Here is a 52,611-nt window from a genome sequence, read left to right on the forward strand (position 1 = left end):
TCAATGCGGCGGCTGAACAGGTCGCCGCATCACCGGAGCCCCGGAAGGGGCGGTTGGATCGCTCACGCAGCGCTCCGTTTGAATTGGCTGAAGACTGTTTAGCGTTCGGATAGCGCCGGCTCTCCGGCATGTCTCCGACGAGAGGACGAATTCAATGAACGGCCAGAATATCCGCATCCGCCTTAAGGCGTTCGACCACAGGGTCTTGGACGCTTCCACACGCGAGATCGTTTCGACGGCAAAACGTACTGGCGCGAACGTGCGCGGGCCCATCCCGCTGCCGACGCGCATCGAAAAGTTCACCGTGAACCGCTCGCCGCACGTCGACAAGAAGTCGCGCGAGCAGTTCGAAATGCGTACGCACAAGCGGCTCCTCGACATTGTCGATCCGACCCCGCAGACGGTCGACGCGCTCATGAAACTCGACCTCGCCGCTGGCGTCGATGTCGAGATCAAGCTCTGATCCGAGCACGGGAAGGATAACGCCCATGCGTTCAGGTGTGATTGCACAGAAGGTCGGCATGACCCGCATCTACAACGATGCCGGTGAACATGTTCCGGTTACGGTTCTCAAGATCGAGAACCTTCAGGTCGTCGGTCAGCGGACCCAGGAGAAGAACGGATACACCGCCGTTCAGCTGGGAGTTGGCGTCGCCAAGGTGAAGAACACGTCGAAGCCGATGCGCGGCGTGTTCGCGCAGGCTTCGGTGGAGCCGAAGAAGAAGTTGGCCGAGTTCCGCGTCTCCGATGACAACCTCATCGACGTCGGCGCCGAGATCACGGCAGAGCACTTCGTTCCCGGTCAGCTGGTCGACGTGACCGGCACCTCGATCGGTAAGGGCTTCGCCGGCGCGATCAAGCGCCACAACTTCGGTGGTCTTCGCGCCACCCACGGCGTGTCCGTTTCGCACCGTTCGCACGGTTCGACGGGTCAGCGACAGGATCCCGGCAAGGTCTTCAAGAACAAGAAGATGGCCGGTCACATGGGTCAGACCCGGGTGACCACGCAGAATCTTGAAGTCGTCCGCACGGACGCCGACAAGGGTCTCATCCTGATCCGCGGTGCGGTTCCGGGTTCGAAGGGTGGCTGGATCCTGATCCGCGACGCCGTCAAGTCCGATGCCCCGGCCAACGTGCCGAAGCCGGCTGGTCTGCGTCAGGCTGCCAACACCGGCGCGCAGGCCGAGGTCGCTTCCGAGGGAACGGAATAATGGACATCAAGATCACAACCCTCGCCGGTGGCGAAGCCGGGTCGGTGACCCTGGCGGACGAGATCTTCGGCCTCGAGCCGCGGCAGGACATCCTGCAGCGCATGGTCCGCTACCAGCTGGCAAAGCGCCAGCAGGGTACGCACCAGTCGCTGGGCCGCGCCGAGATCGCTCGTACGGGCGCCAAGCTCTACAAGCAGAAGGGCACCGGTCGTGCTCGTCATGGTTCGGCTCGCGCTCCGCAGTTCCGCGGCGGCGGCAAGGCTCACGGCCCCGTGTCGCGGTCTCATGCTCATGATCTGCCGAAGAAGGTTCGCGCGCTGGCCTTGCGTCATGCGCTGTCTTCAAAGGCCAAGTCGGGCGGCCTGATCGTCATCGACGATCTCGTTTCGCAGGACGGCAAGACGAAGGCGACGCTGTCGCAGTTCGTCGGTCTCGGCCTGACGAACGCGCTGATCATCGGCGGTGCTCAGCTCGACGCGAACTTCTCGCGTTCGGCTCGCAACATCCCGAACATCGACGTGCTGCCGGTTCAGGGCATCAACGTTTACGACATTCTGCGCCGTCAGACGCTCGTCCTGTCGAAGGCGGCGGTCGAGGCTCTTGAGGAGCGCTTCAAATGAGCGACCTTCGTCACTACGACGTCATCACGAGCCCGGTCGTCACTGAGAAGTCGACGATGGTCTCGGAGTTCAACCAGGTGGTCTTCAACGTCCCGGGCACCGCGACCAAGCCGCAGATCAAGGCGGCCGTCGAGTCCCTGTTCGGCGTCAAGGTCACCGCCGTCAACACACTGAACCGGAAGGGCAAGACCCGCCGGTTCAAGGGGCGCCTCGGGCGCCAGAGCGACCAGAAAAAGGCGATCGTGACGCTGGCCGAAGGCCAGTCCATCGACGTCTCCACCGGTCTCTGACGGCTGGCCGCGAGGATAGAAGATCATGGCACTTAAGAATTTCAACCCGGTCACGCCGAGCCAGCGTCAGCTCGTTCTCGTCGACCGGTCGGGTCTCTGGAAGGGTAAGCCGGTCAAGCAGTTGACCGAAGGCCTTTCGCAGAAGGGCGGCCGGAACAACACCGGTCGCATCACCGCCCGTTACCAGGGCGGTGGTCACAAGCGCACCTATCGCACGATCGACTTCAAGCGTCGCAAGTTCGACATGGTCGGCACGGTCGAACGCCTGGAGTACGATCCGAACCGCACGGCGTTCATCGCGCTCCTGCGCTATGAGGATGGCGAGCTCGCCTACATCCTCGCGCCGCAGCGTCTTGCTGCGGGCGACAAGGTCGTGTCGGGTCTCACTGGCATCGACGTCAAGCCGGGCAATGCGATGCCGCTGTCGGCCATGCCGGTTGGCACGATCATCCACAACGTCGAGATGAAGCCCGAGAAGGGCGGTCAGATCGCACGTTCGGCGGGTGCCTATGCGCAGCTCGTCGGTCGCGACCAGGGCATGGCGATCCTTCGCCTGAACTCGGGCGAGCAGCGTCTCGTCCCCGGCTCATGCTTCGCCACGGTCGGTGCCGTCTCGAACCCGGATCACGGCAACATCAACCTTGGCAAGGCAGGTCGTTCGGTCTGGCTCGGTCGTCGTCCGCACGTTCGCGGCGTCGCGATGAACCCGGTCGATCACCCGCACGGCGGTGGTGAAGGTCGCACCTCGGGTGGTCGTCACCCGGTGTCGCCTTGGGGCAAGCCGACGAAGGGCAAGCGGACTCGTCAGAACAAGTCGACCGACAAGTTCATTATGCGCTCGCGCCATCAGCGCAAGAAGTAAGGGAAACACTCCATGACACGTTCAGTCTGGAAAGGTCCGTTCGTTGATGGCTACCTGCTGAAGAAGGCAGAGAAGGTCCGCTCCGGCGGACGCAATGAAGTCATCAAGATCTGGAGCCGTCGTTCCACGATCCTGCCGCAGTTCGTCGGGCTTACGTTCGGCGTCTACAACGGCAACAAGCATATCCCGGTCAATGTCAACGAGGACATGGTCGGTCACAAGTTCGGCGAGTTCTCTCCGACCCGTACGTATTACGGCCACGGCGCCGACAAGAAGGCGAAGAGGAAGTAATCATGGGCAAGGCCAAGGCCGAGCGCGTGCTGAAGGACAACGAGGCGAAAGCAGTCGCCCGTACGATCCGCGTCAGCCCGCAGAAATTGAACCTCGTTGCGCAGATGATCCGCGGCAAGAAGGTGGACCGCGCACTTGCGGAGCTCACGTTCTCGCGCAAGCGGATTGCCGAGACGGTCAAGAAGACGCTCGAGAGCGCCATCGCGAACGCCGAGAACAATCATGATCTCGATGTCGACACGCTGGTCGTGGCCGAGGCGTACGTGGGCAAGTCGATCACGATGAAGCGCTTCCACGCGCGGGGTCGTGGTCGCGCCAGTCGCGTCGAGAAGCCGTTCTCGCATCTGACGATCGTCGTGCGCGAAATCGCCCAAGAGGAGGCCGCCTGATGGGTCAGAAAATCAATCCGATCGGTTTTCGCCTCGGCATCAACCGCACCTGGGATTCTCGTTGGTTCGCCAATACGGGCGAATACGGTAAGCTGCTCCACGAGGACCTTGCGATCCGCAAGTACCTCCTCAACGAGCTGAAGCAGGCTGCGGTCTCCAAGGTCGTCATCGAACGCCCGCACAAGAAGTGCCGCATCACGATCCACTCGGCGCGTCCGGGCATCGTCATCGGCAAGAAGGGCGCGGACATCGAGAAGCTTCGCAAGAAGCTCGCGTCGATGACGAACGCCGAGACGCACATCAACATCGTTGAGGTGCGCAAGCCCGAGACCGATGCGACGCTGGTCGCCCAGTCGATCGCGCAGCAGCTGGAGCGCCGAATTGCGTTCCGTCGCGCGATGAAGCGCGCTGTTCAGTCGGCGATGCGCCTCGGCGCCGAAGGTATCCGCATCAATTGCGGCGGCCGTCTCGGCGGCGCGGAGATCGCGCGCATGGAATGGTATCGCGAGGGACGGGTTCCGCTGCACACTCTGCGCGCTGATGTTGACTACGGGACGGCTGAGGCGCACACGGCGTACGGCGTCTGCGGCGTCAAGGTCTGGGTCTTCAAGGGCGAGATTCTTGAGCACGATCCGATGGCGTCTGAACGTCGTGCGATCGAGGGCGATGCCTCCGGGGGCGGGAACAACCGTCGTCGTGAGCGCGAACACGCCTGATATTCAGGTTTCGGAGTAGAATAAGATGTTGCAGCCAAAGCGCACGAAGTTCCGGAAGGCGTTCAAGGGACGCATTCACGGAGCTTCCAAGGGCGGCGCGATCCTCAGCTTCGGGACGTTCGGTCTGAAGGCTCTGGAGCCCGAGCGGGTCACCGCTCGGCAGATCGAGGCGGCTCGCCGCGCGATCACGCGCCAGATGAAGCGTCAGGGCCGGGTCTGGATCCGGATCTTCCCGGACGTCCCCGTCACCGCGAAGCCGACCGAAGTCCGCATGGGTAAGGGCAAGGGCGCGATCGAGTATTGGGCGGCACGCGTCGCTCCCGGTCGTATCATGTTCGAGATCGACGGCGTTGCCGAAGAGGTCGCGCGCGAAGCGCTCCGTCTCGGTGCCGCAAAGCTTCCGATCCGGACCCGCTTCATCCAGCGCATCGCCGAGTAAGGAAGAGAGATCATGAAAGCCTCCGATCTCACGACCAAGACGCAGGACGAGCTCACCACCGAATTGGGTGCGTTGAAGAAAGAGCAGTTTAATCTGCGCTTCCAACGTGCTACGGGCCAGCTCGAGAACACGTCTCGTGTCAAGGAAATCCGTCGCGACATCGCCCGGATCAAGACCATCGCCCGCCAGAAGGCGGCCACGGCCAAGGCCTGAAGGTAGACAATATGCCGAAACGCGTTTTGCAGGGGACCGTGGTCTCCGACAAGAATGACAAGACGGTCGTCGTGCTCGTGGAGCGTCGCTTCACGCATCCCCTCTTCAAGAAGACCGTTCGTCGGTCGAAGAAGTACAAGGCGCACGACGAGTCCAACCAGTACAAGGTGGGCGATCTCGTCTCCATCGAGGAGACGCGGCCGATCTCGAAGGACAAGACCTGGATCGTCGTTGCCAATCAAGCAGCGGCTCAGTGAACAAACCTGCCGGGTGAGGCGCATCGATCCTGCGCTCCCCGGCTGCTCGTTATGTGAAGGCGGCCTGACATGATTCAGATGCAAACAAACCTCGATGTGGCGGACAATTCCGGCGCCCGTCGTGTCATGTGCATCAAAGTGCTGGGCGGCTCCAAGCGCAAGTACGCTTCGGTCGGCGACATCATCGTCGTCTCGATCAAGGAAGCGATTCCGCGGGGCCGCGTGAAGAAGGGTGACGTGATGAAGGCCGTGGTGGTTCGCACCGCCAAGGACATCCGTCGCGCCGATGGTTCGGTGATCCGGTTCGACCGTAACGCTGCCGTTCTCATCGACAACAAGAAAGAGCCGGTCGGCACCCGTATCTTCGGACCCGTCCCGCGCGAGCTGCGCGGCCGGAACCACATGAAGATAATTTCGCTGGCGCCGGAAGTGCTGTAAGGAACCGGACCCATGCAAAAGATCAAGAAGGGCGACAACGTCGTCGTGCTCGCCGGCAAGGACAAGGGCCAGGCTGGCAAGGTTATCCAGGTGATGCCGAAGGAAGACCGTGCGGTCGTTCAGGGTGTCAATATGGTCAAGCGCCATCAGCGCCAGACCGCGAGCCAGGAAGCTGGCATCATTTCGAAGGAAGCTTCGATCCATCTCTCCAACCTCTCGGTCGCCGACCCGAAGGATGGCAAGCCGACGCGCGTCGGGTTCAAGGTCGTCGGTGAAGGCGAGAACGCCAAGAAGGTCCGCTTCGCCAAGCGTTCGGGAGAACAGATCGATGGTTGAAGCCAGCACGCAGTACACGCCGCGCCTGAAGGCGGTTTACGCCAGCGAGATCCGCAAGCAGCTTCTCGAGGAGTTCAACTACTCCAACGAGATGCAGGTGCCGCGGCTCGACAAGGTCGTGATTAACATGGGCATCGGCGAGGCTACCGGCGATTCGAAGAAGCCTTCGATCGCCGCTGAGGATCTCGCCCGTATCGCCGGCCAGAAGCCGGTGATCACCAAGGCGCGCAATTCGATCGCGGGCTTCAAGGTTCGCGAGAACATGCCGATCGGTGCGAAGGTGACCCTTCGCAAGGATCGCATGTACGAGTTCATCGACCGCCTTGTCCAGATTGCGCTCCCGCGCGTTCGCGACTTTCGTGGCCTGAACCCGAAGAGCTTCGATGGTCGTGGCAATTTCGCCATGGGCATCAAGGAACACATCGTCTTCCCCGAAATCAACTACGACAAGGTTGATCAGATGTGGGGCATGGACATCATCGTGTGTACGACGGCGCAGACGGACGACGAGGCGCGGGCGCTTTTGAAGGCGCTCAACTTCCCGTTCCGCCAGTAACGGCAGGCGAAAAGGAAAACACATGGCTAAGAAAAGCGCCATCGAGAAGAATAAGCGCCGCCAGCAGTTGGTCGAGAAGTTCTCGGCCAAGCGCGCGGCGTTGAAGGCGGTCACGATCGACCAGGCGGCGAGCATGGAGGAACGTTTCCGTGCCCAGCTGCAGTTGGCAGAGCTTCCGCGGAATTCCGCGAAGGTTCGCATCCGCAACCGTTGCGAAGTGACGGGCCGTCCTCGCGCTTATTACCGCAAGCTGAAGATGAGCCGTATCGCGCTTCGCGAGCTCGGCAATTCGGGGCAGATCCCCGGCATCGTCAAGTCGAGCTGGTAAGGAGATAACGAGATGGCTCTTTCCGATCCCCTCGGCGATATGCTCACACGTATTCGCAACGCAACCATGCGCAGCAAGTCGACGGTGGCAACGCCCGCGTCGAAGCTGCGGGCTCGGGTGCTCGACGTTCTCAAGGACGAAGGCTACATCCGCGGCTACACCGAAACGAAGTTCGAGAACGGCACTGCCGAGTTCACGATCGAGCTGAAGTACTATGAGGACGCTCCCGTCATCAAGGAGATCTCTCGTGTGTCGAAGCCTGGTCGTCGCGTCTACGTGTCGGCCAAGACGATTCCGCACGTCGCCAACGGGCTCGGCATTTCGGTCCTGTCGACGCCTAAGGGCGTGATGGCCGATCATGCCGCCCGCGAACAGAACGTCGGTGGCGAGATCCTCTGCCGCGTCTTCTGACGTGGCATAGAGGTTCGTCTCCCGATTAACGGACAGGTACTACGATGTCTCGTATTGGTAAAAAGCCGGTATCCGTACCGAGCGGCGTGACCGCCTCAGTCGACGGTCAGACGGTCAAGGCGAAGGGTCCGAAGGGCGAGTTGTCGTTCGTCGTCAACGAGGAAGTCCTCGTGAAGATGGAAGACGGCGCGATCAAGGTCGATCCACGCGACGAATCGAAGGTGTCGCGGTCGAAGTGGGGCATGTCCCGCACGATGATCGTGAACATCCTCAGCGGTGTGAAGGACGGTTTCGAGAAGCGTCTCGAAATCAACGGCGTCGGTTACCGCGCATCGCTGCAGGGTAAGAACCTGCAGCTGGCGCTTGGCTTCAGCCACGACGTTCTGTATCCGATCCCGGAAGGTATCGCGATTGTCGTCCCGAAGCCGACCGAAATCGTGATCACCGGCATCGACAAGCAGCAGGTCGGTCAAGTTGCAGCCGAGATCCGCGACTATCGCGGTCCCGAGCCCTACAAGGGCAAGGGTGTGAAGTACGCCGGTGAAAAGATCGTCCGCAAGGAAGGCAAGAAGAAGTAAGATGGCTACCCAGAAGGAATTGCTGCGGCGCCGCGCTTCGCGCGTCCGCCGTTCGCTGAAGGCGGTCGCCAACGGTCGTCCTCGCTTGTCGATCCACCGGTCGTCGAAGAACATCTACGCGCAGATCATCGACGACGCACAGGGCCGCACGCTTGCTGCAGCTTCTACGCTCGACATCTCGCTCCGCGATGCGTTGAAGACGGGCGCGGACGTCGCGGCCGCTGCTGCTGTTGGCAAGCTCGTCGCAGAGCGCGCCAAGGAAGCCGGTGTCGTCGACGTCGTGTTCGACCGCGGCGCTTTCATCTACCATGGCCGCATCAAGGCCCTGGCAGACTCCGCTCGCGAGGGCGGTCTGAACTTCTGAACCCATCGTCCGCTTCGGCGGAAACAGGGTTCATTGCGCATGAAGATGGCGAAGCGGGTTTTCCCGCTTGGCCTTTCATGCTTTAAGCCCGGTGCCGCAAGGTCGGCACCGATTTCCAAGACGCCTCCGGAAAAAAATAAGGACAGGATATGGCGCCTCGTAACGAACGAAATGATCGCGAAGAGCGGGACGACGGCTTCGTCGACAAGCTCGTCCACATCAACCGCGTCGCCAAGGTGGTGAAGGGCGGACGTCGCTTCGGCTTTGCCGCTCTTGTCGTCGTCGGCGACCTCAAGGGTCGTGTCGGCTTCGGTCACGGCAAGGCACGCGAAGTGCCGGAAGCAATCCGCAAGGCGACGGAAGCCGCCAAGCGCGACCTGATCTTCGTGCCGCTGCGCGACGGTCGCACGCTGCATCACGATGTGCATGGTCGCCACGGCGCCGGCAAGGTGATCCTGCGCACGGCCGAAGCCGGTACGGGCATCATTGCGGGTGGTCCGATGCGCGCCGTCTTCGAGGCCGTCGGCATGCATGACGTCGTCGCGAAGTCGCTTGGTTCTTCCAACCCCTACAACATGATCCGCGCCACGTTCGACGCCCTCAAGGGTCAGATGCACCCCAAGGATGTCGCGGCGCGTCGCGGTATCAAGTACTCGACGCTCCAGGCTCGCCGTCGCGACCTGGTTGGCGCGGAGGACTGATGGTCTGGCGCGAGGCGCGGGGTTCCGCTGCCTCGCACCCCATCGGATCGTAGGAACAAGGAGCCAACGCAATGGTCGATAAGACCCCCACGGGCAACACCGTCACCATCGAACAGATCGGTAGCCCGAGCCGCCGTCCGAACGATCAGCGTCAGACGCTGGTCGGCCTCGGTCTCAACAAGATGCACCGCGTGCGGACGCTGGAGGACACCCCTTCGGTTCGTGGCATGATCGCTAAGGTCAGCCATCTCGTTCGCGTCGTCGACGGCCAGTGAGCCGGGAGTAGCTGACATGAAACTCAACGAGATCGCCGACAAGGAAGGCGCAACTCATTACGCCAAGCGTCTGGGCCGGGGTATCGGTTCGGGCTCGGGCAAGACCGGCGGACGCGGCGTCAAGGGCCAGAAGGCTCGTTCGGGCGTCGCGATCAACGGCTTCGAGGGCGGCCAGATGCCGCTCTATCGTCGTCTGCCGAAGCGCGGCTTCGTGAACATCTTCGCGAAGAAGTACAACGTCGTTTCGCTGGCGCGGATCGAGAAGGCCATCGAAGACGGCAAGCTCGACGGTACTGCGACGATCGACGCGGATGCGTTAAAGGCCGCAGGCATCGTTCGCCGAGCCCGTATCGGCGTTCGGATTCTTGGCGATGGCGAAGTCTCGCGCAAGCTGACCATCTCGGTCGACGGGGCGTCGAAGTCGGCGGTCGAGAAGGTCGAGAAGGCCGGCGGTTCGCTGACCGTGTCGACGCCGGCAGCCGTCGAAGCCTGAGCGATCCGCTCACGTCCTGAACCAGTATTGACGGCCGCTCCCTCGGGGCGGCCGTTTCCATGTCGAAGGGCCGCTGTCGGCGAATTTGCTTGTGTTTCGCGCGCAGAGGTCGTTTTACAGTATCGAAACGAGCGCGGTGGAATCGTGGGTTCGGCAGACCGCCGCCCGAGAATCGCGCTCTGGGGCAACCCGGAGAGATCTCACATATGGCATCGGCCGCGGAACAACTCGCCTCAAACCTGAATTTTGCCGCCTTCTCGAAGGCCGAGGATCTGAAGAAGCGCATCTGGTTCACGCTGGGTGCGCTGCTCGTGTATCGGCTGGGAACCTATATTCCCATGCCGGGTATCGATCCGCAGGCGCTCGCCCAGGCCTTCCAGCAACAGTCGACCGGCATTCTCGGCCTGTTCAACATGTTCGCAGGCGGCGCAGTCGGTCGCATGGCGATCTTCGCCCTCGGCATCATGCCGTATATCTCGGCCTCGATCATCATTCAGCTGATGACGTCGGTGATCCCCGCGCTCGAAACCCTCAAGAAGGAGGGCGAGCAGGGCCGCAAGGTCATCAACCAGTACACGCGCTACGGCACGGTTCTGCTGGCGACGGTTCAGGCCTATGGCATTGCAGCCGGGCTGCAGGCATCCAGCAACATCGTCACGAGCCCTGGTACGTTCTTCATCGTGTCGAGCGTGATCACGCTCGTGGGCGGTACGATGTTCCTGATGTGGCTGGGTGAGCAGATCACCGCCCGTGGCATCGGCAACGGCATTTCGCTGATCATCTTCGCGGGCATCGCGGCCAACCTGCCGGCGGCTCTGGCGCAGCTCCTCGAGCTCGGTCGCACCGGTGCGCTGTCGACGGCGATCATCCTCCTCGTCATCGTCGTTGTGGTGGTCTGCATCGCTGGCGTCGTGTTCTTCGAGCGGGCGCAGCGCAAGCTGCTGATCCAGTATCCCAAGCGCCAGGTTGGCAACCGGATGTTCCAGGGCGACACGTCGCACCTGCCGTTGAAGCTGAACACAGCGGGCGTCATCCCTCCGATCTTCGCGTCCTCGTTGCTGCTTCTGCCGGTGACGATTGCGAACTTCTCGGACACGAGCCGGCTGCCGGGTTGGGCTTCTGGGATCATCGCGTCGCTCGGCCACGGCCAGCCGCTCTACATGATGCTCTACGCGGGCATGATCGCGTTCTTCGCGTTCTTCTACACCGCTATCGTCTTCAATCCGAAGGACACGGCCGACAATCTGAAGAAGCACGGTGGCTTCATCCCGGGCATTCGTCCGGGCGAGCGGACGGCGGATTACATCGATTACGTTCTGACGCGGATCACCGTGGTTGGGGCAATCTACCTGGTGGTGATCTGTCTCCTTCCGGAGATCCTGATCTCCGCGGCGGGCATTCCGTTTTATCTCGGCGGCACCTCGCTTCTCATCGTGGTTTCGGTCACGATGGACACGGTGGCGCAGATCCAGGGTCACCTCCTGGCCCATCAATACGAAGGCCTCGTCAAGAAGGCGAAGCTGCGCGGAGGAAAACGGGGAGCCCGATGAGATTGATTCTGCTTGGTCCGCCAGGGGCGGGAAAAGGAACACAAGCCCAGCGTCTCATCGAGAAGTACGCGATACCGCAACTTTCCACCGGCGACATGCTGCGTGAGGCCGTCGCCAAGCAGACGGAGATCGGACGCAAGGCGCAGGCGGTCATGGATGCGGGGCAGCTCGTCTCCGACGAGATCGTCATCGGTATCGTGGCGGAGCGGATCGAGCAGGCGGATGCGCGTCGCGGCTTCGTTCTCGACGGATTCCCTCGGACGCTGGCGCAGGCCGAAGCGCTCGATCGGATGCTGGCCGAACGCGATCTATCGCTGGATGCGGTGATCGAGTTCAGGGTCGATGAGGAGAAGCTCGTGTCCCGCATCGAGAAGCGAGCGCGTGAAACGGCGGAGGCCGGTCTGCCGGTTCGCAAGGACGATACGCCGGACGTGTTCCGGCGTCGTCTTGACGAGTTTCGTCAGCTGACCGCTGCGGTGGCGCCGTTCTATCGTCAAAAGGGGATCGCCCGTCAGATCGACGGCATGGCACCGATCGACACGGTGACGTCGGAGATCGATGCCGTCCTGTCAGAACGCGTCACGGTCTAGGGTCTTCCGGCGAGTTGACACATTGGACGGGAATCTTATAAGGACCGACCCAATTCGCGCAACTGTGAGCGATCGGAGCTTTAGCCGCTTGGCGGCTCGGCTCCGGTCGTTCGGCGTTTGAAGAGAGCGGGATCGTCGAAATCCCGCTCGCAAGACAATCTTCGCGGCGGATCCGCGACCAAAGGAGGCTCAACTTGGCCCGTATTGCTGGCGTCAACATCCCCACGAACAAGCGCGTCGTCGTCGCGCTTCAGTATATCCACGGCATCGGCCCGCGTTTCGCGCGCGAGATCGTCCAGAAGGTCAGTCTCGGCGACGAGCGTCGCGTGAACGATCTCTCGGACGCCGAAGTCCTGCAGATCCGCGAGATCATCGATCGCGACTACCGCGTCGAGGGTGATCTGCGTCGCGAGACGTCGATGAACATCAAGCGTCTGATGGACCTTGGCTGCTACCGTGGCCTTCGTCACCGTCGCGGTCTTCCGGTCCGTGGTCAGCGCACGCACACGAACGCCCGCACCCGTAAGGGTCCGGCGAAGGCGATTGCCGGTAAGAAGAAGTAATCAGCTCCGCGCCATCGATGGCGCGTCGTTGAGAGGTTTCGCGTGGCTGGCCAAGTTGGCCGCCGCGCGGGTGGAGCCGCCGGCATTACGGCGGTGTCGAGATCCAGGGAATTGAGACATGGCTAAGGAAGCGCAACGCGTTCGTCGTCGCGAGCGGAAGAACATCATTTCGGGCGTCGCCCACGTGAATTCTTCCTTCAACAACACGCTGATCACCATTACCGACGCGCAGGGCAACACGATTGCCTGGTCGTCGGCAGGTGCACAGGGCTTCAAGGGCTCGCGCAAGTCGACCCCCTTCGCGGCGCAGATCGCGGCCGAAGATGCGGCCAAGAAGGCGCAGGAACACGGCATGCGGACGCTGGAAGTCGAGGTCTGCGGTCCCGGTTCGGGTCGTGAGTCGGCGCTCCGTGCGTTGCAGGCGTCCGGGTTCACCATCACGTCGATCCGCGACGTGACGCCGATCCCGCACAATGGCGTTCGCCCTCGCAAGAAGCGCCGCGTCTAAACTGAAGAGTGTCCGAGTTTGGCCGCGCAGCTTCCGGGTTGCGCGGCTTTCGCCGTATCCGGGAAGCCGATCCTTCCCTCAGACCTATCGCCACGATTGGATGGTGGCGAGGTAACTGAAAGGCAAGCGTGATGATCGCTAGCAACTGGCAAGACCTGACCAAGCCCAACCAGGTCGTCTTCAAGAGCGGTGGCAGCAGGACGAAGGCGTCGCTCGTGGCCGAGCCGCTCGAGCGCGGCTTCGGCCTGACGCTCGGCAATGCGCTTCGCCGCGTGCTGCTCTCGTCGCTGCAGGGCGCTGCGGTGACCGCCGTCCAGATCGACGGCGTGTTGCACGAGTTCTCGTCGATCGCTGGCGTGCGCGAAGACGTGACGGACATCGTCCTGAACGTCAAGGAAATCGCCATCGGCATGCAGGGCGAGGGCCCGAAGCGTATGGTGCTTCGCAAGTCCGGTCCCGGCGTCGTGTTGGCGGGCGACATTCAGACCGTTGGCGACATCGAGATCCTCAACCCGGAACACGAGATCTGCACGCTCGACGAGGGTGCCGAGATCCGGATGGAGTTCACGGTGAACACCGGCAAGGGCTACATCCCCGCCGATCAGAACCGCGCGGAAGACGCTCCGATCGGCCTGATCCCGGTCGACTCGCTGTTCTCGCCGGTGAAGAAGGTGTCCTACAAGGTCGAGAATACCCGCGAAGGGCAGGATCTCAACAAGGACAAGCTGACGATGGACATCGTCACCGATGGTTCGATCAGCGGCGAAGACGCGGTGGCCTACGCCGCCCGTATTCTGCAGGATCAGCTGTCGGTCTTCGTGAACTTCGAGGAGCCGCAGCGCGAAGTGCGCGGCGCCGAGGAGCATATCGCGGAGCTGGCCTTTAATCCGGCTCTATTGAAGAAGGTCGATGAGCTCGAGCTTTCGGTGCGTTCGGCCAACTGTCTGAAGAACGACAATATTGTCTACATTGGCGATCTCATTCAGAAGACCGAGGCGGAGATGCTCCGCACTCCGAACTTCGGTCGCAAGTCGCTCAACGAAATCAAGGAAGTGCTGGCCTCGATGGGTCTGCACCTCGGAATGGAAGTCAACGCCTGGCCGCCGGAGAACATCGACGATCTGGCCAAGCGCTACGAAGATCAGTACTGAGGGTTCACCTCCTAGTCTGAGACCGAGAGGGAGGCTCGCCGCGGGAGCGGCGGGGCTTCGATACAACGAAAAGAAGATTCAAAGGCACATGCACTGGCCACTCCGGCCGGGATGCGAGGATGCCGACCCCGAGCGTAAGCCGGACCTGAACGAGGAACAAACCCATGCGCCACGGTAGCCGCGGACGTAAACTCAACCGCACCCACGAGCATCGCAAAGCGATGTTCGCCAACATGGTCGCGTCGCTGATCGAGCACGAGCAGATCGTGACGACGCTTCCCAAGGCGAAGGATCTTCGCCCGATCATGGAAAAGATGATCACCCTCGGCAAGCGCGGCGATCTGCACGCTCGTCGTCAGGCGATCAGCCAGGTTCGCGACGAACTCGTGATCCGGAAGCTCTTCGACACGCTTGGCCCGCGCTATGCGGAGCGCCAGGGCGGCTATTGCCGCGTGCTGAAGGCTGGCTTCCGCCGCGGTGACAACGCGCCGATGGCCGTGATCGAGTTCGTTGATCGGGACGTCAACGCACGCGGCTCGATCGACCGCGCCCGCATCGAAGCCGAAGGCAATAACGACGCGGCCTGATCGGCATCTTCGACGGAATACAGGATGAGGGGGCTCCTATCGGGGCCCCTTTTTTTCGTGAGCATGGCAGATACTGGGTCGGCGAGCCGTTGCGGCTCGTTGTGGACCGAGGTGGCAGCAGGAGTGCGAGATGACGGACGATCTGGTGCTGGTGACGGGCGCGTCGGGGTTCATTGCCAAGCACATCGTGCTCGACGCCATTCGCGCCGGATATCGGGTCCGCGGGACGGTGCGCGACGTCGAGCGGAAAGGGGCTGAGGTCACAGCGGTCCTTCGCGCAGCCAGTGTGGATGCTTCGCGGTTCGAGCCTGTCCCGGCAGACCTTTTGCAGGATACCGGATGGGACGAAGCGGCGGCGGGATGCCGGTTCGTGCTTCACACGGCTTCGCCGTTCCCACAGGCGCAGCCGCGTGACAAGTTCGGGTTGGTGCCAGCGGCCAAGGGCGGGACGCTGCGCGTACTGGAAGCTGCAAAAGCGGCGGGTGTCGAGCGTGTCGTTCTGACGTCTTCCGTGGCGTCGGTCTTTTACGGACATCCCGACCGGGGAGAGCGTCCGTTCGGTGAAGCCGATTTCTCCAACGTTGAGAGCGCCGAGATCTCTCCCTATGCCGTGTCGAAGACGATGGCGGAACTAGCCGCTTGGGAGTGTCTCCGGGGATCGGCGACGGAACTCGCCACGATCAACCCATCTCTGGTGTTCGGTCCGGCGCTCGACGGGACGGTCGGCACGTCGCTCCGTCTCCTCGCGATGATGATGAACAAGCGGCTCCCCATGCTGCCGAATGTCGCGTTCGGCATCGTCGATGTCCGCGATGTGGCGGCAGCACATCTTGCAGCGATGACCGAGCCGGCGGCCAAGGGGCGCCGCTTCGTCGTCAGTTCGGAAACCCGAACCCTTCTGGACATGGCAGCGACCGTGGGGAGGAGCCGACCGGCGTTCGCAAAGAGGGTGACGCGCCGCCGGTTGCCATCGGTGCTGATGAAGGCCGCAGCGCTGATCTCGCCTTCAGCGCGTATGCTGGCGACGGAGATCGATCGAGTAAAGTGTCTCGACACGACTCCGGCCGTTAGGATTCTTGGCCTCCGCATGCGATCGGGAGACGACGCGATTCTATCCGCCGCCGACAGCCTCGTGACGCATGGGCTTGTCTAACGGAGGGTGATCATAGATCGCGATAGAAGCCGCTGCTGCATGTCGGTGCAAAAAGATCGTGCGCCGATGCCTCTGTATGATGAGAGATGTTGCAATTCTGCGATAGCGAGCGGCGCGATGAGCGTGCGATATCACTGTATCGCCGGCACCCCCACCAAATAAAGCCACGCGAAGGCAACCTTTGCCTTTCTGTGGCATTTTGTTGGCGAATGGGGACGTTCGCCGGTCAGCGTTGCGGCAAGTTTACACGGATTAAACGAATACTATGGATAATAGAGGCTCTTTCACAACAACGAGCGAGTTCTCGATGCGTCGTACAGTGCTGACCCTTCTCGGTGCCGTTTTCGCGTTTGGTATTCTAACCGCGAGCTACGCGACGGCAGAGTTGCCGGAAGCGACAGCAATGGCGGCGGAAGCCAACACGCTCACGCGCTGAGACAGTGGCGGACATGAAAATCGAAAAGGGCCCTCGTGGCCCTTTTTTCGTTTGATCTAGCGTTCATAGCTTGCACCGGTCTGGCGAGGGGATGCAATCCCCAGCGTCTCGGACATTCAGCATGAGGTCATCGTTTTGCAGCGAGTTCGCGGAAGCCTTCTAGCCACCGTCCTGTCGACCGGGATTCTGATACCTGCTGCGTCCGCGCAGACGGCAACCGGAATGCCGACTCCGATCCAACCGATGACGCGGGTGCCAGCCGAGGCGAGCGAGATCAAGCTGTCCTTCGCGCCGCTGGTGCGAAGCACCGCGCCGGCGGTCGTCAACGTGTACGCCGCCCGTCGCGTGCAGCAGCGCAGTCCCTTCGCGGGCGATCCTTTCTTCGAGCAGTTCTTCGGCAGCGCCCAGCGTAAGCCGCGTATGGAATCATCGCTCGGCTCCGGTGTCATGGTCGATCCCGCCGGCCTCTTGGTGACGAACAACCACGTGATCGAAGGCGCCGACGAGATCCGGGTCGCGTTGGCGGATGGACGCGAGTTCGATGCCCGGGTGCTGCTGAAGGATGCACGCGCAGATCTCGCCGTTCTGAAGATCGCATCGTCCGAAGCATTTCCCGCCGTGGCTTTGGCCGACTCCGATCGGACCGAGATTGGCGATCTCGTGTTGGCGATCGGCAATCCGTTCGGAATCGGGCAGACCGTGACGAACGGCATCGTATCGGCACTGGCGCGAACCCATGTCGGCACCAATGACGTCGGATACTTCATCCAGACCGATGCCGCGATCAATCCCGGCAACTCGGGTGGCGCGCTCGTCGACATGCGGGGCGAACTCGTCGGCGTCAACACTGCGATCTTCTCGCGTTCCGGCGGCTCGAACGGTATCGGGTTCGCCATCCCTTCGAACATGGTCCGAGCCTTCGTCGCGGCGGCGCGAAGCGGCGGACGTTTCGAGCGCCCCTATATCGGCGCGAGTTTCGTCCCGGTGACGCAGGATATCGCCGATGCGCTGGGAATGACGCGGCCGCTCGGCGCCCTCGTGCAAGGCGTCGCAGATGGTGCTCCGGCCGAAGAGGCTGGCCTGCGGGAGGGCGACGTGGTGCTCGCCCTCAACGGCTTCCCGATCGAAAATCCCGATTCGTTGGGCTACCGCTTGGCGACGGCGGGTCTCGGCACGTCTGCCAAGCTTCAAGTCCGCTCGACGCGCGGCGACGAGGAAGACCTGACGATGGATCTCGTGCCCCCACCGGAGGAGCCTGCTCGGGACGAGCGCCTGCTGGATGGCAACACGCCGTTCGCCGGTGCGACGGTCGCCAACTTGTCGCCACGGCTGGCAGATGAACTCGAATTGCCGCAGTCGCGCCGTGGCGTTGTGGTCGCCGCCGTCAAGCCGGGAACGCCTGCCATGCGGCTCGGCTTGCAGCCCAAGGATATCGTGGTCACGCTGAACGGGGATCCCGTCGATTCGAGCGCCGATCTCGAGCGGCGGTCCGAGGACGGGCGGCGCGGATGGAAGGTCGAGGTCGATCGTGGCGGTCAGCGGCTGGTCCAGACGATCCGCTGACGCGGAGGAGACGATGATGACGGACCTGTTCGGATCGGCGCCGGAGCCCGGGCGCCGACGCGAGGCCGCCGCAGACGAGACCCGCCGGCCGTTGGCCGATCGGTTGCGGCCGCAAACCCTCGGCGAGGTCGTGGGACAGGAGCATCTGACGGGGCCCGCTGGTGCGCTGACGCGAATGCTTTCGAGCGGCAGCCTGGGCTCCACCATCTTCTGGGGCCCACCCGGTACGGGGAAGACCACCGTCGCCCGCCTGATGGCCCGGGAGGTGGATTTTGCGTTCGAGCAGATCTCGGCAATCTTCTCGGGCGTCGCCGATCTGAAGAAGGTCTTCGAGTCGGCGCGCCTGCGGCGCAGCAATGGGCGGCAGACGCTGCTCTTCGTCGACGAGATCCATCGTTTCAACCGGGCGCAACAGGACTCGTTCCTGCCCGTGTTGGAAGACGGGACGGTGGTGCTCGTCGGCGCCACGACGGAAAACCCGTCTTTCGAACTGAACGCCGCGCTTCTGTCGCGCGCCCGCGTGCTGACGTTCAAGGCGCATGATGCTGAGAGCCTCGAACAGTTGCTCGGGCGTGCGGAAGCCATCGAGGCGAAGCTGCTGCCGTTGGACGAGGAGGCGAGGGCGGTTCTCGTTCGCATGGCCGACGGCGACGGCCGCGCGATCCTGACGCTGGCCGAGGAGGTGTGGCGCGCCGCCAAGCCGGGTGAGACGATCGATGCGGAAACGCTGCAGCGCATCGTTCAGCGTCGTGCGCCCGTCTACGACAAGGGGCAGGACGGCCACTACAATCTGATCTCGGCGCTGCACAAGTCCGTGCGCGGGTCGGATCCGGACGCGGCACTCTACTATCTCTGCCGGATGCTCGATGCCGGCGAGGATCCGCTCTATCTCGGTCGCCGACTGGTGCGTATGGCGTCGGAGGATATCGGTCTGGCCGATCCGCAGGCCCTGGTGATCGCGAGCGCGGCGAAGGACGCCTACGACTATCTCGGTTCGCCCGAGGGGGAACTGGCGCTCGCGCAGGCCACCGTCTATCTCGCATCCGCGCCCAAATCGAACGCAGTCTATGTCGCCTACAAGGCGGCCATGCGGGCAGCGAAGGAGAACGGCTCCCTGCTGCCGCCGCGCCATATCCTGAATGCGCCGACGAAGCTGATGAAGGAGGAAGGCTATGGGGATGGATACGCCTACGATCACGACGCGCCCGGCGCCTTCTCGGGGCAGGACTATTTTCCGGAGGGGCTGGGACGCCAGCGCTTCTACGAGCCGACGAACCGCGGCGCCGAGGCTCGGATCGGGCAACGGCTGGCGGAATGGGACGACATCCGACGGCGCCGGGGTGGCTGAGCAACCGATGCTCATGAGCAGGGGATCGCTGGCATTCGGATACGAACTCGCATGACGAATGTCCTGCTCGTCGCCGTTGGCGGCGCTCTCGGTTCTGTCCTGCGGTATCTGGCTGCAGTTGGCGGGACCCGCCTCCTGGGCCCGAACTGGCCTTACGGCACGTTCTTCGTCAACATCACCGGGTCGTTTCTGATGGGCGTGGCCGTCGAACTGATCGCCCGGCGCTTCAACGCTTCGAACGAGCTTCGCCTATTCGTCGCGACCGGTATTCTCGGCGGCTACACGACCTTTTCCTCGTTTTCGCTCGACGCCTCCGCGCTGTTCGAGCGCGGCGGGCTGACGGATGCGCTGGCCTACGTTCTCACCTCGGTGCTGCTCGGCATTCTCGCGCTTTTTGCCGGACTGGCGCTGGTGCGTCACCTCGCCTGACGCCCACGCGCCAAGCCTTTCAGCGCAAAGGCGTTTCGATCTCGGCCGAGATGCGCTATGGCCGGCGGTGGAATTGAAAAGGAGCGGGCATGTCGGCCGTCGAGCAAATCAGGATTGAGACGGACGAGGCGGGACTGCGGCTCGACCGGTGGTTCAAGCTGCACTATCCCGGCCTCGGCTTCGGCCATCTGCAGAAGCTCCTGCGTTCGGGCCAGATCCGGATCGACGGCGGGCGCGCCAAGAGCGATACACGCGTCGAGCCCGGCCAGATGGTCCGCATTCCGCCGATGGGCGCCGATTCGGCCCGCATGCGCGTAGCGCCGCTCACCGCCAACACGATGCGCGACAAGCATGACGGCGACGTCCTGTCCCAGATGCTGATCTACGAGGACGAGAAGGTCTACGTCTTCAACAAGCCGGCCGGGCTGGCGGTGCAGGGCGGCTCGGGCGTCTCGCGTCATGTCGACAAGATGCTGGAAGCCTGGCGCAGCAAGAAGGGTGAGAAGCCGCGGCTGGTCCACCGCCTCGACCGCGACACGTCCGGCATCCTCGTGGTCGCCCGCACGCGCGGCGCGGCGGTCTCGCTGACGAAGTCGTTCCGCGAGCGCGATACGAAGAAGCATTACTGGGCGCTGGTGAAGGGCGTGCCGATCCCGCACGAGGGGCGGATCTCGACCTACCTCGTCAAGGAACAGACGCCGGACGGCGACCGGGTTCGGGTCGCCAAGCACGGCGACGAAGGCGCCGATCACGCGCTCTCTTATTACCGCGTGATCGATCAGGTGGCGCAGAACTTCGCCTGGATCGAGATGGAGCCGCACACGGGCCGCACGCACCAGCTTCGTGTCCATGCCCTGCATCTCGGCAACCCGATCCTCGGCGACCCCAAGTATTTCGAGCACGACACGAACTGGGACTTCCCCGGTGGCGTCCAGAACAAGTTGCACCTTCACGCCCGGCGGATCGTGATCCCGCATCCGAACGGCGGCGGCCGCTTCATCGACCAGATCGCACCGCTGCCGCCGCACATGGTGCAAACCTGGAACCTCTTCGGGTTCGACGAGGCCCAGGAAAACGATTGATCGCATGAACCTCGTTCTCTTCGACTGCGACGGCACGCTGGCCGACAGTTTCGGCGTGATCTGCGAGACCATGCGACGCTGCTTCGTGACGGCGGGCCTTCCGGCACCCGACGAGGCGGCAACGCAGGGGATCATCGGCCTGTCGCTCGACCTCGCCATCCACCGGCTGGCGCCGACACTCGCGCCGGATGCCCTGCCGGGGATGGTCGAGATCTACCGAGACGAGTTTCACCGGCTGCGTGCCGAGGACAGCTTTCCCGAGCGATTGTTTCCGGGCATCGAGCCGATGCTGCGCGATCTGGCGCTGCACGACGACGTGCTGCTCGGCATGGTGACCGGCAAGTCGCGACGGGGAGTCCGGCTCGTCGTCGAGGCGCACGCGCTTGAAAGCATCTTTCAAGTGGTGCGTACCGCAGACGACTGTCCGTCCAAGCCACATCCCGCGATGGTTCTGGAATGCTGCCGGGAGATGGGTGTCGACGCCCGGCAGGCGATCGTCATCGGCGACGCCACCTTCGACATGCAGATGGCGCGTGCTGCGGGTGCGGATGCGCTCGGCGTCGCATGGGGCGCCCAGCGCCGCGATGCCTTGATCGCTGCCGGGGCGGGCGATGTCGCGGAGACGGTGCCCGATCTCGTCGCGCTCCTCGACGGATGGCTGACGGACCGCTGGACCGCGAATGCGCCGACGCTTCCGGTCTTCGTCACCGGCTGATCCTCAAGTCCCGGCGGCGCTCACCGCCCTTCAGTCCGCCTACGAGGCCAAGTTCCGCATGTCGAACACTCCTGCACGTCCCACCTTGCCGAAGCGCTTCTACAAGGAGGTGTCGACGGTGGTCGAGAACGGCGTCCATATGATCCGGCTCGACGGACGTCCGGTGAAAACGCCGGCGCGCAGTCCGCTTGCCGTTCCCGACCAGCACGTGGCCGAAGCGATCGCAGCGGAATGGGAAGCGCAGCGCGAGGAGATCAATCCTGCGACCATGCCGGTCACGCGACTGGTCAACACCGTCATCGACGGTATCGCGCCGAACCTGCAGCCGGTGCAGGAAGACTTGGAACGCTATGCCGAGACCGATCTTCTCGCCTATCGTGCCAGTGGACCCGATCGTCTGGTCGAACGCCAGCGCCAGCTTTGGAATCCCGTCGTCGCTTGGGTCGAATCGGAAATCGGTAGCGGTGTCGCGGTCGGTGAAGGCGTGGTCTTCGTCGAACAGCCGGCCGAGACCATCGGCGCGCTTCGCGACCGGCTGGCCGCGGAGAGCGAGCCGTTCCGTCTAGCGGCGCTGCATCAGATCACGACGCTCACGGGCTCGTTGTTTGTGGCCCTTGCCGTGGCCGGACGACGGCTGACGGGCCGTGAAGCCTGGTCGCTCGCGCATGTCGATGAGGACTGGAACATCGAATTGTGGGGCGCCGACGAGGAGGCCGCCGCCCGTCGCGAGCGACGCTTCCACGACATGGCCGCCGCCTGCCTTCTGCTATCGGTGCCGGTGGACTGAACGGCTCGTCAGATTCCGGCAAACCACTCGTAGCCGCGATCTTCCCAATATCCGCCGCCGCCCTCGCCGAAACTGTCGAGCCTGTCGGTCAGCGTGATCGCCGAGATGTATTTCGCCATCTTGTATCCGAGTTGCCGCTCGACGCGCACACGCAGCGGTGCACCGTTCGAAACCGGCAGCGCCTGATCGTTCATGCCATAGGCGAGAATCGTCTGCGGGTGCCGCGCGTCGTGAAGATCGATCGACTCGTAGTACTTGATCGGCCCCGCGAAGCCGTTCTCCAGCGTGTCGAAGCAGGAGAAGACCGCATAGCGGGCCGCCGAGGTCACGCCGACCTGGTCGAGCACGCCGCCGAGCGGCGTTCCCGTCCACTTGGCGATGCAGCTCCAGCCCTCAACGCAGTCGTGGCGCGTGATCTGGGTTCGCGAGGGCATGTTGCGCAGCTGTTCCAGTGAGAAGCTCATCGGCCGCTCGACCGCGCCATCGATCTTCAGCCGGTAGTCCGTGAACCCGTTGGCGGCGAGGGTGCGATAGTCCTCGTCCTGCGGGTCGGTCAAGCCGTTCGGACGCATCGGCTGGCGGATCTCGCTGGCGGCGAATTCGCGCGCGAGATTGTCCGACCCTAGAAGCAGGCGCTGGGCCCGGTAGGTCAGGTCGTTCGCCTTTTCCAAGACGCCGCGAACCTGCGCGTCGTTCGACAGAAGCGGGTCGAAGCAGCCCGCCAGTGCGGACGTGGAGGCGATCGCCGCGCCGGTGAGGAACCGGCGCCTGTGCAACTTGAAGGTCATCGTCCGCCCTCCTCGGGCTCGACACGCATCCATCCGGTGATCATCGAGCGCAACTCGTTCCACGGGCCGGCGAGGACGACCATGGCGACGTGGACGACGAAGAAAAGGACTAGCGAGAGCATGCAGAAGAAGTGGATGGTGCGGGCCGTCTGACGGCCGCCGAAGAGATCCAGCGTCCATGGCGCAAAGGCATTCATGCCCGGCGACATGGTGAGGCCCGTCGCTATCGTCAGCGGCAGGAGGATCACGAGCACGAAGAAGTAGGACAGCTTTTGGAGCGGGCCGTAGCGCCGACGATGGTGCAAGCGGAGCTTGGCGTGGTCAGCGACGTCGGCGCCGAGTTCGCGGATGTCGCGAGCGCCGGGCACGATGTCACGAACGAAGTGCCGATTGAGGAAGCTGGCCAACAGCCATACGATCAGCGTCGCGACGAGGATCCAGGCGAAGAAGAAGTGAACGACGCGCCCAGTCGCGAGATCGCGATAGGAGGGAACCGTCAGCCAGCCGGGAAAGGTCTTGGCCTCTAGGTTCCCGCTGCCCCAGATCGCGCCGAGCCACCCGGTCGTATCGAAACTGTGCCCGAAGACGGTGGTGACGCCGCGCATGGCGCCGTCGATATACGAAGCTCCGATCGACAGGATGCTGTTGTCGAACGCGAAGCCCGATTGCTGGCCGATGTAGAGATCGGGCCGCGCCATGAATATCTGCAGTCCGGACAGGAGCAGGAAGAAGAGGCAGACGGCCCAGATCCAGTGCGTCAAGCGCGTGGAGAGGGCCTGCCGGCGGACGAGCGGTCCGTCGCGGGGGGCGGTCAATCGCATGTCCGGTCGTGCCTTTCACTCTATCGGTGCGACGAACATCTGGCGTCCGTCACGTCTCACATACGGCAAACCCGCGTGTCTGGATGCAGTCTCGCGCCGACAATCGCGCCGCTGTCATGGCTCAACCCGGCGCAAGTCGTCGCAGGACGCGGTCGAGTTCCCCGCGGAAGCGCGAGCGGTCCTGCGGTGCGAAAGGGCGGTTGTAGCCCTTGCTCTCGCCCGTCTCCCGCAGGTGTTGGTTGAACGAGCGCATGGAGAGCGCCGTGCCGATCGATTCGGGGGTGAACGGTCGCCCGTCCGGCCCAATCACGGCCGCGCCGCGCTCCAGCACGCGCGCGGCCAGAAGAATATCTGCGGTGACGATGACATCGCGCGGATGCGCCTCTTCGGCGATCCAGTTGTCTGCGGCGTCGGCACCGGCCGAGACGGTGACGATACGCGCGCCGGGATAGCGCGAGGGGCGCATGCCGCCGTTCGAGACGAGCACCATCTCGATGCCGAACCTGGCGGCGATATCGAGCGCCTCGTCCTTCACCGGGCAAGCGTCGGCGTCGACGAGGAGGCGGGTGGGGACGGTCGTTGATGGTTCAATCATGCATCGTCTCGGCTGACAGGGAGGATTCTGCCGCAATCGGCCCGAACACATCGGCGAACCGCTGTCGGAGAACGAGATCGACGTCGCCGATCGTCACCGGCAGGCCGAGATCGACGAGGCTCGTCACTCCGTAGCCGGCGATCCCGCACGGGATGATGCCGCCGAAATGTGACAGGTCGGGGTCCACGTTCAAGCTGATCCCGTGGAACGATACCCAACGCCGCAGGCGAATGCCGATCGCGGCGATCTTGTCCTCCGCCATCGTTCCGTCCGGGAGCGGGGGCCGATCGGGGCGACGAACCCAGACGCCGACGCGGTCCTCCCGCCGCTCGCCGCGCACCTGATGATCGGCGAGCGTCGCGATGATCCAGTGTTCGAGCGCTGCCACGAAGGCGCGCACGTCCTGCCGCCTGCGCTTGAGGTCGAGCAGAACGTAAGCCACGCGCTGTCCGGGGCCGTGATAGGTATATTCGCCCCCACGACCCGTCGCGAAGACCGGAAAGCGCGTGGGGTCGAGGAGGTCGCCGACATTCGCGCTTGTGCCTGCCGTGTAGATCGGTGGGTGCTCGACGAGAAAGACGGCTTCCGCCGCCATGCCGTCGGCGATCGCTGTCACGCGGCTCTCCATCAGGGCCAGCGCGGCCGGGTAGGGCAGTTCACCGTCGATCCGGACCCAGTCCACTGGGGCTCCGGGATGCGACGGCCAGAATCGTTCGGTCGCCACGGTGAGGCGCGGTGTAGGATGGGAGCTCTCCATGTCGATCTCATAGCGTTTCGCCGAACGCCGGGCCAAGTCCGAGCATGGCAAAACAGCGGCTTGCGAGAAAACATGTCCGGCCTTGTCGAATATGCTTGTGTCCTCTGGGGCCGTTTGTTAGATGCCCACCACCGGTCTGGAACGACCGGCTGGTCCGGTGGATCGGAGCTGGCCCAAACGGTTGGCTACACGGCGTGCGGTCGTGGCGGAATTGGTAGACGCGCAGCGTTGAGGTCGCTGTGGGGCAACCCGTGGAAGTTCGAGTCTTCTCGACCGCACCAGCCTTGCTTCGAGGTCCTCGCCTCAAGCCATCTCAACGAACTCACATTGATAACAGTCAGCAGCTCGGTACAGTCGTGCATGCTGGGCAGTCGTTTGACTTTGACGTAAGTCTGAGATCACACAGGCCGCTCAACTGGGCATGACCGATGCGCGACTACTACACCATCACCGAGTTGACTCGGGAGTTCGATATCTCGACGCGCACGATCCGGTTCTACGAGGACGAGGGCTTGATCGCCCCCATCCGGCGAGGTCGCACGCGGCTCTTCCGCCAGTCCGATCGACAACTGCTGAAGATGATCCTGCGCGGCAAGCGCCTCGGCTTTTCCATCGCCGAAATTCGAGAGATCATGGGCATGTACCGCACGCCGCCTGGAGAGGCCGGGCAGCTTCGCGCCATCATCCGCCGCGTCAACGAGAAGCGCAGCGAACTCGAACAGAAGCGCCGCGACATCGACGACCTCCTGTCCGAGCTCGATCAGGCCGAGGAGGCATGCCTCACCCGCATGGCCGAGCTCGGAATTTCTCCGTCGAGCTGAGCCGTCGCCTTACGGCTCCGAGAAGACGGAGCAGAGGTTGACGGTTTCTCCGACGCTGGTCTGGTCGGCATCGGTCAACTGCTCGCGCAACAGCTTCTGCATCAGATTTTTCCCGGCGAGATCGCTCTCCACGCAGCCGCAGTAGCGCGCGCAATAGGCGGCGTCGCGACCGTCTTCGCAGGTGAGACGGCAGCTTTCACGAAAGACCGCGGTCTGGTCCGGCGGGACGACGTAAGTCGCCAGCGCGACGACCCCAATAAGCAGCGGCTGGTGCAGGAGGTAGAAGAGCAGGGAATGACGGCCGAGGACGCCGAGCCGGCGCAGCGGGTGCAGCCGGTCGTTCCACCGTGCGAGGCGTGATGGAAGATCGACGCGCACTGCGAGTTGAGCCAGTCCCATGCCGATGAGCACGGCGCCGGTCCATGGAAAGACCGGGACGAAATCGTTCGACAGGGGCGGGCTTTCCGCCAGACCGATCCAGGCCAGCCAGCGCGTGTCGAAGGCGGCCGTCGAAACGATCTGCGGCAGGAGGATGACGCCTATGCCCAGCAGGAGCGTTGCCGGGAAGGGAAGGCGCAGAACGAGAAGACCGATCAGACTGGCAACGGCGATCTGATGCAGAATTCCAAAGAAGACGAAGCCCTGCGGGGTCGCAACCCAAGTGGCGACCGTGATCGCCGCCGCGCCGGCCGCGACCTGCGCCAGACGCCGCCAGAACGGGCGCCAGCGGATCTGTCGTCCATGCGCCAGCACGAGACCGATTCCGACGAGAACGAGGAAGCTCGACGCGATTCCCCGTGCGAACAGCCGCCAGCCGCCCTCGCTCGCGGTCCCGCGCGCCAGATGGCCGAAGAATTCGAGATCCCAAGTGAAGTGGTAGGTCGCCATGGCGATGAGCGCGACACCGCGCAGGATATCCAACAGCTCGATCCGGCGCGTCGCCTGCGGCTTCGACTCGAGGTCCATTTCGCTCTCCACTGGTCCGTGCCGCATCTCGCCTATCTGAAACGGCAAGCGATGGCGACGCCGTCACGTGAGCGCCGGCCACCATGTGATCCAGCGAGACGGAAGAGAGACCCATGAAAATCATCGAAGCGTCCGGCGCTAAGATTCCGGCCATCGGTTTTGGCACTTACAAGCTGACCGGCGAGACCTGCAGCCGGATGGTCGCCAAGGCGATCGAGCTCGGCTACCGCCACATCGACACCGCTCGCATGTATGGCAACGAGCGCGAGGTCGGCGAGGGCATTCGCGCCAGCGGCATCGATCGCCGTGAGTTGTTCGTGACGACGAAGGTCTGGCGCGACGACATCGGGCGTGATCGCCTCGTTCCGAGCGCTGAGGCGGCTGTCGAGGCTTTGGGCATCGGTCCGGTGGATCTGCTTCTCATTCACTGGCCGAATGTGGAGATACCGCTCACTGATTCGATCGAGGCGCTAAACGCCGCGCAATCAAAAGGCCTGACCCGCCATATCGGCGTCGCCAACTTCCCGAGCGCGATGCTTGATGAGGCCGTGTCCCTGTCGGCTGCGCGCCTCGTCTGCAATCAGGTCGAGTATCATCCGGGCCTCTCTCAGGAGGCAGTCCTCGCCGCCTGCAAGCGCCACGATATGGCGATGATCGCCTACTCGCCGATCGGTCAGGGCGGTGACCTCCTGAAGAACCCGGCGATCGAGGACTTGGCGCGCGCTCACGGGCGCACGCCAGCGCAGATCGTGTTGCGGTGGGAGATCGAGCAGGACCGCGTGGGCGCCATTCCGCGCACGTCGAACCCGGAGCGTGCGGCGTCCAACCTCGACGTCTTTTCCTTCGAGCTGAGTTCCGAGGAGCGAGATGCCCTGTTTGCCATGACGAAGCAGCGCCAGCGTCTCGTCGATCCCGGCTTTGCTCCCGACTGGGACCGGGCCTGACGAGGGAGCGTTTCCCGGTCCGGGCGAACGAGGACCGTCTATGGTAAAGACGGAAGGCGCCCGGTGACCGCCCGGCGTCGGCTTTTTAGACGGACGGACGGATCGATGTTCTTCGCACTCTCCAAGATCGGCTGGTATCTGGTTCAGCCGCTTGTCATCGTGCTCGTCATCGCGGTGGCCGGTCTATTGTGCCCCATCGTGCGTCTGCCGCGTCTGGGAACCGGTCTCGTCGTCGGCGCCGTGATTCTCCTCGCGGTCTTCAGTCTTTCGCCGCTCGGTCTTCTAATGCTGAGCGCATTGGAGAACCGCTTTCCGAAGCCGCAGCTTCCCAGCCAGGTCGCCGGAATCGTCGTTCTCGGCGGGTCCTTCGATACGCGAGTGGCGCGCACGCGCGGTGAGCCGGAGCTCAACGATGCGGCGGACCGGATCACCACGACGCTGGCGCTCTCACGGCAGTTCCCGGAGGCGCGCGTCATCTTCAGCGGCGGTGCTGCCGGCGTCTTCTCGGAGGACGTTAAGGAGTCCGACGTCGCCCGCGAACTGTTCGGATCGCTCGGTCTCGATCCCGGCCGGCTGGAACTGGAAGACCGCTCCCGCAATACGACGGAGAACGCCGTGTTCTCGCGCGCCATTGCCAATCCGAAGGATGGCGAGATCTGGCTGCTCGTCACCTCGGCGGCGCATATGCCGCGCTCTGTTGGTTGCTTCCGCGTCGCCGGTTTCGATGTCATGCCGTATCCGACCGACTACCAGACGCCGGCGGGCTCTGCCGTCTTCGAACCGTCCACGGCGACTGTCCGCAACATCGAGAAGGTGCACTTCGCGATTCGGGAGTATCTCGGCCTTCTGGCGTACCGGCTGACCGACAAGACAGACGCGCTGTTCCCGGCGCCCGTGGCAGCCGTCCTTCAGTCCGAAGTGGGCGGCGGTGCCAGCCTATAGATGCCCTTGAAGTCGTGAGGGTCGACCACGCGGCCCTTGCGCTTGACGCTGACGAGACCGTCGTCGGCGAGGCGCACTGCCTCCACCCGAATGGGCGACATCAGAAGCCGCCACTGCGTCTCGTCCTGCCCCGCGATCGCGCGAGCGACCTCGGAGGGGCAAACGGTCTTGTCCGCGCCCCGCTCCTCCACCATCGCGAGAATGGTACGTCGGATCTCGGCCGGCTTTGTCATCGGGTATCCTTTCGGGGCTCCGGCGCAACGCTGCGTACGGCGTCGGAGAAAAACTGTCGGTGGCCGAGAATCAGCATGACGAGAAGCGTCGTGCCGACGAGAACGAGCGGGCCGACGAACCAGCCGAGATAGGCGAGGCCGAAAAAGATGGCCCGCAAGCCGGCGTTGAAGTGGCGTGCCGCAATGCGGTTCATCGTCAGCGCACGATCAACGGCGGCATCGGCAGAGGCGGGATCCTGGTCCGCGTCATGGCGCATCGGCACGGCGCCGATGAGGATGGTGCAGTAGTTGAAGAGGCGGTAGGCCCAGCCGAACTTGAAGAACGCGTAGGCGAAGATCGTCACGAGGCCGAGCAGCTTGGTCTCGACGAGGGCGCGGTCGAAGGTCGCATCCAGCGGCAGATCGGTGACGATCATCGCGATCTGTTCGGACGAGCCGATCAGCGCGAAGCATCCGCCGATCGCGAAGATGCAGGACGAGGCGAAGAAGCCCGTTCCCTGCTGCAGGCCCGCCATGATCGCCGTGTCGATCATGCGCAGATCGCGGCGGAGCATCGTCCGCATCCAAGCCTCGCGCTGCACGTTCATCCGCCGGCTGAGACCGCGATGCGAGAACGGGCTGAGATCGACCACGACGGAGTAGAGCACCCAGCCGAGAATGAAGGCGAGGAAAGCGAGGAGGTTCGGAGCGTCGAAGATCTGGCTGAGGCGCATGACCGGATGATGCCGAGGCTGGCCGGCGTCCGGGGCGGACACCGTGTCGCGCCCGCTTCCTAGCACCTTGGCGGCTCGGCGTCAGGTTCAGCTTGACGGAGCAGCGGCGCGGGTCGAAACAGCCGGCATGCCGCTGAACATGATCAAGCTCTGCGTCGGGGTCGAAACGGTCGAAGACCTCGAGCACCACGTCGCGACCCGCCTCGACGATGCCCGGCGCGCGGGCGTGGTCGCCGAGCAGTTCCATGTCACCCGCGTGATGCCGAAGCGCGCCGACGAGATCCTCGCGGGCGGTTCGCTCTACTGGGTGATCAAGGGGCAGGTGCAGGTGCGGCAACCGATCCTGCGGTTCGACGCCTTCACGTCAGCCGACGGTATCGAGCGATGCCGGATCGTCCTGCGATCAGACTTCATCCGAACCGACTGGCAACCGAGGCGCGCCTTCCAGGGGTGGCGATATCTCGTTCAGGACGATGCGCCGGCCGATTTCGGCGCCGGCGGCGAGGCGGCGGCGCTTCCGGCACAGTTGCGCCGGGAACTGGCCGACCTTGGCCTGATCTAGCGGGGGTTTGATCTAGCGGGCGGCGTCGCCGCCCGGCTTCGCAAGCTCAGCGGTTGGCAGCAGGCTTGCCGTAGGAAAGGCGAAGCGCCGGGCTGCCGGCGAACGACTGGACGCGCAGGTGGATCCGGGTTTCGGGCTGCGACGAGCGCCAGGCACGGGCGCCGTGGCAGAGCAGGAGACCGACGAGATCCTTGGCGCGAAGCCGCATGCGGCCGTCGCGATAGTCGCCCAGGCGAGAAGCCGCCTGCTGCATCGGGTGAGATCCGACGCCGAGCATCGAGACCGCTCGGTTGTCTGCCTGGATCATGTTGCGGCTTTCCTGCTCGATCGTCATGGGGAACCTCGAAACTCGATACGAACGATGGTGGCGGGCGTGCAGGATCGTTCCGTCGGAACGGTTCTGCCGAAGCGGATCGAAGAGAATGCCGCCGGAGCGGCGTCGCCGTCAGTTGTTGGCGATCGCGTAGCAGGCGTAGGAGCGCGTCTTCAGAATATCGCAGGCGGCGTTCGCCGCGGCCTTCGTGTCGAAGCCGGCGAAGCGGGCGCGGTAGAGGGTCTGTGATCCGCTGTCGACCGCCTGGGTGAAGGCGTAGGCCTCGGCCAGCGCCGAGCCGCCACGCTGCTTAGCTTCCGCCAGCATTTCGAGAGCGGTCGATTCCACCGGCGTTGCCGCGATCTGCACGACCCAGGCCGAACTCGGCATGCTCGATGCAGCCGTCCGTGTCCGGGGCATCGAGGCCTCGGCGGGGATCATCGAGGGGATGGATGCGCGGGGCACCGGACCGGTGGGGGCGAGCGCGCTGGCGGACGCGACGGCGACGCCGCCTTCCTGACGGCCCAGTGCAGCGCGGAGCGCTTCGCGGCCGATGACGGGGCGGGACGCCGGCGTCGCCGTGATCGCCGTCATCGCGCCGGCCGCGTTCGAGCCGTAGGCCTCGGCCACGCGCTCGTTGATCGACGAGGCCCGGCGCGTCGGCAGGGGAACGGCGGCGGGCAGGCTGGCGACATGCGAGGCCACGGCCGGGCCGCGAGCTGCCGGGCTGTAGGCAGCGACGAGCGGATCACCGCCACGAGAGCTGGCCTCGGGCAGATACTTGGCAACGAGGTCGGCCATGTGATCGTCACGCGAGCGGGCGGTGCGCCCGCCCATGACGACGGCGACCAGCTTCTTGTCGCCGCGCACGACCGACGTCACCAGATTGAAGCCGGAGGCGTTGATGTATCCGGTCTTGATTCCGTCGACGCCCTGAACGCGGCCGAGCAGCCGGTTGTGATTGCCGATCACCTGGCCGCGGAACTTGAAGGACCGGGTGTTGAAGTACTTGTAATATTGCGGGAAATGCTCGCGAAGAGCGATGCCGAGCGTCGCCATGTCGCGCGCCGTGGTGGTCTGAGCATTGTTCGGCAGGCCGTTCGCGTTCTGGAACGTGGTGCGCGACATGCCGAGCTTGCGGGCCTTGGCGGTCATCATGCCGGCGAACTGGCTTTCCGTGCCGCCGAGATATTCGCCGATCACCACCGCCGCGTCGTTCGCGGAGCGGGTGACGAGCGCCATGATCGCCTCTTCGACCGAGAGCGACGAGCCGACCTTCATGCCGAGCTTGGACGGCGGGCGGGCTGCGGCGTAGGCGGACACCTTCATTGGCGTCGACAGGCTGGCGCGACCGCTCTCCAGCGCGTCGAAGAGCATGTAGAGCGTCATCATCTTGGTCAGCGAAGCAGGGTAGCGCTTGTCGTCCTGGCTCTTGGAGAAGAGCACCTTGCCGTTGTTGGCGTCGATGACGATGGAGGAGTAGCGCTCGTCGGCGGCCTGCGCCTTGGCTGCGGGAGCATGAAGAAGAAAGCTGCTCCCGAGAGCCAGGATGCCGACCGCCTTCGTGATGCTCTTGGCGACGGTGTGGATCTTGTGGAACGCCATGGGCACGGGCAGCTCTCTCGTGTTCGTGTTTCGAGATGCCGCGACCTGCATCGGACGTGCAGGAAACGTTACCATTACAATGGCTTCGCAATCTCTTCTTGTGGGAAAGATAGCTCGTGCGGTCTTACCAATCCGTTTATGGTTGCCGGAACCTTGTGATCTCGGTGTGGCAAAATCCGATAAAGTTTAAGCGAGTGCGCGTTTTCCGTTCGAAGCGAGGGGCAACGCACGCGTGCAGGCGCAACCCCAAAATCTCCTTGAACGAGTTTGTGCAGTGCAATATAAGGCCTGTGCGAGTGCGCGTGGAGCGAACGTCCGGCGCCGAGTTTTGATCAGTGGGAGAGTGGCATGAACGTTTACGAAGACGCCAACAAGGCCGGCAAGGAATCGATGGACAACGCGCTCAAGTCGTTCTCCGCGGTGACCAAGGGCTTCCAGCAGATCGCGTCCGAGACCGGCGAGTTCAGCAAGCGATCCTACGAGCAGACTGCCCAGATGTTCGAGAAGCTCACGCAGGTGAAGACGCTCGACAAGGCGGTCGAGCTGCAGACCGAGTATGCACGCTCGGCCTACGAGACCTGGATGTCGCAGGCGACGAAGATGGGCGAGATGTACGCCGAGATCGCTCGCGAGACCTACAAGCCGTTCGAGAACACGGCCTTAGCTGCCGGCAAGTTCGGAACCGACGCCGCCAAGCAGGCGATGTAATTTCCAGCGGGCTTCGGCCCGTTTGACGTGACGACGAAGCCCGGCCGTAAGGTCGGGCTTTTTGCGTTGTGACATGCGAAAAGCGCGGCCTTGCGCAGGCCGGCCGAATCCTGTCGGCTTGCGCAGCCGTCAGCGAATTTTTGCCGCAAGGCGGGAGAGTCTTAAAAAGCCCTTCGCGGCACATACATATCGTCCGATGACAGAGGTGATGATCTTGAACGACGACGACACCCATCGGCCGATCCTCGGCGCCGAGACGCGAATGCAGGCGGGAAAGACCGACGGCGATGATGCCGACCGGGGAACGTCGGTCATTACCCGAACGAAGCCCAAGACGCGGAAGCCGAGCCTTTACAGAGTGCTGCTTCTCAATGACGATTACACTCCAATGGAGTTCGTCATCCACGTCCTCGAACGGTTCTTCCAGAAGGATCGGGAAGCGGCCACGCGCATCATGCTGCACGTACACAAGCATGGAGTCGGCGAGTGCGGCGTCTTCACCTACGAGGTCGCGGAGACGAAGGTCACGCAGGTCATGGATTTCGCCCGTCAGCATCAACATCCGCTGCAATGCGTGATGGAAAAGAATTGAGGTGAAGCTTGCCGACATTTTCGCAAAGCCTGGAGAAGTCGCTCCATCAGGCGCTGACCTTCGCTAACGAGCGTCACCAGGAGTTCGCCACCCTCGAGCATCTGCTTCTCGCGCTGCTCGAAGACAAGGATGCCGCGGCGGTCATGAAGGGCTGTAGCGTCGACATCGACATCCTGCGATCGTCGCTGATGGAGTATATCGACACCGAACTCGCCAACCTCGTCACCGGAAGCGACGAGGATTCCAAACCCACGGCCGGCTTCCACCGCGTGATCCAACGCGCGGTGATTCACGTCCAGTCGTCGGGGCGCGAGGAAGTGACGGGCGCCAACGTTCTGGTCGCCATCTTCGCCGAACGCGAGAGCCACGCCGCCTTCTTCCTGCAGGAGCAGGAGATGACGCGCTACGACGCCGTGAACTTCATTTCCCATGGAATTTCCAAGCGCCCGGGGGCTTCTGAAGGCCGTACCGTGCGCGGAGCGGAGGATGAGCAGTCGGTCATGGGTAACGAAGAGGACGGGCGCCGCAAGACGGCGCAGGATGCCCTGACGGCCTACTGCGTCAATCTGAACGAGAAAGCCAAGAACGGCCGGATCGATCCGTTGATCGGTCGCGCCACGGAGATCAACCGGACCATCCAGGTCCTGTGCCGTCGCTCGAAGAACAACCCGCTCTACGTGGGCGATCCCGGCGTCGGCAAGACGGCGATCGCCGAAGGTTTGGCGAAGCGCATCGTCGAGGGCGACGTGCCTGAGGTTCTCGCTGACGCGACGATCTTCTCGCTCGACATGGGCACGCTGCTCGCCGGCACGCGCTATCGTGGTGATTTTGAGGAGCGCCTAAAGCAGGTCGTCAAGGAGCTCGAGGAGTATCCGGGCGCCGTCCTCTTCATCGACGAGATCCACACGGTGATCGGCGCCGGCGCTACGTCGGGTGGCGCGATGGACGCGTCGAACCTCCTGAAGCCCGCGCTGTCGTCTGGCGCGATCCGCTGCATCGGTTCGACGACCTACAAGGAGTATCGCCAGTTCTTCGAAAAGGACCGGGCGCTCGTGCGTCGGTTCCAGAAGATCGACGTCGCCGAGCCGACGATCGAGGATGCGATCGCGATCCTGCGTGGGTTGAAGCCTTATTTCGAGGACTTCCATCACGTGAAGTACTCGAACGATGCGATCAAGTCGGCCGTCGAACTCTCGGCGCGCTACATCAACGACCGCAAGCTGCCGGACAAGGCGATCGACGTGATCGACGAGACCGGCGCTTCGCAGATGCTGCTGCCCGAAGCCAAGCGGAAGAAGAGCATCGGCGTGAAGGAGATCGAGGCGACCGTCGCGACGATGGCGCGCATTCCCCCGAAATCGGTGTCCAAGGACGATGCTGAAGTCCTGTCGCATCTGAGCGAGCAGCTCAAGCGCGTCGTCTACGGTCAGGATGCGGCGATCGAGAACCTGACCACCGCGATCAAGCTGGCACGGGCGGGCCTGCGCGAACCCGAGAAGCCGATCGGCTCCTACCTGTTCTCCGGCCCCACCGGTGTCGGCAAGACGGAGGTGGCCAAGCAATTGGCCTCGGCGCTCGGCATCGAGCTGCTGCGGTTCGACATGTCGGAATACATGGAGCGCCACACCGTCTCGCGGCTGATCGGCGCCCCTCCCGGCTATGTCGGCTTCGACCAGGGTGGCCTTTTGACCGACGGGGTCGATCAGCATCCGCACTGCGTGCTGCTGCTCGACGAGATCGAGAAGGCGCATCCCGACCTGTTCAACATCCTTCTGCAGGTGATGGACCATGGGAAGCTGACGGATCACAACGGCAAGAAGATCGACTTTCGCAACGTGATCCTGATCATGACGACCAATGCGGGCGCGTCCGAGGCGCAGAAGGCCGCGATCGGGTTCGGCTCGTCGCGGCGCACGGGTGACGAGGCGGAAGCGATCAACCGGCTGTTCACGCCAGAGTTCCGCAACCGCCTCGACGCGATCATTCCGTTCGGCGCGCTGCCGACGCCGGTGATCCACGAGGTCGTGCAGAAGTTCGTCATGCAGCTGGAGGCCCAGCTTTCGGAGCGCGGCGTGACCTTCGACCTGCACGAGGACGCGATCGCCTGGCTCGCGGAGAAGGGCTACGACGAGTATATGGGCGCCCGGCCTCTTGGCCGCGTCATTCAGGAGTACATCAAGAAGCCGCTCGCCGACGAGGTTCTATTCGGCAAGCTCAAGCGCGGCGGCACTGTGAAGGTCACCGTCGTGGACGACGAGACCGGCGGCAAGAAGCTGAATCTCGAGGCCATTGCCGATGAGACGCCGTTGAAGCCGCGAAAGGCGAGTGAGGCGCGGGCGCGGCGTGCGAAGGTCGACCCGAGCGGCGAGGAGATCCTCGAAGACGACGAGGACGACTTCGACGATGCGGAGGATGTCGATGAGGACGAGGAGGAGGAAGCTGCCGAGCCGGTCAGTTCCGAACCCGAGATCTCGAAGGCCGGGAAGCGCCCGGGAACGGTCCCGAAAGTTCCCCGCAAGCCGGTTTGATCGTCTAGGAAGAGGCCGCCCCACCGGGCGGCCTTTTTCTTGGGGCGTTACGAGCGCCCGTCCAGCGGACCGCGAGATCGGATATGGATGCGTCATCTCCCGTTGCCGATGAAACGGCATCGGCTTGGGTTCTCAAGGGTATGCGAGGTGTCCTCAGCGCTCCCGCCCTGATTCTCGTCACCGCCCATCTCGGCTTCGCCGGCCTCGCGCGGGAAGCAGGCATCGGCTGGTTCGAAGCCTCGTTCATGGTGTTCACCATCTGGGCGCTGCCGGCCAACATCATCCTTTTGGGATCGATCACGGCCGGCCTGTCCCTCGCGGCGACGGCTCTCGCCGTCGGGCTCTCCTCGCTGCGACTGATGCCGATGGTGATCGCGCTGCTTCCCGAATTGCGGGGGCCGGGCACCCGCAAGCGCACGCTTCTGGTGCTTTCCCATTTCATTGCGATCACCGCCTGGGTGGTCTCGATGGAACGTCTGCCGACGGTCCCACGCGAGCACCGCACGCATTTCTTTGCCGGGTTCGCGGTGACGCTTTGCACGATGAACACGCTGGCGGTGGCCATCGCCTTCAATTTGATGGGGCAGTTGCCGGCGCTCGCAACAGGCGCTCTCGCGTTCCTGACCCCAGTCTACTTCCTCACCTCGTTGTACGGCTCGGCTCGCGAACTCTCCGGCAAGCTTGCTCTCCTCACTGGCATGCTTGCCATTCCGCCGGCCAACTGGCTCGCGCCGGAGTTCGACATCTTGATTGCCGGCATCGTAGGCGGGTTCGTCGCCTTCGCCTGTGGGCGCTTCATCGACGCCCGGCGGGCAGGCGCATGACGGGCTTTGGCTACGACGCCATCGCCGCCGACTGGTGGCCCTTCGTCTTCATCCTCCTCGCCGGCTGGTTGCCAACGGATGGATGGCGATGGCTGGGTGTTCTCTCCGCCGGACGGTTCGACGAGGCGTCGACCGGGGTCGCGCTGGCCCGGACGATCGCGACGTCGCTCGTCGCCGCCGTGATTGGACGGCTGATCCTATATCCGACGGGAATGCTCGCCGACATTCCCGACGCGGTTCGCATCGGCGCCGTTATCGGCGGCTTCCTCGCCTATCTGACACTTGGTCGCCATACGCTCGTCGCGATCGCAGTGGCCGAGGTCATTCTCCTCGGCGTTCCCTGGGCGCTGGGCATCCTCTGATCGAAGCGCGAGCGATCGCACCGATCCGATCCATTCCGGTCAGGCGAGGGCGGCTCGGATCGCGTCCGCCTGCGAGCCGAGCGTTGCAGGGTCGGCCATGGTCGAGACGTGACGGTCGAGTTCGATGCCGGCATAGCGTGGCAGCACGTGGACATGCAGGTGGAATACCGTCTGCCCCGCCGGTGCCTCGTTGAACTGCATGATCGTCACCCCATCCGCCTCGAACGCCGTCTTCACCGCACGGGCAAGGCGCGCCGCCTCCGGCAGGATCGTGCGCAAGGTGTCGTCGCTGGCATCGAGAACGTTGCGCGACGGCGCCTTGGGGATCACGAGACAGTGGCCTTTGGACTGGGGCATGACATCCATGATCGCCATCACCGCGTCGGTCTCGTAGATCCTCACGCTCGGGATCTCGCCGCGCAGGATCTTCGCGAAGATGTTGGCGTCGTCATATGCGGTCATCGTCTGATTCCAGGCTCGGGCGCCGACGCAGTTCGGCGCGACCGATGATAGAAGGCGTGTGGGGGCCGTCTAGTTCTCTTCGACCTCGCCTTGACGCTCGCCTCTTCGGAAGGGCGTGTGGTCGGCGAGGAGTTCCTGCGTGCGCTCGACCTCTCGTCGCTCGTGGTCGAGATAGTCTTCGATGGCACGACGAAGGCCGGGATGGGCGATGAAGTGCGCCGAGTGGGTCGTGACCGGCTCGTAGCCGCGCGCCAGCTTGTGCTCGCCTTGCGCGCCGGCTTCGACCACGGCGAGGCCGTGCTCGATCGCGTAGTCGATCGCCTGATGGTAGCAGACCTCGAAATGCAGGAACGGGTGGTCTTCCGAACACCCCCAGTAGCGCCCGAAGATGCGACCGGCGCCGACGAGGTTGAGTGCGCCGGCAATGTAACGGCCGTTCCGACGCGCCATGACGAGGACGATCGCCTCCGGCATGCGCTCGCCGAGCAAACTGAAGAACCGACGATTGAGATAGGGGCGGCCCCATTTCCGGCTGCCGGTGTCCATGTAGAAGCCGAAGAAGGCGTCCCATGCTTCGTCCGTCAGGCCAGCGCCCGTCAGCCGGTCGATGGTGATGTCGTTGGCCAGCGCCTCGCGGCGTTCCTTGCGCAGGCCCTTGCGCTTGCGCGAAGCCAGCGATTCCAAGAAGTCGTCATAGGTCGCGTAACCGCGATTGATGAAGTGGAACTGCTGGTCCGTGCGGTGCAGAAAGTCGTCGTCCTCGAGCGCCGCTAGATCACCCGGCTCCAGAAACGTCGCGTGCGCGGAGGAGATCTTCGTCTGCGCGACATAGGCCTTCGTGGCTTCCGCCATCGCCAGACGCACGGCATCCGCCGACGGGCCGGATCCGACGAGGAAGCGCGGTCCGGTGACGGGCGTGAACGGCACGGAAAGCTGAAGCTTGGGATAGTATCGCCCGCCGGCCCGCTCGAACGCGTCTGCCCAGCCGTGGTCGAAGACATATTCGCCCTGGCTGTGCCCCTTCAGATAGGCCGGAGCGACGCCGAGCAGATCGCCGCGCTCGTTTTCAAGAACGAGGTGCTGCGGCAGCCAGCCCGTGCGACCGCCGACGCAGCCGGCCTCTTCGAGCGTTCGCAGGAAGGCGTGCCGTACGAAGGGATTGGACGACAACGTCTCGTGCGTCGCCGCCAACACGTCCCAACGCCCGGCGTTGAGGTCCCCGATGTCCTCGACGACACGGAGCGAGAGAGTGTCTTCGCTCAAAGGCACCGCCGTGTCGTCGCTGTCGCTGCTATCGTTCATCGGCTTCGAAATCCTTCTTCGAGGATCCGTCGCCCGCGTATCAGGACGGCAGGAACCCCTCGAACGTCATCTGGTCGGCATAGCGTTCGCTGCGCTCGACATCGTCGGGCCGGCGAACCGTCCAGCTGATCACCGGACGATGCCGCTCTGTCCGCACCCACTCGACGAACGGGTTCGGCAGATGGTGAACATTGTAGGACACGAACGAGCAGTGTCTCTCGAACACGACACGATGCCGCTCCAGGATGTCGGCTCGCGTGCCCTCTGCCGTGAGACCCACCGGCACCTTGATCGGCGCCGCGCCGCTCTGCTCGATCAGCCACTCGTCGAACGACATCAGTGCCAGCCGGCCCTCATAACCGTCGATGACCGCGGCCACGGCTTCGAGGAAGCCGCCATCGAACTCTGGAGAGATGCCCTTCAGTTCGACGACGAGCGGCACCCGAGCGTTCACCAGCGCCAGCGCCTCACGAAGCGTCGGGATGGTTTCCTCGGTGCCACCAAGTCGCAGTTGACCGAGGTCTGTAGCGTCGAGATCGCGAACGTTGCCACTGGACGTCGTCAGACGCGACAACGACTCGTCGTGAAACACCACGGGCACGCCATCGCGCGAGAGGCGCACGTCGCATTCGATCGCGAAGCCGCCATCGATGGCGGCGCGGAAGGCGGCGAGCGAGTTCTCGCAGACAAGACGGTTGGCGTCGTGCAGCCCGCGATGGGCGATGGGCCGCTCCCGCAGCCAGCCGATATCGGCATCGACAGAGATCATGGACGTCACGCCACCTCGAACGTGGCTTCGATCTCGACCGCGGCATTCATCGGCAGGGCGGGAACGCCGACCGCGGAGCGCGCATGACGGCCGCGTTCGCCAAGCATCTCGACGAGGAAGTCGGACGCGCCGTTGGCGACCTTGTGCTGGTCGGTGAAGGACGGGTCGCTGGCGACGAACACGGTGAGCTTCAAAAGACGGCCGATCGTCTCGAGATCGCCGAGCGCCGCCTTGGCCTGCGCCAGGATGTTGACGGCACAGAGCTTGGCGGCATGCTGGCCGTCCTCCAGCGGCACGTCGGCGCCGAGCTTGCCTGCGACCGCGATCTTGCCGCCTTCGAGCGGCAACTGGCCGGATGTCTGCAGCGTCGTGCCGAAGCGGACGAAGGGCACGTAATTGGCCGCGGGGGCAGCAGCCACCGGCAACTGGATGCCGGCAGCGGCGAGGCGGCTCTCGATCGTATCGGTCATGACGGGTCCTGGAACTTCTGGATCGGATCGAAGACGGCTAGCAGCTTTTTCGCTATGCTTCGATCCCGGACGAAACGAGAATTGACCAGAAAGTTGCCCCGACGATGCTCCTACGCCTGTCCGTCGCCGCCGTCGGCATCGTGGCCGCTTCGGCCGGCTCGTCCTTCGCGGCCGGGCTGGTGCCGCACGAGGCGGTCTACGAATTGAAGCTGGCGTCCCAGCCCGAAACGATCGCCTCAGTTGACGCGCGCATTGCGTTGCAGCTCAAGCCTGATGGCTGCGAAGGGCTCTCCCTGGACTATCGCTTCGTCGCGCGGTTTCATCAGAGCGACGAGATCACGGTGACGGACCAGCAGACGCTGTCGCGCGAAAGTCGGGTCGGGGACCGATTCGAGTTCGAGACAAAGACGCTGGTCGACGGAGCGCCGCAGGAGACGGTGAAGGGCCTGGCCGAGAACGCCGGCGGTGCCACCCGCGTCGCCTTCACCCAACCCGTGGAGCGCAAAGCCGAACTGGCGCTCTCGAACTTCCCGCTGCACCATACCAACGTGCTCATCGAGAGCGCGTTGGCGGGCAAGCGTGTCGTCGAGGCGAAGATCTTCGATGGCGACAACGAACCCGACAAGAATCTAACGACCACGGCGCTCATCGTCCCCGCCAAGACCGGCGAGGCGAACGAGCCCAATGTCGCGATCCGTGACCGCGTTGTCGGCCTTCGCTCGTGGCGCGTTACCGAATCGTATTTCAACGACGACAGCAACGGCGATGGTCTGCCCATCTTCGAGACCCGCTATCGGCTCTATGAGAACGGCGTGACCGACGAACTCTACATGGACTTCGGCGACTATGCGCTGGCCGGCAAGCTCGGACGCCTGGAGTATCTTCCCGACGCCGCCTGCACCCGATGATCGGCGAACTTGGCTTGCGGCCGGAGGGAATGCCGACTAGTTAAAGCGCTGGGCGTCTCGCTTGCCGAAATCGGGCAGGTGGTGTATGCGCGCCCTCATTCCACACACGGAAGCCGGGATCGATCAAACCGCATGCGGTCCTTCGAACCCACCGGTGGCAGTCCGCCCGGACTGCTTCGTTCCGTGGAGGCATAACCGGTATAAGGACGAACAACGATGGCTCTGCCAGACTATTCCATGCGCCAGCTGCTCGAGGCGGGTGTCCACTTCGGCCACCAGACTCACCGCTGGAACCCGAAGATGGCGCCGTTCATCTTCGGCGCTCGCAACAACATCCACATCATCGATCTCGCGCAGACCGTGCCGCTGCTGCACACCGCGCTTCAGGCGGTGTCGGACTCGGTCGCTCGCGGCGGTCGCGTTCTCTTCGTCGGCACCAAGCGCCAGGCGTCCGAGATCATCGCCGATGCGGCGAACCGCTCGGCCCAGTACTACGTCAACGCCCGCTGGCTCGGCGGCATGCTGACGAACTGGAAGACGATCTCGAATTCGATCCAGCGTCTTCGCAAGCTCGATGAACTCCTGGCAGGCGAAGCTTCCGGCTTCACCAAGAAGGAGCGCCTGACCCTGCAGCGCGAGCGCGACAAGCTCGACCGCGCGCTCGGCGGCATCAAGGACATGGGCGGCGTGCCGGACATGATCTTTATCATCGATACCAACAAGGAAGCGATCGCGATCGAAGAGGCCAAGCGCCTCGGCATCCCGGTCGTCGCCGTGGTCGATTCGAACTGCGATCCGTCCTCGATCAACTACCCGATCCCGGGCAACGACGACGCGGCTCGCGCGATCTCGCTCTACTGCGACCTCATCGCCCGTGCGGCGGTCGACGGCATTGCGCGTCAGCAGGGTTCGATGGGCGTCGACATCGGCGCGATGGAAGAGGCTCCGATCGAGCCCGCGCTCGAAGAGGCCGCTCCGGTCGCCGACGAGCAGGCCGCTCCGGCCGCCGCCTAAGCCACCTTCGGCAATCCCGTGAGACCCGTGACGGCGTCAACGCGCCGTCACACGATCGGCGCACCCTTTCCACTGGAACTGGTGCGCCCAATTTTTTGTGAGACAGAGGCCAACTCCATGACGACGATCTCCGCTTCGATGGTGAAGGATCTGCGCGAGAAGACCGGCGCAGGCATGATGGACTGCAAGACCGCGCTGGCCGCGACGGACGGCGATATGGAAGCCGCCATCGACTGGCTGCGTGCCAAGGGCATCGCAAAAGCCGACAAGAAGTCGGGCCGTACCGCTGCCGAAGGCCTCGTCGGCGCCGCCTCGGCCGAGAACAAGGCCGTGCTGGTCGAAGTGAACTCCGAGACCGACTTCGTCGCACGCAACGACGCGTTCCAGACGCTCGTGCGCAACGTCGCCGGCGTCGCATTGACGACCGACGGCACGCTCGACGCGGTTGCCGCCGCAGCCTATCCGGGTTCGGAGAAGAACGTCTCGGACACGATCAAGGACACGATTGCGACGATCGGCGAGAACATGAGCCTGCGCCGCGTGACGCAGCTTTCGGTGTCGAACGGCGTCGTGGCGACCTACATCCATAACCAGGTCGCCGAAGGTCTCGGCAAGCTGGGCGTGCTCGTGGCCATCGAGTCCGAGGGCGACAAGGCCGCGCTGACCGCCTTCGGCCGTCAGGTCGCCATGCACGTCGCCGCGACGAACCCGCTGGCACTGACCGACGGCGAGATCGACGCCACGACGGTCGAGCGCGAGAAGGCCGTGTTCTCCGAGCAGGCCCGGCAGTCGGGCAAGCCGGAGAGCATCATCGAGAAGATGGTCGAGGGGCGCATGCGCAAGTTCTACGAGGAGGTCGTCCTCCTGAAGCAGAACTTCGTCATCAACCCCGATCTGACCGTCGAGAAGGCGCTCGAGGCCGGCGCGAAGGATTTCGGCGCATCCGCCAAGATCGTCGGCTTCGTGCGCGTGGCGCTGGGCGAAGGCATCGAGCGCGAGCAGAGCGATTTCGCGGCCGACGTCGCGGCGGCTGCCGGCAAGAAGTAAGCGTCGGCCTCCGTCGAACGCAAACTGCATGTTGAAGGAGGGCGTTCGCTTGAGAAGCGAGCGCCCTTCCTGTATCGCAGGCCGGCATCAAGATTGGGAACATCGCATGACCGTCCGCTTCAAACGAGTGCTGCTGAAGGTCTCCGGCGAGGCGTTGATGGGCGGGCAGGGCTTCGGTATCGACGTTGCCGTGGCCGACCGGATCGCCGGTGACATCCACGAGGCGCAAGCGCTCGGCGTCGAAATCTCCGTGGTGGTTGGCGGCGGCAACATCTTCCGCGGCGTTGCCGTTGCGTCGAAGGGCGGCGACCGCGTGACCGGCGATCACATGGGCATGCTGGCGACCGTCATCAACGCTCTGGCGCTACGCACCTCGCTGACGAAGCTTGGCATCGACGCCGTGGTGCTCTCGGCGATTCCGATGCCCGAGATCTGCGAGAGCTTCTCGCAGCGTGTCGCCCTCGCGCACGCCTCCGCGGGACGCGTCGTCATCTTCGCCGGCGGCACCGGCAACCCGTTCTTCACCACCGATTCCGCGGCGGCGCTTCGCGCAGCCGAGATGGGCGCGGCCGCCCTCTTCAAGGGCACGCAGGTCGACGGCATCTACAGCGCCGATCCCAAGCTCGTCCCCGATGCGACACGATTCGACAAGCTGACGCACGACGAGGTTCTCAACCGGGGTCTTGCCGTCATGGATGTGACGGCCGTCGCGCTGGCACGCGAGAACCATATCCCGATCGTGGTGTTCTCGATCCACGAGAAGGGCGAATTCAGCCGCATCCTTGACGGCGGCGGCGTCTCCACCATCGTGTCCGACTAGACTCAGATTCGACATCATCGCGAAACGACATCGTCTGCAGAAGGAAGCCACATGCCTGCACCGGACCTGAACGAGCTGAAGCGCCGCATGGAAGGCGCCATCACGTCCTTCAAGGGCGACCTCGCCGGCCTGCGCACCGGACGCGCTTCCGCCAATCTGCTTGATCCCATCATGGTATCCGCCTACGGCTCGCAGATGCCGCTGACGCAGGTCGCCAACGTCACCGTCCCCGAGGCGCGCATGGTGGCCGTGTCGGTCTGGGACAAGTCCATGGTCGGCGCCGTCGAGCGTGCGATCCGCGAGAGCAGCCTCGGGCTGAACCCGATCACCGACGGCACGACGCTTCGCATCCCGCTGCCCGAGTTGAACGAGCAGCGCCGCAAGGATCTGGTCAAGGTCGCCCACACCTACGGCGAGAATGCCCGCATCGCCGCCCGCCACGTGCGCCGCGATGGCATGGACATGCTCAAGAAGGCCGAAAAGGACGGCGACGTCAGCCAGGACGACAGCCGCGTGATGGCTGAGAAGATCCAGAAGGCGACCGACGAGACGATCACCGACATCGACAGAGCGCTTTCCGTAAAGGAAGCGGAAATCATGCAGGTCTAACACTCGCGTCGGGTTTGAAAGCGCGCGCGCGGAAAGCGGAGAAGATGGTGGAACAGGTGCGGCATCCCCAACACGTCGCCATCATCATGGACGGCAACGGCCGCTGGGCCAAGGCTCGGGGCCTGCCGCGCACGATGGGCCATCGGCGCGGTGTCGAGGCCGTGCGCGAAGCCGTGCGCACCGCTCGCCATCTCGGGATCCGCTATCTCACGCTCTTCGCCTTCTCCTCCGAGAACTGGCGCCGACCGGCCGACGAGGTGGGCGAACTTCTTCGACTGCTCAAGATCTTCATTCGTCGCGATCTGGCCGACCTTCACCGCGAGGGCGTCAAGGTGAAGGTCATCGGCGCTCGCGAGGGGCTGCCGCCCGATATCCGTTCGCTTCTGGAAGAAGCCGAGCAACTGACGCGGGCGAACGAGCAGAATGTGCTCGTCATCGCCTTCAACTACGGTGCGCGGGACGAGATGGCACGGGCGATGCGCCGGATCGCCGAGAAACTCGTGACGGGCGAGGCGACGATCGATGCCGTCACGCCGGAATATGTCGACGAGCACTTGGACACCGCCGGTATTCCCGATCCCGACCTGATCATCCGCACCAGCGGTGAATTGCGCCTGTCGAACTTTCTCCTGTGGCAGGCGGCCTATTCCGAGTTCGCGTTCCTGCCGTGCCTGTGGCCGGATTTCGACCGCAAGGCGTTCGAGGATGCCGTCCGGGATTATGCGATGCGAGACAGGCGCTTCGGCGGCATCTCCCGCGAAATCGCGTCCTGACGGATGGGTCTTGGCCTCGCGCGTCTCGTTGCGGCTCCCACCTGGACGGATCTGAAATCCCGGCTGATCTCCGCGATCGTCCTCGGCATCGCGGTTCTCGGCCTCACGATCGTCGGCGGCGTCGGCTTCCGCCTCCTCTGCTGTGCGACATCGATCATCGTCTTCGATGAATGGGCGCGCATGACCCGCGCCAAGAAGGCGGGTGACATCTACCTCTTTGCCCGGCGGGCCCTGTTCGTCTCGCTCATTGCCTTCTTCTTCGGCTTTCACGGCGCCGCACTGGCGATCGTCGCGTTGGCCACGGGCTTCATCGCCATCGTCGATCGCGGCGAGCGCAAGGCGGACTGGGTGATGGGCGGTCTCGTCTATGCCGCCGTTGCCGGCATGGCTCCGGGCATGCTGCGCGATAGCGGTTCGGAAGGGCTGGCGGTGCTCGGCCTCGTGATCGCAGTCGTCTGGGCGACCGACATTTTCGCTTACTTTTCAGGCCGGACTTTCGGTGGGCCCAAGCTTATGCCGATGGTCTCGCCGAAGAAGACCATTTCCGGCGCCGTGGGCGGTCTCGTCGCCGGCGTCCTCTTCGCGGCCGCTTTCGGATACTGGCTGACCGGCAGCATCGATCCGCTCGTCCTGGCTCTGGCTGCGGTTTTGTCGGTCGTCGGGCAGGCAGGGGATCTTTTCGAATCCTGGATCAAGCGGCGGTTCGGTGTGAAGGATTCGGGGCGCCTCATTCCGGGACACGGCGGATTGATGGATCGGATCGATGGCCTGATCGTCGCCACCGGCGTAGCATTGCTGTTCGGCATCGCTGGGGCCGGCATCGACCACCCGGCACGCGCGATCTTCGATTTCTAGCTGATTCCCGACTCGCGCCGATGGCAGCGGATCCTCGGCCAAGACAGGTATGTGACGGATGGATGTGACCGGCTGGATGAGCAGCCTCTGGGATACGGCGCTGATCAAGGTCATCCCGTTCCTCTTCGTGTTGACGGTCATCGTCTTCTTTCACGAACTCGGCCACTACCTGATCGGCCGCTGGTCGGGCATCCGTATCATGGCGTTCTCCGTCGGCTTCGGGCCGGAAATCGTCGGGTTCAACGACCGCCGCGGGACGCGCTGGAAGCTCTGCGCGATTCCGCTGGGCGGCTACGTGAAGTTCTTCGGCGACGAGAACGCCGCGAGCGTTCCCAGCAAGACGGCTCTCGAGGGCGTCAGCGCGGAAGAGAGCCGGGGTGCCTTTCAGAACGCCACGGTCGGGCGCCGGGCGGCGACGGTGGCGGCCGGCCCCATCGCCAACTTCATCCTCGCGATCACGATCTTCGCAGGCACCGCCTATGTCGGCGGCATCGTCGTCGGAGATCCCGTCGTCTCGGAGGTCCGTCCGGGGTCTCCTGCCGCGACGGCCGGCGTCCAGCCGGGCGATCGGATCCTGACGGCCGATGGCGAAAAGATCGAGTATTTCAGCGATCTCCAGCGCTACGTCTCCAGTCGCGCGGGCGTTCCGATCCGCATCGAGGTGAACCGCAGCGGCACGCCGACCGAACTCACCGTGACGCCCCGTGAAGAGACGCAGACGGACGGCTTCGGCAACGAGTTCAAGACGCCGGTCATCGGCATCGTCGCGAACGCCGAGTCGGCGTCGTTCCGCACCCAATCGCTGACGCTGCCGCAAGCATTCGGCTACGGCCTGTCGCAGACCTGGTTCGTCACCGAGCGGACGGTGGCCTTCATCGGCGGCATCTTCGGCGGCACGCAGGCGAGCGACCAGATTGGCGGGCCGATCCGCATCGCGCAGGTTTCGAGCCAAGTCGCGACCCTGGGCTTTGCCGCTCTTCTCAACCTCGCGGCCCTCCTGTCGATCTCGATCGGCCTGCTGAACCTGCTGCCGGTTCCGATGCTCGATGGCGGCCATCTCCTGTTCTACGGATTCGAGGCCGTGCGTGGAAAGCCACTCAGCGACCGCGTTCAGGAGGTGGGGTTCCGGATTGGCCTCGCTCTGGTGATGCTCCTTATGGTATTCGCTTTCTGGAACGACCTTTCGAGTCTCACTTGAACGGTCGGCAGAGGGTCGGGGAAAGGATTTGCGAAGCATTAACCAAGGTTCACGCTCGCGTTGCGGGTGTGCAACGGTTTTCCGATTCCTAAAGGGAATCGATCCACTTTGGTTGAACGTGTCCGCAAAGCCGATAAAACCGCACGGCATGCCGAATTCGGACTTCGTGCCGTCGGCGGAATAGAAAAGGTAAAGGCCCTATGAAGGCTGGATCGAAGCTTCTGAGCGCGCTCTCCGCCGCGGCTCTATCGTCCACGGTGCTTGCTGCTTCGGCCGTCAGTCTTGAACTGGTCAGCCTGTCTGAAGCTGGCGCGGCGGTCCTCAACCGGGTCGAGGTTCGCGGCAACCAACGCGTCGACGCCGAGACGGTCCGCAACCTGATCCAGTTCCGGTCGGGCCAGAACTACTCCGACGCCGATGTCGACACCGCGGTGACGCGGCTCTTCGCGACGGGCCTCTTCTCCGATGTCCGGGCGACGCAGTCCGGCGGCGCACTGGTCGTCAACGTCGAAGAGAACCAGATCGTCGGCGAGGTCGTCTTTCAGGGCAACAACAAGATCAAGAACGAGCAGCTGACGACGGCTGTCCAGACCGCGTCGCGTGAGCCCTACAACGCTTCCACGGCGCAGGCCGATGTCGATGCGATCAAGGCCGCCTACACGCGGATCGGTCGCTCCGATGCGACGGTGGCGGTGCGGACCGTTCCGGCCGAGGGCAACCGCGTCAACGTCGTCTTCGACATTCAGGAAGGCGACCGCACCCAGATCGAGAGCATCAACTTCGTTGGGAACAACGCCTTTGGTGATTCGCGTCTGAAGGAAGTGATCTCGCTTCGCGAGTCTGGCATCTTCAGCTTCCTGCAGCGCAACGACATCTACGACGAAGATCGTCTTCGCGCTGACGAAGAGGCGCTGCGCCGTTTCTACTTCAACCGCGGCTTCGCGGATTTCCGCATCGTCTCCTCGGTCGCCGAGCTCGAGCCGACGCAGAACAAGTACTTCATCACCGTCACTGTGGATGAGGGTGAGCGTTACACCTACGGCAACATCAACATCGACTCGACCGTTCCGGGTATCGATGCCGAGTCTCTGAAGACCGAACTCGAGACGAAGTCCGGCGACACCTACAGCGCCGAGAAGGTCGAGGATTCGCTCGTCAACCTGACGAACGCCGTGGCCAACCAGGGGTACGCCTTCGCTCAGGTCACGCCACGCGGCGATCGCGACTTCGCGAACAATACGATCTCGGTCGATTACGTCATCGATCAGGGTCCGCGCGCCTATGTCGAGCGGATCGAGGTTCGCGGCAACACCAAGACCCGCGACTACGTGATCCGTCGCGAGTTCGACGTGTCGGAAGGCGACGCCTTCAATCAGGTCCTCGTGCAGCGTGCCAAGAAGCGCCTTGAAGGCCTGCGCTTCTTCAAGACCGTCAACGTCTCGACCGCGCCGGGCACCCAGCCTGATCGGGTCGTCGTGATCGTGCAGGTGGACGAGCAGTCGACCGGTGAATTCTCGGTTGGCGGCGGCTACACCACGGGTGGCGAAAGCTCCGGCCCCGTGGCCGAGGTCGGTATCACCGAGCGCAACTTCCTCGGTCGCGGACAGTTCGTGAAGGTGTCCGCAGGCTTCGGCGAGGACACGCGCAGCTACAATCTGTCCTTCACCGAGCCCTATTTCCTCGGCCGTCGTCTGGCTGCCGGTTTCGATCTGTATCGCACCGAGAACTCGTCCTCGACCGCGTACGACATCGTGCGGACCGGTGGCTCGCTGCGTCTGGCGGCGCCGATCACCGAGGACGTCACGGCGCAGATCGCCTACAACTACAAGGAAGAGACGTTCGGCGACGATCAGGGAATCGTGGTTCGCGACGCCTTCGGCCAGCCGATCTTCGCGAACGGCCTGTTGCAGTATGCGACTTGCGGAAACTCCGCGATCGCGCCGCTCTACACGCTCTCGCCGATCATCAATGAGGCGATCTGCGACAGCCCGTACTCGACCTCCTCGATCTCCTACGCGCTGACATACAACACGCTGGACAACCAGCAGGATCCACGCAACGGCTTCTTCGCGCAAGCCGGCCAGGAAGTCGCTGGTCTCGGCGGCGACGCGCAGTTCCTGCGGACGACGGCCCGCGCGTCGTATTTCAGCCTCTTGTCCGAAGAGTATGACGTCATCGGTCAGCTCAGCGGCGGTGGCGGCAACGTCACGGCGCTCGGCGACGACCTGCGGGTCTTCGACAACTTCTTCAAGGGCCAGGATATCGTTCGCGGCTTCAAGTATCAGGGGCTCGGCCCGCGCCAGAACGGCGTGGCGATCGGCGGCACGAACTACGTCAACGCATCGGCCGAAGCGACCTTCCCGCTGCCGCTCGTATCGCGTGATTTCGGCTTCCGCGGTGCAGCTTTTGCCGATGCAGGCTCGCTGTGGGGCGTGGAAAACTCCGAGGGCCAGCTCGGCATCCAGGGCGATGAGTTCGCTCTGCGCGCCTCGGCAGGTGTCGGCCTGATCTGGGCCTCGCCATTCGGTCCGCTGCGCGTCAACTACGCCGTTCCGCTGGCGAAGGAAGACTACGACCGGACCCAGGAATTCTCGTTCGGCTTCTCGTCGCGCTTCTGAGCGACGCAGGCGCGAGTTCGGAATGACCGATCGATCATTTTTCAAGCGCGGCGAGGGGGTAACCCTCGCCGCGCTTGCTTTGGCCTGTGAGGCGACACTTCTCGACGCGTCGTACAGTGAGGTCCGCATCCGCGGCATCCGCGCACTCGGCGAGGCTGGCGCAGACGATGTCGCTTTGTTTGACAATCCCAACTACGCCGCGACCCTCGCGACCTCTCAGACTGGCGCCGTCCTGACATCCGCCCGCTACGCGCCGCAGGTGCCGCTGGGGACGCCGGTCTTGGTCGCGAAGGAACCGCAGATCGCGTTCGCGCGGGCAGGGTGGCTGCTGCATCCTGCCGCCATTCGTCCTGGCAGCGACTTTGCCGAAGGGTTCATCTCTCCGCAGGCCAGCATCGACCCGTCCGCTCGGATCGAGGAGGGAGCAACCATCGAACCGTTCGTTCGCATCGGTCCCGATGTCGAGATCGGACGAGGCAGCATCGTCGCGTCGGGCGCCTCCATCGGCGCGGGTTGCCGCATCGGCCGCAACGTGCGCATCGGCCAGCAGGTCAGCATCCAGCACGCGTTGATCGGCAACGACGTGATCCTGCATCCCGGCGTGCGGATCGGTCAGGACGGATTCGGCTACGCCATCGGCTCGGTCGGTATCCTCAAGATGGTCCAGGTTGGGCGTGTCATCCTGCAGGACAATGTCGAGGTGGGCGCCAACTCCACGATCGATCGCGGTGCGGTTCGCGACACGGTCGTGGGCGAAAACACGAAGATCGACAACCTGGTCCAGATCGCTCACAACGTGGTGATCGGTCGAAACTGCATCATCGTCGGCCAGGTCGGCATCGCCGGCAGCGCGACGATCGGCAATGGTGTCGCGATCGGTGGACAGAGCGGCGTCAACGGCCACATCACGATCGGCGACGGGGCCCAGGTGGCCGCGGTCAGCACGGTCGCTACCGATATGCCGGCGGGTGCGCGTTGGGGCGGAACCCCGGCGCGGCCGGTCCGCGAATGGATCAGGGAAATGGCGGTCCTCAAGGGACTGACACAGACGGGACGGGGGTCCAAGCGTGACGACGGCTGATGTGACGACGCTTGAAAGCGTCGATATCCTCAAGATCATGCAGCTCTTGCCGCATCGCTATCCGTTCCTGCTCGTCGATCGTATCGTCGAGATCGACGGAGATCGGCGCGCCGTGGGACTGAAGAACGTGACGGCGAACGAGCCCCACTTCCAGGGACATTTTCCCGACTATCCCGTCATGCCCGGCGTGCTCATCATCGAAGGCATGGCGCAGACCGCAGGGGCGATCTGCCAATTGGCAACCGGGGGCGACTCAAAGTCGATCGTCTATTTCATGACGATCGACGGTGCCAAGTTCCGCAAGCCCGTCGTGCCAGGAGACTGCCTCGAGTACCACGTGGTCCAGACCAAGAAGCGCGGCAACATCTGGAAGTTCGACTGCGCGGCGATCGTCGCCGGCAACAAGGTGGCCGAGGCGACGATCAGTGCGATGCTCGTCGCGCCGGACGCGAAGTAGCGGATGGGCGGGTTTCGGGTCCATCCGTCGTCGATCGTCGAGGACGGTGCCATAATCGGTGAGGGATCCGAGATCGGGCCCTTCTGCCATATCGGTCCGCGCGTGCGGCTCGGTGCGGGCGCGCGACTGCGCTCGCATGTCGTTCTGGCCGGCAACACGACGATCGGCGATCGCGCCAACATCTATCCGTTCGCGTCCATCGGCCATGATCCGCAGCACCTGAAGTATCAGGGCGAAGACACGCGTCTGGTGATCGGGAACAACTGCCTGATCCGCGAACACGTGACGATGAATCCGGGAACGGTTCAGGGGCGGTCCGAGACGACGATCGGCCACAACTGCTCGTTCTTCACGGCAGCCCATGTCGCTCATGATTGTCTCGTCGGCTCCAACGTCACGCTGATCAACAACGTCATGCTCGCCGGACACTGCGTCGTCGGCGATTTCGCGACGATCGCCGGCGGATCGGGCATCCATCAATTCACCCGCATCGGGCATCACGCCTATGTCGGCGGGCTGGCCGCGGTCGAGGGCGATATCATCCCCTTCGGCATGGTGCTCGGCAACCGCGCCTATCTCTCGGGCCTCAACGTCATCGGCATGAAACGGGCCGGCTTCAATCGCGACGCGATCCGCAACGTGCGCAAGGCGTATCGGATGCTGTTCTCGGACGATCTGACGTTCAAGGAGAACATTGAAGAGGTGGAGACGGAGTATCCCGACGATCCGCTCGTGCAGGATCTTCTAGGCTTCATCCGGGCAGGCGGTGACCGCGCCATCTGCTTCCCGCGCAGCGTTCGCCCGGCCTGACCGTGCCAACGGAGCGTCCCGTCGCGACGCCGTCGGGACGGTTGGCCATCATCGCAGGTGGCGGCGCCTTGCCGCGGATCGTCGCGGACGAGGCGGCGAGGGCGGGGCGCAATC

Annotated in this window: 69 protein-coding genes and 1 tRNA gene (1 of these 70 only partly in view); 57 read left to right on the plus strand and 13 right to left on the minus strand. The window is 63.9% G+C overall.

The genetic code is table 11. The features are described 5' to 3' along the window. The first annotated feature begins 154 nt into the window (after positions 1-154). From rpsJ to AUL33_RS00170, 34 genes are all read left to right on the plus strand, one after another. Positions 155-463, plus strand: coding sequence for a 30S ribosomal protein S10 (gene rpsJ / locus AUL33_RS00005; protein ID WP_006205468.1), 309 nt, complete (start codon positions 155-157; stop codon positions 461-463). A gap of 25 nt (positions 464-488) precedes the next feature. After that, a complete protein-coding gene (gene rplC, locus AUL33_RS00010; protein WP_062202377.1) occupies positions 489-1,211 on the plus strand; it encodes a 50S ribosomal protein L3 in 723 nt (240 codons plus the stop codon). Next, positions 1,211-1,831, plus strand: a complete 621-nt coding sequence (rplD, locus tag AUL33_RS00015; RefSeq protein ID WP_062202379.1) for a 50S ribosomal protein L4 — start codon at positions 1,211-1,213, stop codon at positions 1,829-1,831. The genes rplC and rplD overlap by 1 nt, the downstream gene beginning before the upstream one ends. Continuing rightward, a complete protein-coding gene (locus tag AUL33_RS00020; RefSeq protein WP_062202381.1) occupies positions 1,828-2,121 on the plus strand; it encodes a 50S ribosomal protein L23 in 294 nt (97 codons plus the stop codon). The genes rplD and AUL33_RS00020 overlap by 4 nt, the downstream gene beginning before the upstream one ends. A gap of 25 nt (positions 2,122-2,146) precedes the next feature. Beyond that, positions 2,147-2,983, plus strand: coding sequence for a 50S ribosomal protein L2 (rplB, locus tag AUL33_RS00025; RefSeq protein ID WP_062202383.1), 837 nt, complete (start codon positions 2,147-2,149; stop codon positions 2,981-2,983). Positions 2,984-2,995: 12 nt separating this feature from the next. Beyond that, positions 2,996-3,274 carry a 30S ribosomal protein S19 gene (rpsS, locus tag AUL33_RS00030; protein ID WP_062202385.1) on the plus strand — a complete coding sequence of 93 codons (279 nt, stop codon included), beginning with the start codon at positions 2,996-2,998 and terminating at the stop codon, positions 3,272-3,274. Positions 3,275-3,276: 2 nt separating this feature from the next. Beyond that, complete coding sequence (gene rplV / locus AUL33_RS00035) at positions 3,277-3,663, plus strand: 50S ribosomal protein L22 (protein WP_062202387.1); 387 nt, start codon at positions 3,277-3,279, stop codon at positions 3,661-3,663. Beyond that, a complete protein-coding gene (gene rpsC / locus AUL33_RS00040; RefSeq protein ID WP_062202389.1) occupies positions 3,663-4,379 on the plus strand; it encodes a 30S ribosomal protein S3 in 717 nt (238 codons plus the stop codon). Before rplV ends, rpsC begins: the two co-directional genes overlap by 1 nt. A 25-nt stretch (positions 4,380-4,404) precedes the next feature. After that, positions 4,405-4,818 carry a 50S ribosomal protein L16 gene (gene rplP, locus AUL33_RS00045; RefSeq protein WP_062202391.1) on the plus strand — a complete coding sequence of 138 codons (414 nt, stop codon included), beginning with the start codon at positions 4,405-4,407 and terminating at the stop codon, positions 4,816-4,818. Positions 4,819-4,830: 12 nt separating this feature from the next. Beyond that, a complete protein-coding gene (gene rpmC / locus AUL33_RS00050) occupies positions 4,831-5,031 on the plus strand; it encodes a 50S ribosomal protein L29 (protein ID WP_062202393.1) in 201 nt (66 codons plus the stop codon). A gap of 11 nt (positions 5,032-5,042) precedes the next feature. Continuing rightward, a complete protein-coding gene (gene rpsQ / locus AUL33_RS00055) occupies positions 5,043-5,288 on the plus strand; it encodes a 30S ribosomal protein S17 (RefSeq protein WP_062202396.1) in 246 nt (81 codons plus the stop codon). A 69-nt stretch (positions 5,289-5,357) separates the two neighbouring features. Further along, positions 5,358-5,726: a 50S ribosomal protein L14 gene (gene rplN / locus AUL33_RS00060; RefSeq protein WP_056504767.1), complete on the plus strand. Its 369-nt coding sequence runs from the start codon at positions 5,358-5,360 to the stop codon at positions 5,724-5,726. Between the two features lie 12 nt (positions 5,727-5,738). After that, complete coding sequence (rplX, locus tag AUL33_RS00065) at positions 5,739-6,062, plus strand: 50S ribosomal protein L24 (protein ID WP_062202398.1); 324 nt, start codon at positions 5,739-5,741, stop codon at positions 6,060-6,062. Beyond that, positions 6,055-6,618 (plus strand): 50S ribosomal protein L5, encoded by a 564-nt coding sequence (gene rplE, locus AUL33_RS00070; RefSeq protein WP_062202400.1) that lies wholly within the window; start codon positions 6,055-6,057, stop codon positions 6,616-6,618. Before rplX ends, rplE begins: the two co-directional genes overlap by 8 nt. 22 nt (positions 6,619-6,640) lie before the next feature. Beyond that, positions 6,641-6,946, plus strand: coding sequence for a 30S ribosomal protein S14 (gene rpsN / locus AUL33_RS00075; protein ID WP_062202401.1), 306 nt, complete (start codon positions 6,641-6,643; stop codon positions 6,944-6,946). 12 nt (positions 6,947-6,958) lie between these two features. Beyond that, positions 6,959-7,357 carry a 30S ribosomal protein S8 gene (gene rpsH, locus AUL33_RS00080; RefSeq protein WP_062202403.1) on the plus strand — a complete coding sequence of 133 codons (399 nt, stop codon included), beginning with the start codon at positions 6,959-6,961 and terminating at the stop codon, positions 7,355-7,357. Between the two features lie 44 nt (positions 7,358-7,401). Beyond that, positions 7,402-7,935, plus strand: a complete 534-nt coding sequence (rplF, locus tag AUL33_RS00085) for a 50S ribosomal protein L6 (protein ID WP_062202405.1) — start codon at positions 7,402-7,404, stop codon at positions 7,933-7,935. A 1-nt stretch (position 7,936) separates the two neighbouring features. Then, the gene (gene rplR / locus AUL33_RS00090) at positions 7,937-8,299 is read left to right on the plus strand and encodes a 50S ribosomal protein L18 (protein WP_062202408.1); all 363 of its coding nucleotides are present in this window, start codon (positions 7,937-7,939) and stop codon (positions 8,297-8,299) included. A gap of 149 nt (positions 8,300-8,448) precedes the next feature. Then, positions 8,449-9,000, plus strand: a complete 552-nt coding sequence (gene rpsE, locus AUL33_RS00095; RefSeq protein ID WP_062202410.1) for a 30S ribosomal protein S5 — start codon at positions 8,449-8,451, stop codon at positions 8,998-9,000. Between the two features lie 71 nt (positions 9,001-9,071). Continuing rightward, positions 9,072-9,275, plus strand: a complete 204-nt coding sequence (gene rpmD, locus AUL33_RS00100) for a 50S ribosomal protein L30 (protein ID WP_062202412.1) — start codon at positions 9,072-9,074, stop codon at positions 9,273-9,275. Between the two features lie 16 nt (positions 9,276-9,291). Then, on the plus strand, positions 9,292-9,768 hold the full coding sequence (gene rplO / locus AUL33_RS00105) for a 50S ribosomal protein L15 (RefSeq protein WP_062202414.1): 477 nt from the start codon (positions 9,292-9,294) through the stop codon (positions 9,766-9,768). Positions 9,769-9,974: 206 nt separating this feature from the next. Continuing rightward, entirely contained in the window at positions 9,975-11,318 is a 1,344-nt protein-coding gene (gene secY, locus AUL33_RS00110) for a preprotein translocase subunit SecY (RefSeq protein ID WP_062202416.1), read from the plus strand. Continuing rightward, a complete protein-coding gene (locus AUL33_RS00115; protein WP_062202418.1) occupies positions 11,315-11,908 on the plus strand; it encodes an adenylate kinase in 594 nt (197 codons plus the stop codon). Before secY ends, AUL33_RS00115 begins: the two co-directional genes overlap by 4 nt. Positions 11,909-12,102: 194 nt before the next feature. Next, positions 12,103-12,471 carry a 30S ribosomal protein S13 gene (gene rpsM, locus AUL33_RS00120; protein ID WP_062202420.1) on the plus strand — a complete coding sequence of 123 codons (369 nt, stop codon included), beginning with the start codon at positions 12,103-12,105 and terminating at the stop codon, positions 12,469-12,471. Between the two features lie 118 nt (positions 12,472-12,589). Beyond that, complete coding sequence (rpsK, locus tag AUL33_RS00125) at positions 12,590-12,979, plus strand: 30S ribosomal protein S11 (RefSeq protein ID WP_019998927.1); 390 nt, start codon at positions 12,590-12,592, stop codon at positions 12,977-12,979. A 131-nt stretch (positions 12,980-13,110) separates the two neighbouring features. After that, on the plus strand, positions 13,111-14,130 hold the full coding sequence (locus AUL33_RS00130) for a DNA-directed RNA polymerase subunit alpha (protein WP_062202422.1): 1,020 nt from the start codon (positions 13,111-13,113) through the stop codon (positions 14,128-14,130). Positions 14,131-14,294: 164 nt separating this feature from the next. Next, positions 14,295-14,717 carry a 50S ribosomal protein L17 gene (gene rplQ / locus AUL33_RS00135; RefSeq protein ID WP_062202423.1) on the plus strand — a complete coding sequence of 141 codons (423 nt, stop codon included), beginning with the start codon at positions 14,295-14,297 and terminating at the stop codon, positions 14,715-14,717. A gap of 130 nt (positions 14,718-14,847) precedes the next feature. Continuing rightward, positions 14,848-15,870 carry an NAD-dependent epimerase/dehydratase family protein gene (locus tag AUL33_RS00140; RefSeq protein WP_062202425.1) on the plus strand — a complete coding sequence of 341 codons (1,023 nt, stop codon included), beginning with the start codon at positions 14,848-14,850 and terminating at the stop codon, positions 15,868-15,870. Between the two features lie 658 nt (positions 15,871-16,528). Next, the gene (locus tag AUL33_RS00145; protein WP_082652214.1) at positions 16,529-17,869 is read left to right on the plus strand and encodes a DegQ family serine endoprotease; all 1,341 of its coding nucleotides are present in this window, start codon (positions 16,529-16,531) and stop codon (positions 17,867-17,869) included. A gap of 16 nt (positions 17,870-17,885) precedes the next feature. Further along, a complete protein-coding gene (locus tag AUL33_RS00150; protein WP_062202718.1) occupies positions 17,886-19,217 on the plus strand; it encodes a replication-associated recombination protein A in 1,332 nt (443 codons plus the stop codon). 51 nt (positions 19,218-19,268) lie between these two features. After that, positions 19,269-19,646, plus strand: coding sequence for a fluoride efflux transporter CrcB (gene crcB, locus AUL33_RS00155; RefSeq protein ID WP_062202429.1), 378 nt, complete (start codon positions 19,269-19,271; stop codon positions 19,644-19,646). A gap of 89 nt (positions 19,647-19,735) precedes the next feature. Next, entirely contained in the window at positions 19,736-20,728 is a 993-nt protein-coding gene (locus AUL33_RS00160; RefSeq protein WP_062202431.1) for an RluA family pseudouridine synthase, read from the plus strand. 4 nt (positions 20,729-20,732) lie between these two features. Further along, positions 20,733-21,443, plus strand: coding sequence for an HAD-IA family hydrolase (locus AUL33_RS00165; protein WP_062202433.1), 711 nt, complete (start codon positions 20,733-20,735; stop codon positions 21,441-21,443). A gap of 58 nt (positions 21,444-21,501) precedes the next feature. Next, on the plus strand, positions 21,502-22,230 hold the full coding sequence (locus AUL33_RS00170) for an ATP12 family protein (RefSeq protein WP_062202435.1): 729 nt from the start codon (positions 21,502-21,504) through the stop codon (positions 22,228-22,230). Positions 22,231-22,238: 8 nt separating this feature from the next. On the opposite strand, the gene AUL33_RS00175 is transcribed toward AUL33_RS00170, so the two are convergent. From AUL33_RS00175 to lipB, 4 genes are all read right to left on the minus strand, one after another. Continuing rightward, positions 22,239-23,018, minus strand: coding sequence for a molybdopterin-binding protein (locus tag AUL33_RS00175; protein WP_062202437.1), 780 nt, complete (start codon positions 23,016-23,018; stop codon positions 22,239-22,241). Then, positions 23,015-23,839 carry a cytochrome b/b6 domain-containing protein gene (locus tag AUL33_RS00180; RefSeq protein WP_062202439.1) on the minus strand — a complete coding sequence of 275 codons (825 nt, stop codon included), beginning with the start codon at positions 23,837-23,839 and terminating at the stop codon, positions 23,015-23,017. The genes AUL33_RS00175 and AUL33_RS00180 overlap by 4 nt, the downstream gene beginning before the upstream one ends. 121 nt (positions 23,840-23,960) lie before the next feature. After that, complete coding sequence (locus AUL33_RS00185) at positions 23,961-24,434, minus strand: YaiI/YqxD family protein (RefSeq protein WP_062202441.1); 474 nt, start codon at positions 24,432-24,434, stop codon at positions 23,961-23,963. Further along, positions 24,427-25,191 carry a lipoyl(octanoyl) transferase LipB gene (gene lipB, locus AUL33_RS00190; protein WP_082652215.1) on the minus strand — a complete coding sequence of 255 codons (765 nt, stop codon included), beginning with the start codon at positions 25,189-25,191 and terminating at the stop codon, positions 24,427-24,429. The genes AUL33_RS00185 and lipB overlap by 8 nt, the downstream gene beginning before the upstream one ends. Positions 25,192-25,387: 196 nt before the next feature. Here lipB and AUL33_RS00195 point away from each other — a divergent pair. Together AUL33_RS00195 and AUL33_RS00200 are read left to right on the plus strand one after the other, a co-directional pair. After that, a tRNA-Leu gene (locus AUL33_RS00195) sits at positions 25,388-25,472 on the plus strand. A gap of 147 nt (positions 25,473-25,619) precedes the next feature. Beyond that, on the plus strand, positions 25,620-26,012 hold the full coding sequence (locus AUL33_RS00200) for a MerR family DNA-binding transcriptional regulator (protein ID WP_062202443.1): 393 nt from the start codon (positions 25,620-25,622) through the stop codon (positions 26,010-26,012). 9 nt (positions 26,013-26,021) lie between these two features. Here AUL33_RS00200 and AUL33_RS00205 read toward each other — a convergent pair whose 3' ends face one another. Beyond that, entirely contained in the window at positions 26,022-26,978 is a 957-nt protein-coding gene (locus tag AUL33_RS00205) for a heparan-alpha-glucosaminide N-acetyltransferase (protein WP_062202445.1), read from the minus strand. A 113-nt stretch (positions 26,979-27,091) separates the two neighbouring features. Here AUL33_RS00205 and AUL33_RS00210 point away from each other — a divergent pair, with 113 nt between their 5' ends. Beyond that, positions 27,092-27,922 carry an aldo/keto reductase gene (locus AUL33_RS00210; RefSeq protein WP_062202447.1) on the plus strand — a complete coding sequence of 277 codons (831 nt, stop codon included), beginning with the start codon at positions 27,092-27,094 and terminating at the stop codon, positions 27,920-27,922. A gap of 159 nt (positions 27,923-28,081) precedes the next feature. Then, positions 28,082-28,864 carry a YdcF family protein gene (locus AUL33_RS00215; RefSeq protein ID WP_244491765.1) on the plus strand — a complete coding sequence of 261 codons (783 nt, stop codon included), beginning with the start codon at positions 28,082-28,084 and terminating at the stop codon, positions 28,862-28,864. Here the strand turns inward: AUL33_RS00215 and AUL33_RS00220 are convergent. Together AUL33_RS00220 and AUL33_RS00225 are read right to left on the minus strand one after the other, a co-directional pair. Next, complete coding sequence (locus AUL33_RS00220; RefSeq protein ID WP_062202451.1) at positions 28,831-29,097, minus strand: DUF3253 domain-containing protein; 267 nt, start codon at positions 29,095-29,097, stop codon at positions 28,831-28,833. The two genes, AUL33_RS00215 and AUL33_RS00220, sit on opposite strands and share 34 nt — an antisense overlap. Beyond that, on the minus strand, positions 29,094-29,852 hold the full coding sequence (locus tag AUL33_RS00225) for a DUF599 domain-containing protein (RefSeq protein WP_306302784.1): 759 nt from the start codon (positions 29,850-29,852) through the stop codon (positions 29,094-29,096). Before AUL33_RS00225 ends, AUL33_RS00220 begins: the two co-directional genes overlap by 4 nt. 85 nt (positions 29,853-29,937) lie before the next feature. Between AUL33_RS00225 and AUL33_RS00230 the strand changes: the two genes are divergently transcribed. Next, positions 29,938-30,372: a DUF1489 family protein gene (locus AUL33_RS00230; RefSeq protein ID WP_062202453.1), complete on the plus strand. Its 435-nt coding sequence runs from the start codon at positions 29,938-29,940 to the stop codon at positions 30,370-30,372. A gap of 46 nt (positions 30,373-30,418) precedes the next feature. On the opposite strand, the gene AUL33_RS00235 is transcribed toward AUL33_RS00230, so the two are convergent. Beyond that, positions 30,419-30,706 (minus strand): hypothetical protein, encoded by a 288-nt coding sequence (locus AUL33_RS00235; protein ID WP_062202455.1) that lies wholly within the window; start codon positions 30,704-30,706, stop codon positions 30,419-30,421. Between the two features lie 111 nt (positions 30,707-30,817). Beyond that, positions 30,818-32,290 (minus strand): D-alanyl-D-alanine carboxypeptidase, encoded by a 1,473-nt coding sequence (locus AUL33_RS00240; RefSeq protein WP_062202457.1) that lies wholly within the window; start codon positions 32,288-32,290, stop codon positions 30,818-30,820. A gap of 348 nt (positions 32,291-32,638) precedes the next feature. Here AUL33_RS00240 and AUL33_RS00245 point away from each other — a divergent pair, with 348 nt between their 5' ends. From AUL33_RS00245 to AUL33_RS00265, 5 genes are all read left to right on the plus strand, one after another. After that, positions 32,639-32,998: a phasin family protein gene (locus AUL33_RS00245; protein ID WP_062202459.1), complete on the plus strand. Its 360-nt coding sequence runs from the start codon at positions 32,639-32,641 to the stop codon at positions 32,996-32,998. 262 nt (positions 32,999-33,260) lie between these two features. Further along, the gene (clpS, locus tag AUL33_RS00250; RefSeq protein WP_062202729.1) at positions 33,261-33,590 is read left to right on the plus strand and encodes an ATP-dependent Clp protease adapter ClpS; all 330 of its coding nucleotides are present in this window, start codon (positions 33,261-33,263) and stop codon (positions 33,588-33,590) included. An 8-nt stretch (positions 33,591-33,598) separates the two neighbouring features. Then, on the plus strand, positions 33,599-36,118 hold the full coding sequence (gene clpA / locus AUL33_RS00255) for an ATP-dependent Clp protease ATP-binding subunit ClpA (protein WP_062202461.1): 2,520 nt from the start codon (positions 33,599-33,601) through the stop codon (positions 36,116-36,118). Positions 36,119-36,258: 140 nt separating this feature from the next. Then, positions 36,259-36,942 carry an AzlC family ABC transporter permease gene (locus tag AUL33_RS00260; protein WP_244491773.1) on the plus strand — a complete coding sequence of 228 codons (684 nt, stop codon included), beginning with the start codon at positions 36,259-36,261 and terminating at the stop codon, positions 36,940-36,942. Continuing rightward, complete coding sequence (locus AUL33_RS00265) at positions 36,939-37,304, plus strand: hypothetical protein (RefSeq protein ID WP_062202466.1); 366 nt, start codon at positions 36,939-36,941, stop codon at positions 37,302-37,304. The genes AUL33_RS00260 and AUL33_RS00265 overlap by 4 nt, the downstream gene beginning before the upstream one ends. Before the next feature lie 39 nt (positions 37,305-37,343). Here AUL33_RS00265 and AUL33_RS00270 read toward each other — a convergent pair whose 3' ends face one another. From AUL33_RS00270 to AUL33_RS00285, 4 genes are all read right to left on the minus strand, one after another. Then, positions 37,344-37,766: an HIT family protein gene (locus AUL33_RS00270; RefSeq protein ID WP_062202469.1), complete on the minus strand. Its 423-nt coding sequence runs from the start codon at positions 37,764-37,766 to the stop codon at positions 37,344-37,346. A 69-nt stretch (positions 37,767-37,835) separates the two neighbouring features. Beyond that, positions 37,836-39,068 (minus strand): GNAT family N-acetyltransferase, encoded by a 1,233-nt coding sequence (locus AUL33_RS00275; RefSeq protein ID WP_082652216.1) that lies wholly within the window; start codon positions 39,066-39,068, stop codon positions 37,836-37,838. A gap of 40 nt (positions 39,069-39,108) precedes the next feature. After that, complete coding sequence (locus AUL33_RS00280; protein ID WP_062202471.1) at positions 39,109-39,837, minus strand: glycerophosphodiester phosphodiesterase family protein; 729 nt, start codon at positions 39,835-39,837, stop codon at positions 39,109-39,111. 5 nt (positions 39,838-39,842) lie between these two features. Beyond that, a complete protein-coding gene (locus AUL33_RS00285) occupies positions 39,843-40,307 on the minus strand; it encodes a RidA family protein (RefSeq protein ID WP_062202472.1) in 465 nt (154 codons plus the stop codon). A 104-nt stretch (positions 40,308-40,411) separates the two neighbouring features. On the opposite strand from AUL33_RS00285, the gene AUL33_RS00290 reads away from it, so the two are divergent. The 13 genes from AUL33_RS00290 to AUL33_RS00350 all read left to right on the plus strand — a co-directional run. Further along, positions 40,412-41,215 carry an EipB family protein gene (locus AUL33_RS00290; RefSeq protein WP_062202474.1) on the plus strand — a complete coding sequence of 268 codons (804 nt, stop codon included), beginning with the start codon at positions 40,412-40,414 and terminating at the stop codon, positions 41,213-41,215. Between the two features lie 216 nt (positions 41,216-41,431). Then, positions 41,432-42,229 carry a 30S ribosomal protein S2 gene (rpsB, locus tag AUL33_RS00295; protein WP_062202476.1) on the plus strand — a complete coding sequence of 266 codons (798 nt, stop codon included), beginning with the start codon at positions 41,432-41,434 and terminating at the stop codon, positions 42,227-42,229. A gap of 117 nt (positions 42,230-42,346) precedes the next feature. Then, positions 42,347-43,276: a translation elongation factor Ts gene (gene tsf, locus AUL33_RS00300; RefSeq protein ID WP_062202478.1), complete on the plus strand. Its 930-nt coding sequence runs from the start codon at positions 42,347-42,349 to the stop codon at positions 43,274-43,276. A 106-nt stretch (positions 43,277-43,382) separates the two neighbouring features. Further along, positions 43,383-44,096 (plus strand): UMP kinase, encoded by a 714-nt coding sequence (gene pyrH, locus AUL33_RS00305; RefSeq protein ID WP_062202480.1) that lies wholly within the window; start codon positions 43,383-43,385, stop codon positions 44,094-44,096. A 51-nt stretch (positions 44,097-44,147) separates the two neighbouring features. Beyond that, the gene (gene frr, locus AUL33_RS00310; protein ID WP_062202482.1) at positions 44,148-44,705 is read left to right on the plus strand and encodes a ribosome recycling factor; all 558 of its coding nucleotides are present in this window, start codon (positions 44,148-44,150) and stop codon (positions 44,703-44,705) included. Positions 44,706-44,719: 14 nt separating this feature from the next. Further along, on the plus strand, positions 44,720-45,478 hold the full coding sequence (locus AUL33_RS00315; RefSeq protein WP_280137788.1) for an isoprenyl transferase: 759 nt from the start codon (positions 44,720-44,722) through the stop codon (positions 45,476-45,478). A 3-nt stretch (positions 45,479-45,481) separates the two neighbouring features. Further along, positions 45,482-46,333 carry a phosphatidate cytidylyltransferase gene (locus AUL33_RS00320; RefSeq protein ID WP_062202486.1) on the plus strand — a complete coding sequence of 284 codons (852 nt, stop codon included), beginning with the start codon at positions 45,482-45,484 and terminating at the stop codon, positions 46,331-46,333. A gap of 76 nt (positions 46,334-46,409) precedes the next feature. Further along, entirely contained in the window at positions 46,410-47,531 is a 1,122-nt protein-coding gene (gene rseP, locus AUL33_RS00325) for an RIP metalloprotease RseP (protein ID WP_244491779.1), read from the plus strand. 200 nt (positions 47,532-47,731) lie between these two features. Then, complete coding sequence (gene bamA / locus AUL33_RS00330; protein ID WP_062202490.1) at positions 47,732-50,149, plus strand: outer membrane protein assembly factor BamA; 2,418 nt, start codon at positions 47,732-47,734, stop codon at positions 50,147-50,149. A gap of 22 nt (positions 50,150-50,171) precedes the next feature. Further along, positions 50,172-51,230, plus strand: a complete 1,059-nt coding sequence (lpxD, locus tag AUL33_RS00335) for a UDP-3-O-(3-hydroxymyristoyl)glucosamine N-acyltransferase (protein ID WP_062202492.1) — start codon at positions 50,172-50,174, stop codon at positions 51,228-51,230. Next, the gene (gene fabZ, locus AUL33_RS00340) at positions 51,217-51,687 is read left to right on the plus strand and encodes a 3-hydroxyacyl-ACP dehydratase FabZ (RefSeq protein ID WP_082652217.1); all 471 of its coding nucleotides are present in this window, start codon (positions 51,217-51,219) and stop codon (positions 51,685-51,687) included. The genes lpxD and fabZ overlap by 14 nt, the downstream gene beginning before the upstream one ends. Before the next feature lie 3 nt (positions 51,688-51,690). Then, the gene (lpxA, locus tag AUL33_RS00345; RefSeq protein WP_062202494.1) at positions 51,691-52,497 is read left to right on the plus strand and encodes an acyl-ACP--UDP-N-acetylglucosamine O-acyltransferase; all 807 of its coding nucleotides are present in this window, start codon (positions 51,691-51,693) and stop codon (positions 52,495-52,497) included. Positions 52,498-52,499: 2 nt separating this feature from the next. Beyond that, positions 52,500-52,611, plus strand: partial view of an LpxI family protein gene (locus AUL33_RS00350; RefSeq protein WP_280137789.1) — the 5' portion only. It continues 767 nt past the right edge of the window; 112 of the gene's 879 nt are visible here — the first part of the coding sequence; it begins with the start codon at positions 52,500-52,502; its stop codon lies off the right edge, out of view.

Source organism: Aureimonas sp. AU12 (genome assembly GCF_001463705.1).
In the GTDB taxonomy this organism is placed as follows: Bacteria; Pseudomonadota; Alphaproteobacteria; order Rhizobiales; family Rhizobiaceae; genus Aureimonas.

What these genes read in the sequence shown, in the direction of transcription:
- rpsJ (WP_006205468.1), top strand. Translation starts at nt 155, where the DNA reads ATGAACGGCCAGAATATCCGCATCCGCCTTAAGGCGTTCGACCACAGG.
- rplC (WP_062202377.1), top strand. Translation starts at nt 489, where the DNA reads ATGCGTTCAGGTGTGATTGCACAGAAGGTCGGCATGACCCGCATCTAC.
- rplD (WP_062202379.1), top strand. Translation starts at nt 1,211, where the DNA reads ATGGACATCAAGATCACAACCCTCGCCGGTGGCGAAGCCGGGTCGGTG.
- AUL33_RS00020 (WP_062202381.1), top strand. Translation starts at nt 1,828, where the DNA reads ATGAGCGACCTTCGTCACTACGACGTCATCACGAGCCCGGTCGTCACT.
- rplB (WP_062202383.1), top strand. Translation starts at nt 2,147, where the DNA reads ATGGCACTTAAGAATTTCAACCCGGTCACGCCGAGCCAGCGTCAGCTC.
- rpsS (WP_062202385.1), top strand. Translation starts at nt 2,996, where the DNA reads ATGACACGTTCAGTCTGGAAAGGTCCGTTCGTTGATGGCTACCTGCTG.
- rplV (WP_062202387.1), top strand. Translation starts at nt 3,277, where the DNA reads ATGGGCAAGGCCAAGGCCGAGCGCGTGCTGAAGGACAACGAGGCGAAA.
- rpsC (WP_062202389.1), top strand. Translation starts at nt 3,663, where the DNA reads ATGGGTCAGAAAATCAATCCGATCGGTTTTCGCCTCGGCATCAACCGC.
- rplP (WP_062202391.1), top strand. Translation starts at nt 4,405, where the DNA reads ATGTTGCAGCCAAAGCGCACGAAGTTCCGGAAGGCGTTCAAGGGACGC.
- rpmC (WP_062202393.1), top strand. Translation starts at nt 4,831, where the DNA reads ATGAAAGCCTCCGATCTCACGACCAAGACGCAGGACGAGCTCACCACC.
- rpsQ (WP_062202396.1), top strand. Translation starts at nt 5,043, where the DNA reads ATGCCGAAACGCGTTTTGCAGGGGACCGTGGTCTCCGACAAGAATGAC.
- rplN (WP_056504767.1), top strand. Translation starts at nt 5,358, where the DNA reads ATGATTCAGATGCAAACAAACCTCGATGTGGCGGACAATTCCGGCGCC.
- rplX (WP_062202398.1), top strand. Translation starts at nt 5,739, where the DNA reads ATGCAAAAGATCAAGAAGGGCGACAACGTCGTCGTGCTCGCCGGCAAG.
- rplE (WP_062202400.1), top strand. Translation starts at nt 6,055, where the DNA reads ATGGTTGAAGCCAGCACGCAGTACACGCCGCGCCTGAAGGCGGTTTAC.
- rpsN (WP_062202401.1), top strand. Translation starts at nt 6,641, where the DNA reads ATGGCTAAGAAAAGCGCCATCGAGAAGAATAAGCGCCGCCAGCAGTTG.
- rpsH (WP_062202403.1), top strand. Translation starts at nt 6,959, where the DNA reads ATGGCTCTTTCCGATCCCCTCGGCGATATGCTCACACGTATTCGCAAC.
- rplF (WP_062202405.1), top strand. Translation starts at nt 7,402, where the DNA reads ATGTCTCGTATTGGTAAAAAGCCGGTATCCGTACCGAGCGGCGTGACC.
- rplR (WP_062202408.1), top strand. Translation starts at nt 7,937, where the DNA reads ATGGCTACCCAGAAGGAATTGCTGCGGCGCCGCGCTTCGCGCGTCCGC.
- rpsE (WP_062202410.1), top strand. Translation starts at nt 8,449, where the DNA reads ATGGCGCCTCGTAACGAACGAAATGATCGCGAAGAGCGGGACGACGGC.
- rpmD (WP_062202412.1), top strand. Translation starts at nt 9,072, where the DNA reads ATGGTCGATAAGACCCCCACGGGCAACACCGTCACCATCGAACAGATC.
- rplO (WP_062202414.1), top strand. Translation starts at nt 9,292, where the DNA reads ATGAAACTCAACGAGATCGCCGACAAGGAAGGCGCAACTCATTACGCC.
- secY (WP_062202416.1), top strand. Translation starts at nt 9,975, where the DNA reads ATGGCATCGGCCGCGGAACAACTCGCCTCAAACCTGAATTTTGCCGCC.
- AUL33_RS00115 (WP_062202418.1), top strand. Translation starts at nt 11,315, where the DNA reads ATGAGATTGATTCTGCTTGGTCCGCCAGGGGCGGGAAAAGGAACACAA.
- rpsK (WP_019998927.1), top strand. Translation starts at nt 12,590, where the DNA reads ATGGCTAAGGAAGCGCAACGCGTTCGTCGTCGCGAGCGGAAGAACATC.
- AUL33_RS00130 (WP_062202422.1), top strand. Translation starts at nt 13,111, where the DNA reads ATGATCGCTAGCAACTGGCAAGACCTGACCAAGCCCAACCAGGTCGTC.
- rplQ (WP_062202423.1), top strand. Translation starts at nt 14,295, where the DNA reads ATGCGCCACGGTAGCCGCGGACGTAAACTCAACCGCACCCACGAGCAT.
- AUL33_RS00140 (WP_062202425.1), top strand. Translation starts at nt 14,848, where the DNA reads ATGACGGACGATCTGGTGCTGGTGACGGGCGCGTCGGGGTTCATTGCC.
- AUL33_RS00145 (WP_082652214.1), top strand. Translation starts at nt 16,529, where the DNA reads ATGCCGACTCCGATCCAACCGATGACGCGGGTGCCAGCCGAGGCGAGC.
- AUL33_RS00150 (WP_062202718.1), top strand. Translation starts at nt 17,886, where the DNA reads ATGACGGACCTGTTCGGATCGGCGCCGGAGCCCGGGCGCCGACGCGAG.
- crcB (WP_062202429.1), top strand. Translation starts at nt 19,269, where the DNA reads ATGACGAATGTCCTGCTCGTCGCCGTTGGCGGCGCTCTCGGTTCTGTC.
- AUL33_RS00160 (WP_062202431.1), top strand. Translation starts at nt 19,736, where the DNA reads ATGTCGGCCGTCGAGCAAATCAGGATTGAGACGGACGAGGCGGGACTG.
- AUL33_RS00165 (WP_062202433.1), top strand. Translation starts at nt 20,733, where the DNA reads ATGAACCTCGTTCTCTTCGACTGCGACGGCACGCTGGCCGACAGTTTC.
- AUL33_RS00170 (WP_062202435.1), top strand. Translation starts at nt 21,502, where the DNA reads ATGTCGAACACTCCTGCACGTCCCACCTTGCCGAAGCGCTTCTACAAG.
- AUL33_RS00175 (WP_062202437.1), bottom strand. Translation starts at nt 23,018, where the DNA reads ATGACCTTCAAGTTGCACAGGCGCCGGTTCCTCACCGGCGCGGCGATC.
- AUL33_RS00180 (WP_062202439.1), bottom strand. Translation starts at nt 23,839, where the DNA reads ATGCGATTGACCGCCCCCCGCGACGGACCGCTCGTCCGCCGGCAGGCC.
- AUL33_RS00185 (WP_062202441.1), bottom strand. Translation starts at nt 24,434, where the DNA reads ATGATTGAACCATCAACGACCGTCCCCACCCGCCTCCTCGTCGACGCC.
- lipB (WP_082652215.1), bottom strand. Translation starts at nt 25,191, where the DNA reads ATGGAGAGCTCCCATCCTACACCGCGCCTCACCGTGGCGACCGAACGA.
- AUL33_RS00200 (WP_062202443.1), top strand. Translation starts at nt 25,620, where the DNA reads ATGCGCGACTACTACACCATCACCGAGTTGACTCGGGAGTTCGATATC.
- AUL33_RS00205 (WP_062202445.1), bottom strand. Translation starts at nt 26,978, where the DNA reads ATGGACCTCGAGTCGAAGCCGCAGGCGACGCGCCGGATCGAGCTGTTG.
- AUL33_RS00210 (WP_062202447.1), top strand. Translation starts at nt 27,092, where the DNA reads ATGAAAATCATCGAAGCGTCCGGCGCTAAGATTCCGGCCATCGGTTTT.
- AUL33_RS00220 (WP_062202451.1), bottom strand. Translation starts at nt 29,097, where the DNA reads ATGACAAAGCCGGCCGAGATCCGACGTACCATTCTCGCGATGGTGGAG.
- AUL33_RS00230 (WP_062202453.1), top strand. Translation starts at nt 29,938, where the DNA reads ATGCCGCTGAACATGATCAAGCTCTGCGTCGGGGTCGAAACGGTCGAA.
- AUL33_RS00235 (WP_062202455.1), bottom strand. Translation starts at nt 30,706, where the DNA reads ATGACGATCGAGCAGGAAAGCCGCAACATGATCCAGGCAGACAACCGA.
- AUL33_RS00240 (WP_062202457.1), bottom strand. Translation starts at nt 32,290, where the DNA reads ATGGCGTTCCACAAGATCCACACCGTCGCCAAGAGCATCACGAAGGCG.
- AUL33_RS00245 (WP_062202459.1), top strand. Translation starts at nt 32,639, where the DNA reads ATGAACGTTTACGAAGACGCCAACAAGGCCGGCAAGGAATCGATGGAC.
- clpS (WP_062202729.1), top strand. Translation starts at nt 33,261, where the DNA reads ATGCAGGCGGGAAAGACCGACGGCGATGATGCCGACCGGGGAACGTCG.
- AUL33_RS00260 (WP_244491773.1), top strand. Translation starts at nt 36,259, where the DNA reads ATGCGAGGTGTCCTCAGCGCTCCCGCCCTGATTCTCGTCACCGCCCAT.
- AUL33_RS00265 (WP_062202466.1), top strand. Translation starts at nt 36,939, where the DNA reads ATGACGGGCTTTGGCTACGACGCCATCGCCGCCGACTGGTGGCCCTTC.
- AUL33_RS00270 (WP_062202469.1), bottom strand. Translation starts at nt 37,766, where the DNA reads ATGACCGCATATGACGACGCCAACATCTTCGCGAAGATCCTGCGCGGC.
- AUL33_RS00275 (WP_082652216.1), bottom strand. Translation starts at nt 39,068, where the DNA reads ATGAACGATAGCAGCGACAGCGACGACACGGCGGTGCCTTTGAGCGAA.
- AUL33_RS00280 (WP_062202471.1), bottom strand. Translation starts at nt 39,837, where the DNA reads ATGATCTCTGTCGATGCCGATATCGGCTGGCTGCGGGAGCGGCCCATC.
- AUL33_RS00285 (WP_062202472.1), bottom strand. Translation starts at nt 40,307, where the DNA reads ATGACCGATACGATCGAGAGCCGCCTCGCCGCTGCCGGCATCCAGTTG.
- AUL33_RS00290 (WP_062202474.1), top strand. Translation starts at nt 40,412, where the DNA reads ATGCTCCTACGCCTGTCCGTCGCCGCCGTCGGCATCGTGGCCGCTTCG.
- rpsB (WP_062202476.1), top strand. Translation starts at nt 41,432, where the DNA reads ATGGCTCTGCCAGACTATTCCATGCGCCAGCTGCTCGAGGCGGGTGTC.
- tsf (WP_062202478.1), top strand. Translation starts at nt 42,347, where the DNA reads ATGACGACGATCTCCGCTTCGATGGTGAAGGATCTGCGCGAGAAGACC.
- pyrH (WP_062202480.1), top strand. Translation starts at nt 43,383, where the DNA reads ATGACCGTCCGCTTCAAACGAGTGCTGCTGAAGGTCTCCGGCGAGGCG.
- frr (WP_062202482.1), top strand. Translation starts at nt 44,148, where the DNA reads ATGCCTGCACCGGACCTGAACGAGCTGAAGCGCCGCATGGAAGGCGCC.
- AUL33_RS00320 (WP_062202486.1), top strand. Translation starts at nt 45,482, where the DNA reads ATGGGTCTTGGCCTCGCGCGTCTCGTTGCGGCTCCCACCTGGACGGAT.
- rseP (WP_244491779.1), top strand. Translation starts at nt 46,410, where the DNA reads ATGAGCAGCCTCTGGGATACGGCGCTGATCAAGGTCATCCCGTTCCTC.
- bamA (WP_062202490.1), top strand. Translation starts at nt 47,732, where the DNA reads ATGAAGGCTGGATCGAAGCTTCTGAGCGCGCTCTCCGCCGCGGCTCTA.
- lpxD (WP_062202492.1), top strand. Translation starts at nt 50,172, where the DNA reads ATGACCGATCGATCATTTTTCAAGCGCGGCGAGGGGGTAACCCTCGCC.
- lpxA (WP_062202494.1), top strand. Translation starts at nt 51,691, where the DNA reads ATGGGCGGGTTTCGGGTCCATCCGTCGTCGATCGTCGAGGACGGTGCC.